Origin of the sequence: Pseudomonas sp. HMWF021, from assembly GCF_003061005.1 — a bacterium.
GTDB lineage: Bacteria > Pseudomonadota > Gammaproteobacteria > Pseudomonadales > Pseudomonadaceae > Aquipseudomonas.
The window spans coordinates 45,753-88,046 of sequence record NZ_QAIK01000107.1 but is presented as its reverse complement, the minus strand read 5'-3'; the positions used below and the strand labels follow the sequence as shown (position 1 = coordinate 88,046).

The following is a 42,294-nucleotide window of genomic DNA, read 5'->3' as shown; positions in this document are numbered from 1 at the left end:
TCTTCGGATTGACCGAGATGACCCCGCAGTATTCCGGCATGTGCCGGGCGAAATCGGCGGTGCCGATCTCGTTGGCCGTGTCGATGATGTCCTGCTTGTGCGCCACGATCAGTGGGCGCAGGACCAGCTTGTCGGTCACGCAGTCGATCACCGACAGGTTCGGCAGCGTCTGGCTCGATACCTGGGAGATCGCTTCGCCGGTGACCAGCGCATCGATGTGCAGGCGGTCGGCGATGGCAGAGGACGCGCGCAACATCATACGCTTCAATACGACGCCCATATGACTGTTATCGACCTTGCCGAGAATTTCGCCCAATACTTCTTCGAACGGAACACTGACAAATAGCACGCGTTGCGAGCTGCCGTACTTCTTCCAGATGAAATGCGCGACTTCCATCACGCCCAATTCGTGGGCACGGCCGCCCAGATTGAAGAAGCAGAAATGCGCCATCAGGCCGCGACGCATGATCTGGTACGCGGCAACCGTCGAGTCAAAGCCGCCGGACATCAATACCAGCGTCTGCTCCAGGGCGCCGAGCGGGTAACCGCCGATGCCGTTGTGCTGGCTGTGGATGACAAACAACCGTTGGTCGCGAACTTCGATGCGAACTTCGATTTCCGGGTCTTTGAGGTCGATTCCGGCTGCACCGCACTCGCGACGCAGCTTGCTGCCGACGTATTTTTCAACGTCCATCGAGCTGAACGGATGCTTGCCTGCACGCTTGCAGCGCACCGAGAAAATCTTCCCGGCCAGCTCATTGCCGTAGTGCTGCTTGCACTTCTCGGTAATGTCGTCGAAATCGCCCAGCGGGTACTCGTCGATCTGCAGAAAGTGCGCGACGCCGGGAGTACAAGTGAGGCGCTCACCCATCTCTTTCAAGGCTTTGGGGTCGGTAACGCGGGTTTCCAGCTCGAGATTGTCCCACACACCGTTCACCACCACGGCCGGGTCCAGATCGCGGAGCACGGCGCGGATGTTCTTGGCCAGCTGGCGGATGAAACGCATCCGGACAGGGCGGCTTTTGATGGTGATCTCGGGGAAGACTTTTACGATTAGTTTCATGAAAACAGCGCGCGCAGGGCCAGCCGAAAAAGGGGGGCGCGGATTATAGCGGAAATTGCTCAAGGTTTAACCAGTTAATATGCAGAAGGTTTTCCTTGCACCAAAACGGGTCATTTTTGTTTTTAGACGCTACATTAAGGGGCGAGATTTTCGCCTTTATGGCGCTTTGCAGTGCTCAAAGCGTGAATTTGGGGCAAAAAACCCATGCTGGGGCACTGGCATGCAATTTGCTCCCTTGTGAGGCAGGTTGCCTTGGCAGAGTATCTGCGCCGGCATCACCCCTATTAAGGGCATCCACTACCAAGCCCTAAGCCACCCGGAGGACACTATGTCGAAGTCGGTTCAACTCATCAAAGATCATGACGTCAAGTGGATTGATCTGCGCTTCACGGACACCAAAGGCACTCAGCACCACGTGACCATGCCGGCTCGCGATGCGCTGGAAGACGACTTCTTCGAAGTCGGCAAGATGTTCGACGGTTCCTCCATCGCTGGCTGGAAAGGCATCGAAGCCTCCGACATGATCCTGCTGCCGGACGACGACACTGCCGTTCTCGACCCGTTCACCGAAGACGCGACCCTGATCCTGGTCTGCGACATCATCGAACCTTCGACCATGCAAGGTTACGATCGCGACCCGCGCGCCATCGCTCACCGTGCCGAGGAATACCTGAAGACCACCGGTATCGGTGACACCGTCTTCGCCGGTCCAGAACCAGAATTCTTCATCTTCGACGAAGTGAAGTTCAAGTCCGACATCTCCGGCTCGATGTTCAAGATCTACTCCGAACAAGGTTCGTGGATGTCCGACCAGGACATCGAAGGCGGCAACAAAGGCCACCGTCCTGGTATCAAAGGCGGCTACTTCCCGGTTCCGCCGTTCGACCACGACCACGAAATCCGTACTGCCATGTGCAACGCACTGGAAGAGATGGGCCAGACCGTTGAAGTTCACCACCACGAAGTGGCGACTGCCGGTCAGAACGAAATCGGTGTCAAGTTCAACACCCTGGTGAAAAAAGCTGACGAAGTTCAGACGCTGAAATACGTTGTCCACAACGTTGCCGACGCTTATGGCCGCACCGCGACCTTCATGCCGAAGCCACTGTACGGCGACAACGGCTCGGGCATGCACGTACACATGTCCATCGCCAAAGACGGCAAGAACACCTTCGCTGGCGAAGGCTATGCCGGCCTGTCCGAAACCGCCCTGTACTTCATCGGCGGTATCATCAAGCACGGCAAGGCCCTGAACGGCTTCACCAACCCGGCCACCAACTCCTACAAGCGTCTGGTGCCAGGTTTCGAAGCGCCGGTGATGCTGGCCTACTCGGCGCGCAACCGTTCCGCCTCGATCCGTATTCCTTACGTCAACAGCCCGCGCGGCCGTCGTATCGAAGCGCGTTTCCCGGATCCGGCTGCCAACCCGTACCTGGCTTTCGCAGCACTGCTGATGGCCGGCCTGGACGGTATCCAGAACAAGATCCACCCAGGCGATGCCGCTGACAAAAACCTGTACGACCTGCCGCCTGAAGAGGCGAAAGAGATCCCACAAGTTTGCGGCAGCCTGAAAGAAGCCCTGGAAGAGCTGGACAAGGGCCGTGCGTTCCTGACCAAGGGCGGCGTGTTCTCCGACGACTTCATCGATGCTTACATCGCGCTGAAATCCGAAGAAGAAATCAAGGTCCGCACCTTCGTACACCCACTGGAATATGAGCTGTACTACAGCTGCTGACCCGGTAGCGCTGCGCTACGCGGCGTGACAGAAAGAGGCCTCCTTCGGGAGGCCTTTTTTATTGAAGATCAAGAGATCGCAGCCTTCGGCAGCTCCTACAGGATCGGTGTAGGAGCTGCCGAAGGCTGCGATCTCTTGACTTGGCTTTTCAATTCCATTTGTTAACGGCTTGGGCCTGTCGCCCACCCTGGCCTATGCTGCATCCCATTGCTTTCTTTCCCGGTCGATTTCATGGGTCGCACCTTTCTCTACATCCTGCTGCTGATCGCCCTGCCCGCCGCCGCGCAGATCTACAAGTACACCGACGCCAATGGCAACACGGTCTACAGCGATCACTCGCCGGACGGTGTTCAGGCGCAGCCGGTCGAGTTGCCGCCACTCAACCGCGTCGAGCCACAGGCACCGAGCGCGCCAGCGCCTTCAAGCATCGACACAAGCCCCGCGGCACGCAGCGCTTATGAAGTACTGGAGCTGAGCGGCCTGCCCAGCGAAGAAGCCCTGCGCGCCAACAACGGCACTTTCACCGTCAGCGTGCTGATCAAGCCGCGTTTGCAGGCGCCGCACCAATTAAGGCTGGTCCTGGACGACGCGCCTTACGGCCAGCCGAGCAACGTGCCGATCCTGCAACTGGTGAACGTCGATCGCGGCGAGCATCGTCTCGCGGTGCAAGTGATCGACGGCGAGGCGATCATCCAGCAGAGTCCGGCCGTGGTGTTCACCGTGCAACGGGTGCACAAGCCATGAGGAGTGTCTGGCTGATCCTGTGCCTGCTCGCCCTGCCCGTTCACGCCGAGGTTTTCACCTACGTCGATGCCCAGGGCAATCGCGTCTACACCGACCAGCCGCGCGGCAATGCCAAGCGCGTACCCATCGCAACCAGCAACCGCATGTCGGCCAATCCCACGGCCGCTGCGCCGATCAGCGTTGCAAAAAAATCCCCGGAACAACCGCTGTTTCACTACGACATGCTGCGCATTCTGATACCCGAGCCGGACGCCACCATTCGCAGCAGCGCGGGCGAGGTGATCGTCAGCGTCACCAGCGAACCGGGTCTGCAGCAGGGCCACCGCTATCGCCTGCTGCTGGACGGCCAGGCCACTGGCGAGCCGGGCCTGAGTCCGGTTTTCCCGCTGAGCAACCTCGATCGCGGCAGCCATAACCTGTCGGTAGAAATTCTCGATGAGCAGGGCCGCACGGTCGAACGCACCGCCAACCAGCCGTTCCACATGCTGCGTATCTCGCTGGCCCAAAAGCGTCAGGTCAAACCCTGCACTGCCGAGGACTTCGGCGTGCGCCCGGAATGTCCGCTGAAAGACAAACCCGTCGAAGAAAAAAATCCCTTCCTGCGTTTCTTCTAACGCCGTTCAGCTTTGCGCACTATATTGGTGCAGCAGACTGCACCGTACCCACATTACAACCCATTTTGGTTCGAAACTTCCCGCTCCCTGCCCAAGGGCGCCACGCAAACGAGCGTCAAACGCCTGTTTCAAGGGTTGAGCGCTTCTTTTCGGAGCCTTGGTTTGGTTTTTGCATTTTCCGTTCAACGACGCCTGCTTCTTGCGCACGCTCCGCCCCCAAAAGAGGCTCCGATGACTATTAGCGACGCAATCCACCGTTTGCTGCTCGACAACCTGACCACCGCCACAATCCTGCTCGACGCCGAGTTGCGTCTTGAGTACATGAACCCGGCGGCTGAAATGCTCCTGGCCATCAGCGGTCAGCGCAGTCACGGACAGTTCATCAGCGAGCTGTTCACCGAATCCACCGAGGCGCTCAACTCGCTGCGCCAGGCGGTCGAACAGGCACACCCGTTCACCAAGCGCGAAGCGATGCTCACCGCCCTCACCGGCCAGACCCTGACCGTGGACTACGCGGTGACGCCGATCCTCAGCAACGGCGCGACCATGCTCCTGCTGGAGGTGCACCCGCGTGACCGCTTGCTGCGGATCACCAAGGAAGAGGCGCAACTGTCCAAGCAGGAAACCAGCAAGATGCTGGTGCGCGGCCTCGCCCACGAGATCAAGAACCCGCTCGGCGGCATCCGTGGCGCCGCGCAGTTGCTGGCCCGCGAACTGCCGGAAGACAGCCTGCGCGACTACACCAACGTGATCATTGAAGAGGCCGACCGCCTGCGCAATCTGGTCGACCGCATGCTCGGCTCGAACAAACTGCCGTCACTAGCCCTGTGCAACGTCCACGAAGTGCTGGAACGCGTCTGCCAACTGGTCGAAGCGGAAAGCCAGGGCTGCATCACCCTGGTGCGCGATTACGACCCAAGCATTCCCGACGTGTTGATCGACCGCGAACAAATGATTCAGGCCGTGCTGAACATCGTGCGCAACGCCATGCAGGCGATCAGCAGCCAGAACGAGCTGCGTCTGGGCCGCATCAGCCTGCGCACGCGCGCCATGCGCCAGTTCACCATCGGCCACGTCCGTCATCGCCTGGTGACCAAGATCGAGATCATCGACAACGGCCCGGGGATCCCCGCGGAACTTCAGGAAACCATCTTTTTTCCCATGGTCAGCGGCCGCCCGGACGGTACCGGGCTGGGCCTGGCCATCACCCAGAACATCATCAGCCAGCACCAGGGCCTGATCGAGTGTGACAGCCACCCCGGCCACACCACGTTCTCGATCTTTCTGCCACTGGAACAAGGAGCCACATCGACATGAGCCGTAGTGAAACCGTGTGGATCGTCGATGACGACCGTTCTATCCGTTGGGTTCTGGAAAAGGCCTTGCAGCAGGAAGGCATGACCACCCAGAGCTTCGACAGCGCCGATGGCGTGATGAGTCGTCTGGCCCGTCAGCAGCCTGATGTGATCATTTCCGACATCCGTATGCCGGGCGCCAGTGGCCTCGACCTGTTGGCACGCATCCGCGAGCAGCACCCACGGTTGCCGGTGATCATCATGACCGCGCACTCCGACCTGGACAGCGCAGTGGCCTCGTATCAGGGCGGTGCTTTCGAATACCTGCCCAAGCCGTTCGACGTCGACGAGGCGGTATCGCTGGTCAAACGCGCCAATCAGCATGCGCAGGAACAGCAAGGCCTGGAAGTGGTGCCGGCGCTGACCCGCACTCCGGAAATCATCGGCGAAGCGCCGGCGATGCAAGAAGTGTTTCGCGCCATCGGCCGCTTGAGCCACTCCAACATTACCGTGTTGATCAACGGCGAATCCGGTACCGGTAAAGAACTGGTGGCCCACGCCCTGCACCGCCACAGCCCGCGCGCGGCCTCGCCGTTCATCGCGCTGAACATGGCGGCGATCCCGAAAGACCTGATGGAATCCGAGCTGTTCGGCCACGAGAAAGGTGCGTTCACCGGCGCGGCCAACCTGCGTCGCGGGCGCTTTGAGCAGGCGGATGGCGGCACGTTGTTCCTCGACGAAATCGGCGACATGCCGGCCGACACCCAGACCCGTTTGCTGCGGGTGCTGGCCGACGGCGAGTTCTATCGCGTTGGCGGCCATGTGCCGGTCAAGGTCGATGTGCGGATCATCGCCGCGACTCACCAGAATCTGGAAACCCTGGTGCACGCCGGGAAATTCCGTGAGGACTTGTTCCACCGCCTCAACGTGATCCGCATCCACATTCCGCGCCTGTCGGACCGTCGTGAAGACATCCCGACCCTGGCCAAGCACTTCCTCAGCCGCGCTGCGCAAGAACTGGCGGTGGAGCCGAAGCTGTTGAAGAGCGAGACCGAGGAATACCTGAAGAACCTGCCATGGCCGGGCAACGTGCGGCAGCTGGAGAACACCTGCCGCTGGATCACGGTGATGGCCTCCGGGCGCGAAGTGCACATCAGTGACTTGCCGCCGGAGCTGCTGAGCCTGCCACAGGATTCGGCGCCGGTGACCAACTGGGAGCAGGCGCTGCGCCAGTGGGCGGATCAGGCCTTGGCCCGCGGCCAGTCGAGCCTGCTCGACAGCGCGGTGCCGGCGTTCGAGCGGATCATGATCGAGACTGCTTTGAAGCACACCGCCGGGCGTCGACGCGATGCGGCGGTACTGCTTGGCTGGGGGCGCAATACCCTGACGCGCAAGATCAAGGAATTGGGGATGAAGGTGGATGGTGGGGATGATGATGAGGGGGATGAGGGCTAAGCCCCCTCCTCTAATCGTCCGCGAAAAGATCGCAGCCTTCGGCAGCTCCTACAGAGAACGCATATCCCTGTAGGAGCTGCCGAAGGCTGCGATCTTTTTTTGTGTGCACCGCCACAAGGCACGGCGAACCGCAATTGGGCATGACTTACTGATCAAAAAAACACCAACAAGATCAAAGCTTCAACCAAGCAGAAGCATCAAATCCCCGATTCACGGGGCTTTCGCGGCTCTTAGGCTTTTTTCTGTTTCGAAATACTAAAACTGGCACGCCCCCTGCAATAACGCTTACAGGTGATTCGATTCACCAACCCTTTCGGGGACCTTGGTACAGGCAGGCCGGGGATTCCCCTCTTTACACCGGGTTCAAACCGCAGCGCGGCGAACCCACCCTTTTGGGATCCTTGGTACAGGCAGGCCGGGGGTTCCCTCTTTACACCGGACCGACGCTCTCAGCGAAGTCCACCCCGTTTTGGGAACCCTGGTACAGGCAGGCCGGGGATTCCCGCTTTTATTGCTCGCGCAGATGGATCTGCAGCCGCCAGCGGTCATCGACCTTGCTGGCGGCCCACTCACCTTGCAGCGGCCGCGCCGCCAGCACCGTCAGTAACAGCCCACCGTCACTCACCCGCGTTCGCCAGTTGACGTCCTTGCCGTTGAGTTTCAACTGACCTTTCTGCGCGCGGCCTTCAGCCTGAAACAACAGCGCCACCGTGCCATCGATGATCTCGCCGTGCAGTTTCGGTTCATTGTTGAACCACACCACCAGGCCGTCATCAGTGACATCGACCTGCTGCAGCACGCTCGGGTCCGACGTGGTCAGGCGACCGATCATCAAACCGACCATCAGACCGAAAATCGCCAGCGAACCGATCACCCGCGGGAATAGTTTCGAACGCGGGTCGGCTGGCGGCGTAGAATGCGCGTCATCTTTACCTTCGGAGCCGTGCATGTTTCACGTCATCCTTTTTCAACCAGAAATTCCGCCGAACACCGGCAACGTTATCAGGCTGTGCGCCAACAGTGGCTGCCACCTGCATTTGATCGAACCGCTGGGTTTCGAGATGGACGACAAGCGCTTGCGCCGGGCCGGTCTCGACTACCACGAATATGCCACGTTGCAGCGCCATGCCGACCTCTCCAGTTGCCTGGAAAGCCTCGGCCACCCACGGTTGTTCGCGTTCACCACCAAGGGTTCGCGGCCGTTTCACGACGCCGCGTTCGTCCCGGGCGATGCGTTCATCTTCGGCCCGGAAAGCCGTGGCCTGCCACCGGAAGTGCTGGACGCCCTGCCCGCCGAACAGCGCCTGCGCCTGCCGATGCGTGAAGGCTGCCGCAGCCTGAACCTGTCCAACACCGTGGCGGTGGCCGTGTACGAAGCGTGGCGGCAGAACGACTTCAAATAACCACCCGCCCGCAAAAACATCACCCCTGTAGGAGCTGCCGCAGGCTGCGATCTTTTGATCTTGTTTTTGAAGATCAAAAGATCGCAGCCTTCGGCAGCTCCTACATGAAGCCATGAATTCTGTATTCCAACCCAAGAAAAAAGCGCCTGTTACGGCGCTTTTTTCGTTGTCGCTCAAACCGCTTATTGTACGGTCGGCGTCTCGCCCGCAGCCTGCATGCGCTGCAGTTCCTGCGCGTACAGAGCGTCGAAGTTCACCGGCGCCAGCATCAGGGCCGGGAACGAACCACGGGTCACCAGGCTGTCCAGGGTTTCGCGAGCGTACGGGAACAGGATGTTCGGGCAGAACGCACCCAGAGTGTGGCTCATCGAAGCCGCGTCCAGGTTCTTGATCAGGAAGATACCGGCCTGTTGCACTTCAGCGATGAAGGCCACTTCGTCGCCGTTTTTCACGGTCACGGACAGGGTCAGCACGACTTCGTAGAAATCGCCTTCCAGTTCTTTCTGACGGGTGTTCAGATCCAGACCGACGGTCGGGTCCCACTGCTGGCGGAAGATCGCCGGGCTTTTCGGGGCTTCGAAGGACAGATCGCGTACGTAGATGCGCTGCAAGGAGAATTGCGGTGCGGTTTCTTCTTCGCTGGCTGCAGTGTTCTGTTGGTCAGTCATCTCAGATCCTTTCTGATCTTGGGTCTTTTAGGGATTGCTGTACGTGGGTGCAGCCGTTCAGGCCTTGAGCAGCGCGTCGAGCTTGCCGGCGCGCTCCAGGGCATACAAATCATCACAACCGCCGATGTGCTTCTCGCCGATCCAGATCTGCGGCACAGACGTGCGTCCGGCCTTCTGGCTCATGGCAGCACGAATCTGCGGCTTGCCATCGACCTTGATCTCTTCGAAGGCCACACCTTTGTTCGCGAGCAATTGCTTGGCTCGCATGCAGTAAGGGCAGTAGTCGCTGGAGTAGACGATGACTTCGCTCATATCACTTCACCAGCGGCAGGTTGTCGCCTTTCCAGCTGGAGATCCCGCCGGACAGCTTGGCGGCGGTGAAGCCGGATTTCATCAGCTCGCGGGCGTGGGTGCCGGCGGTCTGGCCCAGGGCGTCGACCAGAATGATGGTCTTGGCCTTGTGTTTTTCCAGCTCGCCGACGCGCGCAGCCAGTTTGTCTTGAGGAATGTTGATCGCGCCAACGATATGACCGGCGGCGTAATCTTTCGCCGGACGGATGTCCACCACCACGCCTGCGTCCTTGTTGACCAGTGCGGTCAGTTCGCCGGTGCTCAGGCTTTTACCGCCGCCCTGCATCGTGTGCGCCAGCAGCAAAGCCAGCAATACGACGAAGATACCGACAAGAATGTAGTGGTTAGTGGCAAATTCAATCAGGTGAGCAACCATCGAAGGAGGTTCCAGGGCGTTAAAATGTCGGCCAGTATACACAGCCACTATGGTGGGCCAAACCCCGTCCGGCGGTGACGCCGCAGGAACTTCGCTTTAAACTGCCACTCCCTTTTCCATCGCCCTCTTCTTTATTAGCCACGAGTGGATTCCATGACTACCACGCCTAAACCTTTGGTCCTGATGATTCTCGACGGCTTCGGTCACAGTGACAGCCACGAATCCAATGCCGTGTATGCGGCGAAGAAGCCTGTGCTCGATCGTCTGTGGGCTACGGTGCCGAACGGCCTGATCTCGGGCAGCGGCATGGACGTCGGTCTGCCGGACGGCCAGATGGGCAACTCCGAAGTCGGCCACATGAACCTCGGCGCCGGGCGCGTGGTGTATCAGGACTTTACCCGCGTGACCAAAGCGATCCGCGACGGCGAGTTTTTCGAAAACCCGACCATCTGCGCCGCCGTGGATAAAGCCGTGGCCGCCGGCAAAGCCGTGCATTTCATGGGCCTGCTGTCCGATGGCGGCGTGCACAGCCACCAGGATCACTTGATCGCCATGGCCGAACTGGCCTTCAAGCGCGGCGCCGAAAAGATCTACCTGCACGCCTTCCTCGATGGCCGCGACACCCCGCCGAAAAGCGCCGCGTCGTCGATCGAACTGCTTGACGCGACCTTCCAGGCGTTCGGCAAGGGCCGCATCGCCAGCCTCATCGGTCGCTACTTCGCGATGGACCGTGACAACCGTTGGGACCGCGTCTCCCAGGCATACAACCTGATCGTCGACGGCAACGCCGAATTCAACGCTGCCACTGCCCAGGAAGGCCTCGACGCCGCCTACGCCCGTGGCGAGAGCGACGAGTTCGTCAAAGCCACCACCATCGGCGAGCCGGTCAAGGTTGAAGACGGCGATGCCGTGGTGTTCATGAACTTCCGTGCCGACCGTGCCCGCGAGCTGAGCCGCGTGTTCGTCGAAGACGATTTCAAGGAATTCGAGCGCGCGCGCCAGCCAAAAGTGCAGTACGTGGGCTTGACCCAATACGCGGCCAGCATCCCGGCCCCGGCGGCTTTTGCTCCGGGCAGCCTGGAAAACGTGCTTGGCGACTATCTGGCGAAAAACGGCAAGACTCAGCTGCGCATCGCCGAAACCGAAAAATACGCACACGTGACCTTCTTCTTCTCCGGCGGCCGCGAAGAGCCGTTCCCGGGTGAAGAGCGCATCCTGATCCCGTCGCCGAAAGTCGCCACCTACGACCTGCAGCCGGAAATGAGCGCTCCGGAAGTCACCGACCGCATCGTCGATGCCATCGAACACCAGCGCTACGACGTGATCGTGGTCAACTACGCCAACGGCGACATGGTCGGCCACAGCGGCGTGTTCGACGCTGCGGTAAAAGCCGTGGAGTGCCTCGACACCTGCGTTGGCCGCATCGTCGAAGCGCTGGAAAAGGTGGGTGGCGAAGCGCTGATCACCGCCGACCACGGCAACGTCGAAAAAATGGCCGATGAAGAAACCCACCAGGCGCACACCGCGCACACCACCGAGCCGGTGCCGTTCATTTATGTCGGCAAGCGCGACCTCAAGGTCCGTGAAGGCGGCGTACTGGCGGATGTGGCACCGACCATGCTGATGCTGTTGGGCCTGGAGAAACCGGCGGAGATGACTGGCACCTCGATTCTGGTCTGACCCGATCCATAAAACACCGCAAAACCCTGTGGGAGCTGGCTTGCCAGCGATAGCAATCTGACAGCCAACAGCTATGTTGAATGTGCAGACGCCATCGCTGGCAAGCCAGCTCCCACAGTGGTTTATGGGGTTTTCGAAATGGAAATGAGCCTCTCTGCCGCTCCAGTTATCACACAAGCCCAATTGGGCGTTTTTTTTGCCGCCCCGGGCGGGCATACTAGGCCGTCCATTACCCTGGTGCCGCCCGCCTCTATGCTTCGCGTCCTGATCGCCCTCGCTCTGACCTGCCTGCTCCAACCGGCCTTCGCTGACGAGCGCGCGCAAACCCAACAGCAGCTGGATGCCACGCGTCAGGACATTGCCGAGCTGAAAAAGCTGCTGGGCAAGCTGCAGGAAGAAAAGTCCGGTGTGCAGAAAGAGCTCAAGGGCACCGAAACCGAAATGGGCAAGCTCGAGAAGCAGGTCGATGCCCTGCAAAAAGAGCTGAAGAAAAGCGAATCCGAGCTGCAGCGGCTCGATGCGGAGAAAAAAAAACTCCAGAGCGCGCGCACTGAACAACAGCGACTGATCGCCATCCAGGCCCGCGCGGCCTATCAGAACGGCCGTCAGGAATACCTCAAGCTGCTGCTCAACCAGCAGAATCCCGAGAAATTCGCCCGCACCCTCACCTATTACGATTACCTGAGCCAGGCCCGCCTGGAGCAGCTGAAGAACTTCAACGAAACCCTGCGCCAACTGGCCAATGTCGAAAAAGACATCGCCATGCAGCAGGCGCAATTGCTGGTGCAGAAGAGCAGCCTCGACACCCAGCGCGACGAACTCGACAAGGTGCGCAAGGAACGCCAGCAAGTCCTCGCCAAACTCAACGATGACGTGAAAGCCCGCGACCAGAAACTGGCCGCCCGCGAGCAGGATCAGGCAGACCTGTCTAAAGTCCTTAAAACCATTGAAGAAACCCTGGCCCGCCAGGCCCGTGAGGCAGAAGAAGCGCGACAGAAAGTGCTGATCGCCCAGCAGGAAGCGGAAAAAAAGCGTTTGCGTGAGGCGCAGGCTGAAAACAGCGACGCCCCACGAAAACCAGCCAGATCAACCCCCGGCGCGCTGGTGTCCAGCAGCGGCGAGACCTTCGGTGGCCCTTTTGCTGCAACCCGGGGAAAACTTCCTTGGCCGGTTGATGGTCGACTGCTGGCACGCTTCGGTGAAAGCCGCGGCGACGATGCCCGTACCAAGTGGGATGGCGTGATGATCAGCGCCGCCGCCGGCAGCCAGGTGCATGCCGTGCACGGCGGACGCGTGGTGTTCGCCGACTGGTTGCGTGGCGCCGGGCTGCTGGTGATCCTCGATCACGGCAATGGTTTTCTGAGTCTTTACGGTCACAACCAGACGCTGCTCAAGTCGGCCGGTGACGTGGTAAAAGCCGGTGAGTCGATCTCCACTGTGGGTAACAGTGGCGGTCAGGACACGCCAGCGCTGTATTTCGCAATTCGTCAGCAGGGTCACCCGAGTGATCCGGCGCAATGGTGTCACGCGCAAGGATAAGCGCGTCGCCTAATTCAGGAGTTCGTTCGACATGCTGCATTTGTCCCGCCTTACCTCGCTGGCCCTGACGATCGCCCTGGTGATCGGCGCGCCTCTGGCGTTCGCCGCTCAACCGGCCCCGGCCGTCGCTCCGGCAGGCACTGCCGCGACCGCCAAGGCACCGTTGCCGCTGGAAGAGTTGCGCACCTTTGCCGAGGTCATGGACCGGATCAAGGCGGCCTATGTCGAGCCGGTGGACGACAAGACCCTGCTGGAGAACGCGATCAAGGGCATGCTCAGCAACCTCGATCCGCACTCCGCCTATCTCGGCCCTGAAGACTTCACCGAGCTGCAGGAAAGCACCAGCGGCGAATTCGGCGGCCTGGGCATCGAAGTCGGCTCCGAAGACGGCTTCATCAAGGTCGTCTCGCCAATCGACGACACCCCTGCATCGAAGGCCGGCATCCAGGCCGGCGACTTCATCGTCAAGATCAACGGCCAGCCGACCCGTGGCCAGACCATGACCGAAGCCGTGGACAAGATGCGCGGCAAGATCGGCCAGAAAATCACCCTGACCCTGGTGCGCGACGGCGGCACGCCGTTCGACGTGACCCTGGCCCGCGCCGTGATTCAGGTGAAGAGCGTCAAGGCGCAGCTGCTGGAATCGGGCTACGGCTACATCCGCATCACCCAGTTCCAGGTCAAGACCGGCGAAGAAGTCTCCAAGGCCCTGGCCAAGCTGCGTAAAGACAACGGCAAGAAGCTCAACGGCATCATCCTCGACCTGCGCAACAACCCGGGCGGTGTATTGCAGGCGGCAGTGGAAGTGGTCGACCACTTCATCAAGAAAGGCCTGATCGTCTACACCAAAGGCCGGATCGCCAACTCCGAGCTGCGCTTCTCCGCCACCGGCAAGGATGAAAGCGAAGCCGTGCCGATGGTCGTGCTGATCAACGGTGGCAGTGCCTCGGCGTCGGAAATCGTCGCCGGCGCCTTGCAGGATCAGAAACGCGCGGTGGTCATGGGCACCACCAGTTTCGGCAAAGGCTCGGTGCAGACCGTGCTGCCGCTGAACAACGACCGCGCGCTGAAGATCACCACGGCGCTGTACTTCACGCCGAACGGCCGCTCGATCCAAGCCCAGGGCATCGTCCCGGACATCGAAGTGCGCAAGGCCAAGATCACCAACGAAGCGGATGGCGACTACTTCAAGGAAGCCGACCTGCAAGGTCACCTGGGCAACGGCAACGGCGGTGCGGACAAGCCGACCGGTTCCGGCGCCAAGGCCAAAGCCATGCCGCAGGATGACGATTACCAGTTGGCCCAGGCCCTGAGCCTGCTCAAGGGCCTGAGCATCACGTCCGGCCGTTGAGGATGTCGTTGCGTTTGATCTTCGTCCTGCTGTGTTTTCTGGCGGGTGCTGCTCACGCAGAACCCGCCAGATCCACCGCACAAAAAGCCTACCTGACGCTGATCATCGACGACCTGGGGCAGAACCTGCCCCGGGATCGTCGTGTGCTGGCCCTGCCCGGCCCGGTGACCACGGCGATCATGCCCGACACGCCGCACGCTACCGAATTTGCCCGCGAAGCCCATCGCGCCGGCAAGATCGTGATCCTGCACATGCCCATGGACCCGGCGACCGGCCCGTACGCCTGGCACCCCGAGCTGTCACTCGAAGAGCTGGAAAAGCGCCTGAATGCCGCGTTCAAAATGGTCCCCTACACCGCCGGCATCAACAATCACATGGGCAGCCGCATGACTGCGCAACCCGTAGCGATGGCGTGGCTGATGGGCGAACTGCAGCGCCGGCACAAATTCTTCGTCGACAGCCGCACCAGCGCCCAGACGGTCGCTGCGCAGCAGGCACAGAAGATCGATCTGGCGAGTGTTTCGCGGGATGTGTTCCTCGATGACGAGCGCACCGAAGCCGCCATCTACACCCAGTTGCAGACCGCCATCAGTCTGGCCCGCAAGCAGGGTTCAGCGGTGATGATCGGCCATCCGTATCCGCAGACTCTGGCGGTGCTGGAACGCGAGTTATCCAAGCTCAAGGCGCAAGGTATCGAGTGGATCGATATCAAGCAGATGATCAGTGTACGCGGCAACAAAGCCACTGCTGCGCATGGCAAGGATGGCGTGTACCGCTGACCCGGAAACACCCGAACCCTTGTGGGAGCGAGCCTGCTCGCGAAGGCGGTGTGTCAGTCGCCAACACTATCGACTGATCCACTGCTTTCGCGAGCAGGCTCACTCCCACATGTGTATCCGGTGAAGCTCCGGCCTCAGAGATACCGCCCCATGATCTCGTCCACCACGCCATCCTTGCGCATCTGCTCCAGCGCCGCCTGGAGCTTGCTTACGGTGTCGTCCGAGACATCCTTGTTCAGCGCCAGATACAACTCGGCGCTATTGAAGCGCAATACCGTCTTGAGACCTGTCACGCCGTCCTGCTTTGCCAGATAGCGACCGGCAGGATCACCAGTGGCCCACAGGTCGATCTGACCGTTCACCAGTTTCTTCGCGTTGTCCTGATCACGCAGCACCACGATTGGCTTCAGGCCTTGTTTGGCAAGCGTCTCGGCAATCGCGTCGCCCTTGTAGGCACCGATCTTGTATTTGCGCGCATCGTTGAGGGAATCGAGGGTGATCTTGCTGTCGGCTTTGGCCAGCATGATCCAGTCGTCCGGACCAATCGGGCCGACCCATTTGAACAGGTTTTCGCGATCCGGCAGGCGGGCCATCACGAAGGCGCCGTAACCGGGATTCTCCAGCGCCAGCTTGTAGACCCGCTCCCACGGGAAGCGCAGCGTCAGGCTGTAGGTGAGCCCTGCACGCTTGAACATCTCGCGCACGATGTCGGTGGCAATGCCGTTGATGTTTTCGCCTTTGGCGAAATTCTTGCCGTCTTTCGCCATGTTGTAGGGCGGAAAGTTTTCGGTGAGGAGCACCAGATCGGTGTCAGGACCGGTTTCGGCACGCGCCGTGTTGAGCAACAACACACAAGCGCTGGCGAGAACAAGAAGCAGGCGTTTGATCATATCGGGCTACCGGAATCCATGGCGTGCCCAAGAGTGCCTTGGGTACGCCATGCTGTCCACTGGCCTGTACGTATTCGCGCCTGAAGACGATGCGCGCCCCCGCGTCCATTTACCCCGTTACCAGCTCCTGGAATCCCGCCTCATCACTCCACTGTAAAAAATATCAGCACATAAAAACGCATGTCCAACTATTGACTTACAAGTAGCAACACAACCCACAAAACACTTAACAAGCATTTCAATACACTGCTCAAACCACCCCGAAGAACCCTTCGTGATATTGAAATAACCGACCAAGGAATGGTCATGAATTACGACATGAAACGTTTTATTTCTTTAGCGCTTGCAACATCCGCATTGATTACTTGTGCACATTCGATTGCGGAGTCACCAGAACCCGAATTACTGAACAACGCTGACGGCCAATCTAACCAATGGAATGGTGTCGGACAGATCCACAGGAATGGCAGCCGCTATTGCACAGCATTCTTGCTGGATACTCGCGACAGCAACAACGAAGCGAATGGCCCTGCTTATATAGCAACCAACGCTCACTGTGCTTCAATCAAAACAGGAACTACGACAAATAAAAATTATCAGGGCGAAATGCAGTTCAATTACTTCGCCGACACGCTGGATCCCACCAAACGCTACGCTATCAAGAAAGTCAGTTGGGCCAGTCTGGCCAGCGCTGATACTGCCATCATGGAACTGGACACTTCTCTGAATGCCTTGCTGCAGGAAGGCATAACCCCACTCAAACTCGCCTCAAGCGCTCCCGCCAATCCTACCCAGGTAAAAGTCATAGGAGCACCCAGTGTCGCTTCGGGCTTGCGGCTATCGACCTGCACTCAAGAGCCGTCAAACATCGTTCTGATCAAATACATGACCGTACATACCAACTATCAGAAACAGGATTGCAAGGGCATAGCGCCGGGTTCTTCAGGCTCCCCGGTCATTGATGCCGCTACCGGTGAGGTGACCGGGGTACTCTCTGGAACCACCTATGGCCTCTCGGATGACAAATTATGTTTCTGGCATGGATTATGTGGAGAAAATAAAACCGGCTCTTCTTTGCCTGATCGCGCAAGCCACAGCTTCCCCATGGACTACCTGACTGCCTGCTTTACAGAAGGCCGCTTCGATATTGACGCAAGTACTTGCACGCTAAAACCAGAGTTCAGTTTTAACAGCACAATAGACTCAGATGTAACCCTTCACAAAAAACCCATGAACGACAACGAAGAAACACCTTCATGGGGTACTGAATTTACAATGAGCACTGCCTTTTACCGCTACAAAACAGTACGCGATGCACATGCTTGCCATTTGCCAGAAAACTACAGCGACATAATCAGTACGCACTCAGCAAAAGTAGCAGCACCCATCGGCCGAGAAGAAGGTTTGTATTATCTTTGCCTGGTAGGTGTCGATACCGCAGAACAACCCTTTACCACCGGTTTACTTAGAAATGCACAGATCCTGCCTGCCCGGATTGTGGAACCCGTTTCGACCCCATTGCCAGACTTGACACCGCCCGCGATAAGAACCCTTCCGATAGGTCTTCTTCTTTCGTTTTCTGCCGTCGACGGTCGCAATGCCTGGGTACAGGTATACACAGGCCCCCCAGAAACCACGGACTGTGGCGCAATCAATCTCAATGAATATGAAAACTTAAAACACGGATTCTTGATTTTGAACAGATACTTGCCACGAACGGTATGCAGCTACGCCATGGATCGGAATTTCAGCACCTCGCATGTGCGTACCGACCTGGTACAACACTCTGAAAACGGCGAATAAGCCAACACTTCGCGCCTGGATCAGCCTGCACCCCTGACCATGAAGTCAAGGGTGCAGCGGTCAGCCATGCAACCGGCCCGTCATCGGGTTCAACGCATCACAATGCCACGCTTGGCCATGTAGGCCTTGGCCTCCTGCACGGTGTATTCGCCGAAGTGGAAAATACTCGCCGCCAGCACTGCGCTGGCGTGGCCTTCGAGGATACCGTCGGCCAGATGCTGCAGGTTGCCGACGCCGCCGGAAGCGATCACCGGAATGCCCAACGCGTCGCTGATCGCGCGGGTCACGCCAAGGTCGAAGCCGTTTTTCATGCCGTCCTGATCCATGCTGGTCAGCAGGATCTCGCCGGCACCCAGGCCTTCCATCTTCTTCGCCCACTCGACCGCGTCGAGACCGGTCGGCTTGCGCCCGCCGTGGGTGAAGATTTCCCAGCGCGGGGTTTCACCCGGGCCGGAGACCTTCTTCGCGTCGATGGCGACGACGATGCATTGCGAGCCGAAATGCTGCGCCGCTTCACCGACGAATTCCGGATTGAACACCGCTGCGGTGTTGATCGAGACCTTGTCCGCACCGGCATTGAGCAGATTGCGGATGTCCTGCACGGTACGCACGCCACCGCCGACGGTCAGCGGAATGAATACCTGGCTGGCCATGCGCTCGACAGTATGCAGCGTGGTGTCGCGGCCATCGACGCTGGCGGTGATGTCGAGGAAGGTAATCTCGTCGGCACCCTGCTCGTCATAGCGACGGGCGATTTCCACCGGGTCACCGGCATCGCGGATGTTTTCGAACTTCACACCTTTGACGACCCGGCCGTTGTCCACGTCCAGGCAAGGGATGATGCGTTTGGCCAGCGCCATGGTCAGTCCTCAGCCTTGGTACGAATCGCAGAAAGCTTGCGCTTCAGCAACGTCGAGGGTGCCTTCGTAGATCGCCCGGCCGGTGATTGCGCCGATGATGCCCGGCGCCTTGGCGTCGAGCAGCGACTTGATGTCACCCAGATTGTGGATACCGCCGGAAGCGATCACCGGGATCTTTGTTGCAGCGGCCAGCGCGGCAGTGAACGGCACGTTGCAGCCCTGCATCATGCCGTCTTTGGCGATGTCGGTATAAACGATCGACGATACGCCGTCGGCCTCAAACTGTTTGGCCAGGTCGATGACCTGCACGGTGCTGATTTCAGCCCAGCCATCGGTAGCGACGAAACCGTCTTTGGCATCCAGACCGACGATGATCTTGCCCGGGAACGCGCGGCAGGCTTCAGCGACGAACGCCGGATCCTTCACCGCTTTGGTGCCGATGATCACGTAGCTCACGCCCGCCTTGACGTAGTGCTCGATGGTTTCCAGCGAGCGAATACCGCCACCGATCTGGATCGGCAGGGTCGGATAACGCTTGGCGATCGCGGTGACCACTTCGCCGTTGACCGGCTGGCCTTCGAACGCGCCGTTCAGATCGACCAGATGCAGCCGGCGGCAACCGCCCTCCACCCACTTGGCAGCCATGCTCACCGGGTCATCGGAGAACACTGTGGAATCTTCCATGCGGCCCTGGCGCAGACGTACGCAGGCACCGTCCTTGAGATCGATAGCGGGAATAATCAGCATCTGGCAAACCTTCAAATTTGAATGTTCAGCTTGGCTCGGAAATCAGTTTTTCTCGAGCGCCCACAGGTCGCTTTCGATGCTTTCAAACCGCTCTTTGAGGTGGGTCTGCACATCGAAAATCGCCCTGTTGTAATAGTGCGGAGCAATTTCGCGGGTAAACAGCTCAAGAATTTCCGCCGCCTCGAACGAACCCAGGTCCAGTTCGAAACGGTCTTCCATGAACCGCTGAATCTTGCGATTGGCCTCGCTCTCCTGTTCGGGAGTGAGGGTCAGGATCGGCGGTTTGGACTTCCTGGCGGCCATTTACCAGCGACCGTCCCACGCGGCGAAGTTCTGCAGCAATTGCAGGCCATGGGTATGGCTCTTCTCCGGGTGGAACTGCACGGCGAAGCGCGAGCCCTCGGCCAGCGCCGCAGCGAAATCGACCCCGTAGTGACCGCTGCCCACCACCTGCCGTGCATTGGCGGCAGCGATGTAGTAGCTGTGCACGAAGTAGAAACGCGCCATGTCCGGAATGTCGTGCCACAGCGGGTGACTGACCTTCTGCTGCACCTCGTTCCAGCCCATGTGCGGGACTTTCAGATGTTCGCCATCTTCATGCAGGTCTTTGCCGAAGAACTTCACCGCGCCCGGGAACAGGCCGATGCAGTCGACGCCGTCGTTCTCTTCGCTGCTGTCGAGCAGGGCTTGCATGCCGACGCAGATGCCGAGGAACGGGCGATCCTGGCTGACTTCACGTACCAGCGAATCGAAACCGAGGCGGCGGATCTCCGCCATGCAATCGCGGATCGCACCGACGCCTGGGAATACCACGCGGTCGGCTTCGCGAATCACGTCGGCATCGCTGGTGATCAGCACCTTGCCGGCGCCGACGTGCTCGAGGGCCTTGGCCACCGAGTGCAGGTTGCCCATGCCGTAGTCGATAACTGCAACCGTCTGCATTACAGAACGCCTTTGGTCGATGGCATTTGCCCGGCCATGCGCTCGTCCAGCTCGACAGCCATGCGCAGCGCGCGGCCGAAAGCCTTGAACACGGTTTCGATCTGGTGGTGGGTGTTGGTGCCACGCAGGTTGTCGATGTGCAGGCTGACCAGTGCGTGGTTGACGAAGCCCTGGAAGAATTCCTGGAACAGGTCGACGTCGAAACCGCCCACGGTGGCGCGGGTATACGGCACGTGCATCTGCAGGCCTGGACGGCCGGAGAAGTCGATCACCACGCGCGACAGCGCTTCATCGAGCGGCACGTAGGCGTGACCGTAGCGACGGATGCCTTTCTTGTCGCCGATGGCTTTGGCGAAGGCCTGGCCGAGGGTGATACCGACGTCTTCCACGGTATGGTGGTCGTCGATATGCAGATCGCCCTTGCATTCAATATCCAGGTCGATTAACCCGTGACGGGCGATCTGATCCAGCATGTGCTCAAGAAAAGGAACACCGATATCGAATCGGGCCTTTCCGGTGCCATCAAGGTTGATCGAGGCTTTGATCTGGGTTTCCAGAGTGTCGCGCTCGACAGACGCCTTACGTTCGGCCATCACCAGCTCCGCAAAATCATTGGGCGAAAAAGGCAGCCATTATAGGCACGCGGGGCCGAAACAGAAACACGAGACGTGAGATGGCTGACGGACAGAGGCCCCGGCTGTCGCGGGTAGACATGTCCATACAAGCCATGACAGGCACCCTGAAAACAACTGTAGGAGTGAGCCTGCTCGCGATGAGGGCGTGACAGCCAACATTTCCGTGACTGTCAGACCGCTATCGCGAGCAGGGCTCACTCCTACAGGGGTACTACGTTTTTTTAGTGAAACAGTACCGCCGTCTTCTGCAGGGTCACCCACACACCCCACGCCAACGGAATACCCACCACCAGCCACGCGGCGATCGCCAGCGGCTTGCTGCCCGGCGCGGCTTTCCACTCCAGTACGGTGCTGGCATCAGCACCTTTGTCGTGGCCCAGCGCCTGTTCGGCAGCCAGTTCAGCGTCGGTCATGAAGTACTTGTCGGCCACCGGACGCACCAGCAGGTTGCACAGGAAACCCAGCACCAGCAGGCCCGCGAGGATGTACAGGGTGATGTCGTAAGCGGCCGCGCGTTCAACGCCGATGCTCAGCTGATACTCACGCAGGTAGTTCACCAGCACCGGACCGAGTACCCCGGCCGCAGCCCAGGCAGTCAGCAGACGACCGTGGATCGCACCGACCATTTGCGTGCCGAACAGGTCGGCCAGATACGCCGGAACGGTCGCGAAACCACCACCGTACATCGACAGAATGATGCAGAACGCCGCCACGAACAGCGCAACGTTGCCCAGATGGCCCATGTTCGGGATCAGCGCGTACAGGGCAAAACCGAGGGCGAAGAACACGAAGTAGGTGTTTTTGCGACCCAGGTAGTCCGAGAACGAAGCCCAGAAGAAGCGGCCACCGATGTTGAACAGGCTCAGCAGACCGGTGAAGCCGGCAGCAATCGCGGCGATCGAAGCCAGTTGCCCGGCGTCCAGTTGACCGAACGGCACGTCAACGCCCAGCAGCTTGCCGCCGAACACTTCCTGCAGCAGTGGCGAGGCCATGCCGAGAATGCCGATACCGGCGGACACGTTCAGGCACAGCACCAGCCACACCAGACGGAACTGCGGAGTTTTCCACGCCACATTCACGTGCACGTGACGGTGGGTGATCATCGCGTTCGAGGCTTTTTTCGCCGGCGCGGTCCAGCCCTCAGGCTTCCAGCCGGTTGGCGGCACGCGGTAGGCCAGAGCGCCACCGATCATGAACACGAAGTAGATCGCCGCCATCGCCACGAAGCTCTGCCACACGCCGACACCGGCAGGCGAAGCGAAGTGACTCATCAGCGCAGTCGCCAACGGGGCACCGACCATCGCGCCGCCACCGAAGCCCATGATCGCCATGCCGGTTGCCATGCCGCGCTTGTCCGGGAACCACTTGATCAGGGTCGAGACCGGCGAAATGTAGCCCAGGCCCAGACCGATACCGCCGATCACGCCGGAGCCGATCCACATCAGCCAGATCTGGTGGGTATAAATCCCCAGCGCCGAGATCAGCAGACCGCCGCACCAGCACAGTGCCGATACCACACCGGCCTTGCGTGGCCCGGCGTGTTCCAGCCAGCCACCCCAGATCGCTGCCGAGCAGCCGAGGAAGATGAAGAACAGGGTGTAGATCCAGCCGAGCATGGAGATCGGCCAGTCGCATTGCGAAGAAAAGACCTGAGCGATGAAACTCATGTCCGGCGCGCAAGCCACTGGCGCAGTGACGCCCAGCGCCTTGGACAGCGGCAACCAGAACACCGAGAAGCCGTAAGCCATGCCGATGCACAGGTGGATGGCCAGAGCGGCCGGTGGAACCAGCCAGCGGTTGAAACCGGGCCTGGCGATGATGCGCTCCTTGGACAGGAACGCAGGCTGGTCGGCGCGAAGGCCGTCCGCCGTGATGCTCGTGCTCATTGTGTATCCCCCAATTATTAGTATGGTTCGCCAGCCACTGTTCACCCTCGGCCTTATGCACGCAGGCATGACCGTTTTTTAAGGTGAAGCTCCTTGAAGGCGCGACGTTAAGTCGCAGAAGGACGGACGAACCGGCGAAGGTTACCATTTGCACGTGACAGAAAAACCAAACTGATATCACCTTTTTAATGTCATCTGATCTCCTGCCACCGGGAAACTGCCGCCCGTTTGACTGTCCAAGCGCAGCAGAACGAGGCCCGACAGGTTTGACAGGCCCTGTCCGGAAGAGCGCGATGCAGCGCTATACTCCCCGGCTAAATTACGAATTCGACTAACTACAAGGACTCGCCCATGAAAGCGTTCGGCAAAATCCTGGGTCTGGTACTTCTCGGGCTGTTGCTGATCATTGTCGCGGCAGGCTTCGCCCTGACCCACCTCTTTGATCCCAACGACTACAAAGACGAGATTCGCCAGATAGCCCGCGACAAGGCCCACATCGAGCTGACGCTCAATGGCGATATCGGCTGGAGCCTGTTCCCGTGGCTTGGCTTGGAATTGCACGAGGCCAGCGTCGCCACCCTGATCAATCCGACCGAACCCTATGCCGATCTGCAGATGCTCGGTCTGTCCGTGCGCGTGTTGCCGCTGTTGCGCCGCGAAGTGCAGATGAGCGATGTGCGTGTCGAAGGCCTGAACCTGCGTCTGAAACGCGACAAGAACGGCCACGGTAACTGGGAAGACATCGGCAAGCTGCCACCTCCCGCCACGCCTGCAGGCAGCCCGACGCCTGCCAGCGCACCCGCTGCAGAGGCTGCCGCCCAGCCGGAAAAACCACCACAGCCGATCCGGCTCGACATCGACAGCCTGACCGTCAACAACGCCCGGGTTGAGTACAACGACGAGCAGACCGGCAAGCAGTACAGCGCCGAAAGCATCCAATTGAGCACCGGTGCGGTCCACGATTCGACCAACATTCCGTTGAAAGCCACGGCGTTCCTCAGCACCAATCAGCCAGTGCTGCGGGTGCGCACCGAACTCAACGGCGAGCTGCGCATTGAGCGCGCGCTGCAACGCTACAAATTCGAAGACATGAAATTGTCCGGCGAACTGACCGGCGATCCGCTGCAAGGCAAGACCATGACCTTCTCCGCCCAGGGTCAGGTATCGCTGGACAAAGCCGCGAACGTCGCCGAATGGACCGGGATCAAGATCTCCGCCAACCAGTTGCGCGCCTTGGGTGAGCTGAAGGCCAACGACCTCGACAAGACCCCGCAGATCACTGGCGGCCTCTCGATCGCCCAGTTCGATCTGGCGAAGTTCGTCGACAGCATCGGCCAGACATTGCCAGCGATGGCGCCCGGCAGCCTGAGCAAGGTCGAGCTGGTCAGCCGCGTGGCCGCCACGCCAACCAGCGTCGCCTTCGACAACATCAATTTGAAAGTCGACGACAGCAGCTTCAGCGGGCGTATTGCCGTTGAAGATTTCGCCAAGCAGTCGCTGCGCGCGATCCTCAAGGCTGACACGTTCGACGTCGACCGCTACCTGCCGCCGAAATCGGAAAAAGCCAAGAACGCCACGCAAGTGCGTCAGGCGGAAGTCGCCAGCACCGAAGCCGATGCCATGGCCGGCGCCGGCAGCACACCGTTGCCGGACAAGCCGAGCAAAAGCGCCTGGAGCACCGAGCGTCTGTTGCCGGTCGAGCGTCTGGCCAAACTCGATGTCGATGCCGACCTGACCTTCGGCCAACTGACCCTCGACAAACTGCCGATCCAGAACGCCGCGCTCAAAGCCACCGGCCAAGGCGGCCTGCTGACGCTGGAAAACCTGCGCGGTGGCCTGTACAACGGCGACTTCGAAGCCAAGGGCACCCTCGACGTGCGTCCGAGTGCGCCGGTGCTGAACCTGCAGACCAGAATCAACCGCGTGCCGGTGGAGAAAATCCTCGAAAGCCAGGGCAAGAATCCGCCGGTCAAAGGGCTGGTCACACTGACCAGCAGCATTACCGGCAGCGGCAACAGCCAGCAGGCGCTGATCGATACCCTCAACGGCAACGCCAGTTTCGTGATCAACAACGGCGTGTTGCTCAACGCCAACCTTGAACAGCAACTGTGCAAAGGCATCGCCACCCTCAACCGCAAAACCCTCAGCGGCGAGCCGCGGGGCAAGGACACGCCGTTCCAGGAACTCAAGGGCAACCTGACCTTCCGCAACGGCGTGGCCAGCAACCCGGACCTGAAAGTGCGCATCCCCGGCATGACCGTCAACGGTGACGGCGACATCGACCTGCGGGTGCTGGGCATGGATTACCGCGTCGGCATCATCGTCGAAGGCGACACCAGCGCCATGCCGGATCCGGCCTGCCAGGTCGGCGAGAAATTCGTCGGCATCGAGTGGCCGCTGCGTTGCCGTGGCCCGCTGGAGCTGGGCGCCAAGGCCTGCCGTGTGGACAACGAACGTCTCGGCCAGGTCGCGACCAAAATGGCCGGTGACAAACTCAGCGAGAAGATCGATGAAAAACTCGGCGACAAGGTCAGCCCGGAATTGAAAAACGCATTGAAGGGGCTGTTCAAGCGATGAGAGCGGAGCAGTTTTCCACGGCGGTGCTGGAATGGTTCGACCGCCACGGCCGCCACGATTTGCCTTGGCAGCAGGACATCAACCCGTATCGGGTGTGGGTGTCGGAGATCATGTTGCAGCAGACCCAGGTCAGCACCGTGCTCAATTACTTCGACCGTTTCATGACCGCGCTGCCTACGGTGCAAGCGCTGGCCGAGGCGCCGGAGGACGAAGTGCTGCACCTGTGGACCGGGCTGGGTTACTACACCCGCGCGCGCAATCTGCAAAAGACCGCGAAGATCGTCGTCAGCCAGTACGGCGGCGAGTTTCCCCGTGACGTCGAAAAGCTGACGGATCTGCCGGGGATAGGCCTGTCCACCGCCGGCGCTATCGCCAGCATCAGCATGGGCCTGCGCGCACCGATCCTCGATGGCAACGTCAAACGCGTTCTGGCGCGTTTTACCGCGCAAGAGGGCTATCCGGGAGAGCCGAAGGTCGCCAGACAGCTGTGGGCCAACGCGGAGCGTTTTACGCCGCACGATCGGGTCAACGCCTACACTCAGGCGATGATGGATCTCGGCGCCACGCTCTGCACGCGCAGCAAACCAAGCTGCCTGCTGTGTCCGCTGGAAAAGGGCTGCGAGGCGCACATGCTTGGCCTGGAGACACGCTACCCGATCCCCAAACCCCGCAAGGCCATCCCGCAGAAACGCACGCTGATGCCGATGCTGGCCAACGAAGAAGGCGCGATTCTGCTTTATCGTCGGCCCTCCAGCGGCCTGTGGGGCGGTTTGTGGAGCCTGCCGGAACTCGAAGACCTCGACGACCTGCAACATCTGGCCGATCAGCATTCGCTGACCATGGGCGAGCAGCAGGCGCTGCCAAGCCTCGTCCACACGTTCAGCCATTTCCAGTTGTCCATCGAACCCTGGCTGGTTCAGGTACAGGAGGCCAGCCATCACGTGGCCGAGGCCGACTGGCTCTGGTATAACCTCGCCACCCCGCCGCGCCTGGGCCTTGCCGCCCCGGTCAAAACCTTGCTCGAACGCGCGGCCGCCGTATTGAACGCAGGAGAGTCGTCATGACCCGTACCATCATGTGCCGCAAGTACAAAGAAGAACTGCCCGCGCTGGACCGCGCTCCTTTTCCGGGCGCCAAAGGTCAGGATATTTTCGACCACGTCTCGGCCAAGGCCTGGGCCGACTGGCAGAAGCACCAGACCCTGCTGATCAACGAAAAGCGTCTGAACATGATGAACGCCGAAGACCGCAAATATCTGCAGGGCGAAATGGACAAGTACTTCTCCGGCGAGGATTACGCCAAAGCCGAAGGCTACGTTCCGCCTGCGGAGTAAACCCGCAAAATCGGGGGGCGAATCGTAAGCGACGGAATTAATTTAAGAAATTTTAAAAAAGTCGTTGACGTAAATCCGAAAAACCCTTTTAATGCGCCCCGTTGCCCAGATAGCTCAGTCGGTAGAGCAGGGGATTGAAAATCCCCGTGTCGGCGGTTCGATTCCGTCTCTGGGCACCAAATACCGAAAACCCTGAATCGCAAGATTCAGGGTTTTTTTATGCCTGCGATTTGACGACGGCTCAATCCAGCCTTTTTTCTGGGCTGCGCAAATGCGCGACGGGTTTCGGCCAACGTCGATCCGCGCTACTTTGGCCGCACCTTAAGGAAGAGGTTATCCACTGGATGAACCAGAAAAGAACCCGCGAGCCCCTGCCCCATCCGCCACCCTATCGCCAGAGTCGGATTTCCTTCTGGCTGACGGTGCTGGTCGGCGTATTGATCGCCTTCCTCATCGGCGCGTCGATTTATCTGATCATCCACAGCTTGATCAGCGGCTCCATCACGACCTGGAACCGAACCGGCCCGCGCCATACCTACACCCTCGCGCAGCAACCCCGAATGTTCTGGTTCGAGATCGTGTCGCAGTGCGTTGGCACCCTGTTTCTGATAGCCGTGGGCTGGATCGGATTATGGATTTACCGAATGGCGCGCGAGCCCCGCGACGAGCAGAAGGCCAAGCGTACGCGGGGGTAAAGGAAGGCGCGGGATTGTACCCGCGCCTCGATTCTTCAATACACCCGCGTTATCCAGCGTCATTCCAGTGGAACACCAGATTGCGCGCAGTGCCGCTGCCAACGTCTGTCACGTCACGCCGTGTTTCGCCGTTGCGCGTGGCGACCACGGTGTATTTACCGGGTGGCAATTGCACGTACACCAGCGGGCCCGTTTGGGTGAGGGTCAGCACGGTTTGCCCCGGTGCCTTTTGAATCGTCACATCGACATCAGCGGTGTACTGGTCTTGCGCGCCCACCGCAAACGTCATGTGCAGGTTGTAGCCGGGGGTTTGCTGAATGGCTTTTGACTCGTCCAGGCCAATCCCGCCGGACAGGTAGTTGATGCCGTTTTGCTGTTGTTGCTGGACTTGCACGCCGGCACTGTCGACCGGTTCCAGGTTGGCGGCCTGAGACATGCCAGGCAACAGCAGCCAACCGACAGCAGCGAGCGGCAGCATGAATGAACGAATGTTTTTCATGATGGCGACTCCCGGGTTCTGAAGAACCCAATCGTTACCTTTTTTTAGATTTGGCACCGAAAGGCTTGTTTTAGATTGATTGGTACTTGGTGCATGTACGAAATGGACTACAGACCATTGCTATCAATACGCCTTTTGCCGGCAACGTCCTGCACGACCCATCCCGCCTTCCTGCTGACTTCACAGGCTCGCCCGACATCGCCGGCCGGCGAATCCCGGCATGCTTTGGCATCTGTTTTCAATGATGCGGAAGACTCGATGAACCCGTTAAAAACTGATGATGCGCAAGACCCGAAAATCGATTCATTGCCGGGAGAGTTGGGCGAACTGATCCGCCAGGCGCGGCAAAAAGTGCTGCGTGCGGTGGATACGATCCAGGTGCAGACCTGCTGGCAGATCGGCCGGCATATTGTCGAGTTTGAACAGCAAGGGGCGCAGCGGGCGGGGTATGGCAAGCGGTTGCTGGCCTTGTTGGCGAAGGATCTGACGGCGCAGTTCGGGAAGGGGTTTGACGCTTCCAACTTGCGCTACATGCGCCTCTTTTATCAGGCATTTCCAATTCGTGACGCACTGCGTCACGAATTGAGCTGGACCCATTATCGGCGGCTTTTGGGCGTCACCAGTGACAAGGCTCGCCATTGGTACATGGAAGAGTCTGCCAACCTGAACTGGTCCAGCCGCGCCCTTGATCGCCAGATCAATACGCTCTACTACGAGCGACTGCTGATGAGTCGAGACAAGACCGATGTGATCGAAGAAGCCACCACCAACATTGCAGCCATGAAACCCCATCCCCGCGAGTTCATACGCGATCCCGTCATGCTCGAATTCCTTGGGCTACCGTCGGCCGGCAAGGTCAGGGAGAGTCGTCTCGAACAGGCTCTCATCGACCACCTGCAAGGCTTTCTCCTGGAACTGGGCAAAGGCTTTTCCTTTGTCGCTCGACAGCAACGCATCAGCACCGATGGTGACGATCTGTACATCGACCTGGTGTTCTACAACTACGTACTCAAATGCTTCGTGATCATTGACCTCAAGCGCGGCAAGCTCAGCGCTCGCGACGTCGGACAAATGGACATGTACGTGCGCATGTACGACGAACTCAAGCGCAGCGAAGGCGACAAGCCGACAGTCGGGATCATTCTGTGTGCAGAGAGCAATGACTCGGTAGCGCGTTACTCGATACTCAAGGGCAATGAGCAACTGTTCGCCAGTAGTTACAAAACCATACTGCCGAGTGAGGAAGAGCTGCGCGCCGAACTCAATCGGGAACAGGCCCTGATCGAAGAGCGCCTGCTCCTGCAATCCGCTGAATAGAAACGGCGGATTGTTCCCGTGTGGCGCGAAGGCTATTGTTGACAGCTCCGCGAAAGGGTCGAAAGCGATGAGCTGTCAGGATGCGCCAGCAACGCAAGACATGCAGTCACCGTCACCGGTGTTGACAGGTAAACAAGGTGAAGCCTTCAAGGAAGTCGCCGCCGATGGCTTTGTGCTCGGCGGTTTCACCTGGCAGCACACCCTGCCTGACCCGCAACGCCCGGTGGTCATCATCAACGCTGCCACCTCGGTACGCTGCCGACACTACACGCGCTTCGCCGATTACCTGTTCGCCAACGGCTTCGACGTGATCACCTACGACTACCGCGGCATCGGCGAATCACGCCCGGTAACCCTGAAAGGCTGTGAGGCTTCATGGACCGACTGGGGCGCGCTGGATTTCGAAGCGATGCTCAAGCGCGCGCAACGGGAATTCTCCGGTCAGCCCATCGATGTGGTCGGCCACAGTTTCGGCGGTTGCGCGGCGGGACTTGGCAAGTCCGGGCAGGTCATTCGTCGGTTGGTGACGGTCGGCGCGCAGTTCGCTTACTGGCGCGACTACGCGCCGGCACAGCGCTGGCGCATGTTTGCTAAATGGCATTTGCTGATGCCGCTGCTGACGCGCATCTGTGGCTACTTCCCGGGCAAGCGCCTCGGCTGGCTGGAGGACACGCCAGCGGGCGTCGTACGCGACTGGAGCACGCCCGCATCGCGTTATGAGCAACGCCCGAGCGGCCGCAGGCTACTGCAGCAAAGCGGCCGCCTGCCCTTCGCCAACGTTCGTGCACGCACCCTGGCGATCAGCATCAGCGACGACCCGTACGGCACGATCCCGGCCATCGAACGCCTGCTCGACTACTTCAGCCATGCGCACAAAACCCACCTGCGCATCGAGCCGCAGGACATCGGCGAACAACAAGTCGGACATTTCGCCTTTTTTCGTAGCGCATACCAAGCCACACTATGGCCCATCGCTCTGACCTGGCTGCAAACCGGTGAGCTGGCCCCCGACACACCCGGGCGGCCAGTGCCACGCAGCTGAGCCCTTTCCACGCACGACGGAACACACCATGGCCTCCGCCAACAAGCAGCAAAAACGCGCCGCCCGGGCCAAGACCAAGGCCAAGCAGAACCGCACCAAACGTGCCGAGACACCGGTAGAACTGGACCCGAACGATGACCGCATCGACTTCGAGTCGGTGGATCTGACCGAGCTGTTCAAGAAAATGATCGACGCCGAGAAGATCAGCCAGCAGGCCATGTGCACCGCGTTCCTCGAAGACCCGCTGCTGGAGCTGGTCTACGAGCAGGAAGGCGAAGAAGGCGCGATGGACTTCATCCTCGCCGCGCTGATCGAGTATCGCCAGTGGTCGCAGGAAACCGACGAAGCCGGCGCCCTGGCATGGATCGAATCCCCGGCCTTCCAGGCCGACTATGTGGCGGCGTCCGACGCGATTGCCGCACAAACCCAACAGAAGAACTGAGTTCCCATGGCATCCCTGAACAAGCAACAGAAACGCGCCAAACGCGCCAAGGCCAAAGCCAAACACATCCGCATGGTCGGCCGTAAGCCGCTGGACCAGGACGACAACCTCGGGCATCTGGACGAGCCGATCCCGGAATACACCTTGGCGATGTTCAGCAAAATGCGCGACGCCGAAGCCGTCAGCCGCAACGAAATGCTGCTGACCCTGCTGCGCGAACTGGCGTTCATCATCGTTGACCATCCAGAGCTGCTGGACATGGAAAACGCCGAGAACGAAGGCATGGCCGCCACCCACCTGGCCGCCGACATGCTGATCGACTACCGCATGTGGGCCGACGGCATGGACATCGAAACCGCCCAGGCCTGGCTGACCGAGCCACAGTTCATCACCGATTTCGGGATTGCGCTGGATACGTACGGCAAGTCGGTTGAAGCGCAGGAAGACAAGAGCGAATAAAATTACGCTCACAAACAAAAACGGCCGCTCGTCATCACTGACAGCGGCCGTTTTGCATTACGCGTTGCGGATCAGTTCAACACCACCGCACCACGGTTTTCCAGCTTGCGGCGGCGCGCCACCAGCAGGCCGGCGGCGACTACCATGAGGCTCAGCAGGCCGGTTGCGAGGATTTCCACGCGGTGGGCTTCCTGGAACAGCATGATGGTCAGGGCCGCGACGATGAAGATGATCACCGCGTAGGTCAGGCCCGGGAACAGCCACATGCTGAAGACGATTTTCTCGCCGCGGGCCATGCGCTGTTTACGCATGCGCAGTTGCGAGAACGCGATCACCAGGTACACCAGCAGCGCGATGGCACCGGAGCTGGCCAGCAGGAATTCGAACACTGCGGCCGGGGCCACGTAGTTGGCGAAGGTGCAGAGGAACGCCGCGCCGGTCGACAGCATGACTGCCCAGTAAGGCGTACCGCTTTTGTTGACCCGAGTCGACATGGCCGGTGCATCACCGCGTTTGCCGAGGGAGAACAGCATGCGCGACGAGGTGTACAGCGCCGAGTTCAGGCAGCTGGTGACCGCGACCAGCACCACGATGTCGACGATCATTTTCGCGTTCGGAATGCCCATGCGCTCTAGCACGGTCTGGTAGGAACCGAGGTTGGCCAGCGTAGGATCGTTCCACGGCACCAGGGCCACAACGATGAAGATCGACACGAGGTAGAACAGGCCGATCCGCCAGATAACGGAGTTGGTGGCCTTGGAGATCTGCTTGCCCGGATTCTTCGATTCCGCGGCCGCGATGGTCACGATCTCGGTCCCCATGAACGAGAACATGGTGGTCAGGATCGCGCCCAGCACCGCGCCCATGCCGTTGGGCAGGAAACCGCCGCTGTCGAACAGGTGCGAAACGCCGCTGACCTGGCTGTTCGGCAGGAAGCCGAAGATTGCCGCGAGGCCAAGAATGATGAAGCCGATGATCGCCAGGACTTTGATCAGGGCGAACCAGAACTCGAATTCACCGTAGTTTTTCACGCTGAACAGGTTGGTGACCGTCAGCAGCATGGTGATGATCAGTGCGAACGCCCAGATCTCGATCCCCGGGAACCAGGCATGGAGGATGGTCGCGGCGGCGTTGGCTTCCAGTGGAATCACCAATACCCAGAACCACCAGTACAGCCAGCCGATGGTGAAACCGGCCCAATGCCCGATGGCACGGTCGGCATAAGTCGAGAACGAACCGGTGTCAGGCGAAGCGACAGCCATTTCACCGAGCATGCGCATCACCAGCACCACCAGAGTACCGGCGGCGGCATAAGCCAGCAGCACGGCGGGGCCGGCGGCGGCGATGGCATGGCCGGAGCCAACGAACAGACCGGCGCCGATAACACCGGCGATCGACAACATGGTCACATGACGCGGTTTGAGCCCCTGTTCGAGGCCATTGGAGCTTGGGGTACTGCTCATCGAAACTACCTTTGCGAGGAAAGCGATTGCGTCCGTCCTGTCTGGTTTTCCTTCTCGTAAAAAGAAACCAACGGGGCGTTCCAGATTCTGCACGCAATAAATGCGCCAAAATGTTTCAAAGTCTTCTGGCCCGCGGCTTCTAACGCGACCGGACAGTCATCGCAAGTCCTTAAAATTAATGGCAATTCGCCAGAGCGTTACCCTGCGACTCACTTTTCAAACGAATGACCGCACCAGAAACACACTGAAAAAGTGTGGGATGCACAATAAAAGGGCGAATCGTGTACGTTCAGCCGGATAGCGCTTCCAACACCCCGCCAAAGCTGGCAACATCGCGCCTTTTTTTACGCAACACCCGCGGGTCTGCACGATCAAACACCCGTTCGGTTGTTGATGGGGCGACAGTCTGCTGTGCCGATGCGACAACCCGCCACATGCCATCCGCTTACTGCTCGCAGCGCTGTTGGCTGCCATTGAAACGCTATGCTAGCGTGGCCGCCTCACCAGGAAGGCCCGCCAACAGCAGGAGCGCAACATATATGAGGAACGCACATGGCTGAGGCCACGCCCGCGCTTGAAATCCGCAACTTGCACAAACGCTACGGACAGCTCGAGGTGCTCAAAGGCATCTCGCTGACCGCCCGCGACGGCGATGTGATCTCGATCCTCGGTTCCTCCGGTTCCGGCAAGTCCACGTTCCTGCGTTGCATTAATCTGTTGGAAAACCCGCACCAGGGTCAGATTCTGGTGGCCGGTGAAGAACTCAAGCTCAAGCCCGCCAAGAATGGCGAACTGGTTGCCGCTGATGGCAAACAGATCAACCGCCTGCGTTCCGAGATTGGTTTTGTATTTCAAAACTTTAATCTGTGGCCGCACATGAGCGTGCTCGACAACATCATCGAGGCCCCGCGCCGCGTGCTCGGCCAGAGCAAGGCCGAGGCCATTGAAGTCGCCGAAGCGCTGCTGGCCAAGGTCGGCATCGCCGACAAGCGCCACGCCTACCCGGCGCAACTGTCCGGTGGGCAGCAACAACGCGCCGCAATCGCCCGCACGCTGGCGATGCAGCCGAAGGTAATCCTGTTCGACGAGCCCACCTCCGCCCTTGACCCGGAAATGGTTCAGGAAGTACTTAGTGTCATCCGCGCACTGGCCGAAGAAGGCCGCACCATGCTGCTAGTGACCCACGAAATGGGCTTTGCCCGTCAGGTCTCCAGCGAAGTGGTGTTCCTCCACCAGGGGCTGGTGGAAGAGCAAGGATCGCCTCAGCAGGTGTTCGAAAACCCGCTTTCGGCGCGCTGCAAACAATTCATGTCCGGCAACCGCTAACGGAGCAACATGCATGCAGAATTTTAAAAAGGTCTTCCTGGCCGCCGCCGTCACCCTCGCATTCAGCGCCGGTGCCATGGCCGAGACCCTGAAGATGGGCATCGAAGCGGCTTACCCGCCGTTCAACAACAAAGACGCCAGCGGCAACGTGGTCGGCTTCGACAAAGACATCGGCGACGCCCTGTGCGCCAAGATGAAAGTCGAGTGCAGCGTGGTCACCTCCGACTGGGACGGCATCATCCCGGCGCTGAACGCCAAGAAGTTCGACTTCCTGGTCTCCTCGCTGTCGATCACCGAAGAGCGCAAGGGCGCGGTGGACTTCACCGACCCGTACTACTCGAACAAGCTGCAGTTCATCGCACCGAAAAACGTCGACTTCAAAACCGACAAGGATTCGCTCAAGGGCAAAACCATCGGTACGCAGCGTGCGACGCTGGCCGGCACCTGGCTGGAAGACACCTACGGTGACGACATCAAGGTCAGCCTTTACGACACACAGGAAAACGCCTACCTGGACCTGACCTCCGGTCGTGTCGATGCCATCCTCGCTGACAAGTACGCCAACTATGACTGGCTGAAAAGCGACGCCGGCAAGAACTACGAGTTCAAGGGCGACCCTGTCGTGGAAAGCGACAAGATCGGCATCGCTGTACGCAAAGGCGATCCGCTGCGTGAGAAGCTGAACGCTGCCCTGAAGGAAATCGTCGCCGACGGCACCTACAAGAAAATCAACGACAAGTATTTCCCGTTCAGCATCTATTGATCTGACCTGCGGGACTGGCGCCGTGATCCGACGGCGCCGGCTCCCGGCCTTGCCTGCCGCGATTTGAAAAGAAATCCATGATTATCGACCTCTACGGATTCGGCCCGGCCCTCGCCGCCGGTGCGCTGATGACCGTCAAACTGGCGCTGACGGCCCTGTGCCTGGGACTGGTGCTCGGTCTGCTCGGCGCCTTGGCCAAGACTTCCCCGTACAAGCCGCTGCAATGGCTTGGCGGTACTTATTCGACTTTGGTGCGTGGCGTCCCGGAATTGCTCTGGGTGTTGTTGATCTACTTCGGTACGGTCAACCTGATGCGCAGCCTCGGTGAGTTCTTCGGCAACCCTGACCTGCAACTCAGCGCCTTCGCGGCCGGCGTGATTGCGCTTGGCCTGTGCTTCGGCGCCTACGCCACGGAAGTTTTTCGCGGCGCGATTCTCGCCATTCCCAAGGGCCACCGCGAAGCCGGTGTTGCGCTGGGACTGTCGAAATGGCGGATTTTCACCAAGCTGATCATGCCGCAGATGTGGCGCATCGCCCTGCCTGGCCTGGGTAACCTGTTCATGATCCTGATGAAGGACACCGCACTGGTCTCGGTGATCGGTCTGGAAGAAATCATGCGTCACGCGCAGATCGGCGTGACCGTCTCGAAACAGCCGTTCACCTTCTATCTGGTGGCGGCGGTCATGTACCTGGGCCTCACCGTACTGGCGATGACCGGCATGCATTTCCTGGAAAAACGCGCCGCTCGCGGCTTTGCGAGGAGCGCTTCATGAACTGGGAAGTGATCATCAAGTGGCTGCCGAAACTGGCGCAGGGCGCGACTCTGACCCTGGAGCTGGTGGCGATTGCCGTGATTGCCGGCCTGTTGCTGGCAATCCCGCTGGGCATCGCCCGCTCGTCGAAGCTGTGGTACGTGCGCGCCCTGCCCTACGCTTACATCTTCTTTTTCCGTGGCACGCCGTTGCTGGTGCAACTGTTCCTCGTCTATTACGGCCTGGCGCAATTCGATGCGGTTCGTAACAGCGCGTTGTGGCCGTACCTGCGCGATCCGTTCTGGTGTACGACTGCGACCATGACCCTGCACACGGCGGCGTACATCGCCGAGATCCTGCGCGGCGCGATCCAGGCGATTCCGCCCGGGGAAATCGAGGCGGCGCGGGCGCTGGGCATGTCCAAGCCCAAGGCAATGTTCTACATCATGCTGCCGCGTGCAGCGCGCATCGGTCTGCCGGCCTACAGCAACGAAGTGATCCTGATGCTCAAGGCCAGCGCACTGGCGAGCACCGTGACCCTGCTGGAGCTGACCGGCATGGCCCGCACGATCATCGCCCGCACCTACCTGCCGGTGGAAATCTTCTTCGCCGCCGGCGTGTTCTATCTGCTGATGTCCTACGTACTGGTGCGCGGCTTCAAGCTGCTGGAGCGCTGGTTGCGCGTCGATGCCTGCCAAGGACGCTGAAACTTCCCACGTGCTGACGGGCGAGGATCTGCTCGCCCGCTTCACCGCGCTGGATGCTTTTCTTACGGAGCATCAGGCGCTGTGGAAGCCTCGTCCGTTCACTCATCTTTCGCTTCCATGGGAAACCACCTACCCCGAATTGGCTTCCTGGCTACGCGGACGATCGCTGGGAGATGCAGAGCGGGCGCATAACCATCCTGCCGACCTCATCGATGCCCCGGAGCCGTTCGCTTCATTGGCGGCGTTGTCGGCTGAGCTGAGCGCAATCGGAGAGTTGCCGGGACATGCGCTGGAAGCGGCAGGCCATCGATTGAATGTCGATGTGCCGGGGCGCAAGTGGCAGCAAATTGAGGCGTTTGCAAGTTGCCTGTCCTTTGCCGCGCAGCCAAAGCATTGGCTCGACTGGTGTTCGGGCAAGGGACATTTAGGGCGGCGTCTAACAGGCGAAGGGCAACAACTGACGTGCGTTGAGTGCGATCCGTCGTTGGTCGCCAGTGGTCAGGCGTTGAGCCAGCGTCATCATCTGCCTGCCGTGCATGTCGAGCAGGATGTACTGGCCGCAGACGCAGCGACCGTTCTAAGCGCCCAACACACACCCGTCGCTCTGCATGCCTGCGGCGACTTGCATGTGCGCTTGATGCAACTGGCCAGCGCGGTCGGTTGCCGACAAATGGCGATCGCCCCTTGTTGCTTCAACCGCATCGCTCGCAACGCATATCAAGCATTGTCCTGCGCAGGTTCGCGATCCGCCCTACAACTCTCACTCGAAGATCTGGCACTGCCGATGAGTGAAACCGTCACCGCCGGTGCACGCGTACGACGTCAGCGTGATATTTCCATGGCCCGGCGCCTGGCTTTTGATCTGTTGCAGCGACAAGTGCGCGCTGTAGATGAATATCTGCCAACCCCATCCCTGCCAAGCGCCTGGCTGGACAAACCCTTCGCTGTGTACTGCCGCGACCTGGCAGCGCTGAAGGAGTTATCCACAATCGGCACGCCGAACTGGCCAATGCTGGAAGCCGCCGGCTGGGCGCGGTTGGCTGAAGTTCGTAACCTGGAATTGTTGCGCGGACTTTTCCGACGGCCGCTGGAGCTTTGGCTGAATCTTGATCGCGCACTTTTTCTCGTCGAACAGGGTTACGTCGTACGCCTCGGCACTTTTTGCGCAGATACGGTTACACCACGCAATTTGCTGTTGCTGGCCGAACGCGCCTAAGGCTTCACTGCCTGTGGATAACTCTGTTGATGAATTTGCCACGGATCCAATATCCACACCTGTTTCATCGCCTTAACGGCAATGATCATTTTTTGTTCACTTCAATAAAAAACCGGTAAAACAGGGATTTGCATACAAAACGAGAACGTGTCCACATTTCCCCCCGCAAACCAGCGCCCCTGACAACCCTTTGTGCATAAGCTTCTAATCAAAACGACATAAACGCCGAAATTCGTGCACGCACGGCGAACAATTGCGACCTTGCGCCAGCCTTGCTATACAAGGCCCAAGCGTGCGCTCGCGCACCATCAAACAAGAACAATCTACCGACAGGAAGCGCCCGTGACGTTCATTTCATATGCACAGAATTTTGAAGATGTTCGCCTGTGGCGTGCGTTCAGGGAGCTGGAAGACGGTTTCTACATCGACATCGGCGCCAATGATCCAAACCACGACTCGGTCACCAAAGCGTTCTACGACCACGGCTGGCAAGGGGTGAACGTAGAGCCGATACAGAATTATTACGATGCGCTGTGCCAGCAACGTCCGCGCGATACAACGCTGCAGTGCATTGCCAGTGATGCGCCTGGCGAAGTGACTTTCTACAGTATTCCCGACTCCGGTCTCTCCACCGCCGATCCGCGGGTGGCGCAGGAGCGCAAGGATGCCGGCTTTGAGGTACAGCGTCTGACGGTGAACGCCCGCACCCTGACCTCGATCTGCGAAGAACACGCCGCCGACCGGGCGATTCACTTCTTGAAGATCGACGTCGAAGGCCACGAAGAAACCGTGTTGCGCGGCATGGACTTCAGTTGTTTCCGCCCGTGGATCATCGTCATCGAAACCCCATGGCAACGCGATCACACCTGGGAGCACCTGGTGACCGACGCCGGGTATCAGCCGATCCTGTTCGACGGCCTCAACACCTGGTTCCTCGCCGATGAACAAATGAACCTCAAACCCGCCTTCGACATCCCGCCCTGCAACCTCGACAACTTCCAGCTGTGCCGCGGCCACGCATTCGCCCATCCGATCGACGTCGCCGAACCCGACACCGCCCAGCAACTGGCCAATGCTCTGCAGCGCGCCGAACAGGCCGAAAGCCAACTGCGCACCCTGCAAAACAGCCGCACCGTGCGCGCAGTGCAAAAGCTGCACAACATGCTGCGCAGGGCGTGATTCGAGCGACTGCAAAAATAGTCTGAATTCAGGGGTTTACAGAACCATCCCAGTCGCTATAATCGTCGCCCACACGCCGGTATAGCTCAGTTGGTAGAGCAACTGACTTGTAATCAGTAGGTCCCGGGTTCGACTCCTGGTGCCGGCACCATACAAAACAAAGCCCCTGCAGAAATGCAGGGGCTTTGTTGTTTCCGGAGTGTCCACATTTCGTCCACACCTCCGATCGCCGGCAATCGCATAGCCAGTTTCTAATCGGAACACTCCATAGACGATTTCACCTCAGGCTGGCTCCAAATCCCGCAATGCTTCCGGATGCTGGCTCGCAACACGCAATAGAGTCTGTGCCGCACCTGTCGGCTGCCTGCGACCTTGCTCCCAATCTTGCAACGTCCGCAAACTCACACCAATCAACTTGGCGAACGCACTCTGCGAAACGCCCACCTTGGCTCGCGCTTCAGCGGCCGCCGAGAGCGGCACCTCTGTCACACGCGCTGCTTTTCCCGCCCTCATTTGGCGGACAGAGTCCAGCAAGTCCTGCTGGAATTGCTCCAGTTCATTGACCATCGCTGATTTCCTCCTTCAGTTGCTTAAGGAAGGCTGCGGGCAGGTTGTCGAATTTGGCCTTGGTGTAGGCTATCAGCAACCAAATTGAGCCTTCGGAAAGCGTGTTGTAATAAATGACACGTGTACCACCTCGCTTGCCCATGCCGCTACGAGACCAGCGCACCTTGCGCAGGCCTCCGCTACCCGGAACGACATCACCGGCCAACGGATTTGTGGCAAGCCAGGTTATGAATTCATGCCGCTCACCATCGGCCCAGATACCGTCAGCATAGCGCTTGAAAATTTCGGTTTCGATAATGGTATACATGGGCGGAACTATACGGCTTTGCCGTATAGCTTGGCAATGCACACTTGTCTGATGCACAGTCTTGCAACTTTGACAGGGTGAGAATTTAGGCGACCTGTCCGTACCAATGCACGTTGCTCAAACCACGCCAACACACAGGAGCTTCCCAGTATCGAATGAGCAGGCAAAAAATAAATCTGTCACCTTTCTCCAACATTCTCCCGACAAATCTCCCCAGCGCTAAAACTCTACAATACTCACAAACAAAGATTAGACATATAAAAGTTTTAACTTTACATGGACAACGGAAGCGCAAAAAAATACGCTTCCTATATAATTTATTCAAAATGCTATAGTATCTGGGCGATCCTCTACAAGTTCATCTGGAACTATCGGAATTGAAGGCTCATCTGAAACTAGAGCAGCTATAGTAATTTTTTCTCTTTCAAGTACAAAAGCCAACCCCAGCCACTGGGCTTTTTTTGTAGCATCCCCAATCTTGAATGACCATCTTTTTTCCATAAAATCCAAAAGATAGATACCGCGACGCAGTATTTCTTTTGGCCCCCAAGCATCAGAGGTTGATACCTGTATTTCTGACAAGCAGCCATACTTGTAACCCACCTGATTTTTCTCAGAACCTTTCTTCACTTGGAAAGACTTATTACTCAAAGAAGCATTTTTTCCATGCGACACTGGTAAAAGATTGCCTATAGAATTACGTAGCTTATTACGTTCAGGAACACTATAGCCGGAAAACTGCGTTTTCCAATAGCCATCTTTAGCCTGCTGCGGATATATGTGCTCTACAGTTCGATAGTCGTCTAAAAAAACCTCACGAGAATTGTCCCCAGCCCAACTCAACAGCTGCCTGCTAGTTTTAGAAAGTTTTCTGAGATGCTGTTCATACTCAAACATGAAATAGCGTATCAAAAACCAGCCATAGTAACCATTACTATGCTTACCGAGCCCTTTAATAGATTCTTTAAATTCCGAGGTTTTTACCATCCGATCACAAGCGTCTTCCAATATTTTAGCTACTTGCGAAGGAGTTTCAGCTCCAGAAAGTACCCTAAGGGTCAACTCACTAAGATCCAACTCTGAGTGATATGGAACTATTCTTGATATAAATCCGAACTTCTCTCCTGCGATAAGTAATGCCTCTCTGTCGCTTGATGGCTTGAATGTAAAAACGCTAGCTACAACAAGCAAAAAAAGCTCATAGTCAGAAAGTCTATTGATCTGATTTAGAGAAATCTTTTCTTGTTCACACCAATGAGCCAAATCAGGATAAGCAACCTCATAAAAGCTTTTGACCACCGACTTTATACTTGCCGCATAATCGTATACATCTTGAATCTTAAGCGGATCGGCGCCTTCTTCCGACAGAAGGCGCTTAGGAGTAAAAACCTCTTCTAGTAATGCATCTTTGTACCGCTGTTCATTCCTCAAGTACCTTTTAAAACTTTTGGGTTTATCATCCAACCCAGCGTATTTAGCGCCAAAATACATTACATAATGAGTTCGTAAAAATATATCATCGTCATACTTATCATTATCAATCAACCCAAGATAATGATATACAGCCTTCCAACTTTCATTGATAGCTTTCCTGAGATGTTCGCTCTCCCGTCTCTCAACATCAAATTTTGTCGAGAGATAAATGAGACGATTCTTCAAAAGCTCCAAATGAGAAAGCAATTTCCCACGATTGTTCATCGTTTCAAAAGTTACAAATACATCCAAATCCTGCTCTATGTAAAAAATATTAAACTGAAGATGCTGAGTTAGCTTTGTATAAATGTTTTCAAGGCCCTCCTCACTCAATCCTTCTAATTTATTTGAAAAAAAGTTTTGGCCGCTAACAAATTTTTTGTATAAATCGTTTCTTCGTACAATGAGTGATTAACTGACTCATCACCGAATATTTTCTGTTTTAGAAACTCATAGCTTGGATTGTCTTTTTCGTACCCAAAAATATACGACCTAGAAATCCCCCTTCCCTTAACCTCACATATATACTTTCTCCGTATATCGTCTTTTTCAGTATAATTTAGTTGATCACCGTCACTAACCTTATCTAGAACAGCCTGCAATAAAATAACAGCAGTCGTAAGCCGCTGTTGACCATCAACAACATACATAGGACTATAACGTTTGGCTTCGATTATCCAAATATCATCATCCCATCGCTGATAGCTTTCTTGTGTTACTGGCTCGAGCGTTAATACACCTGTGTAATGACTTTTACCTTTTGGCAATTGTTCAATATCATTCCAAAAATCTTTAAGATGTTTTTCTTCCCAAGAATAGCCGCGCTGATAATCAGGAATTCTAAATATTACTTCAGAAAAAATCTTGGAAAGAGACTTCAACTCTGATTGCATTCACCACCTCACCAAATGCTTTAGTTTTTCGAAATCTAGTACAGAAATTACGAAAATACACGCTTCATGCAAATATTTACATAACTTATGAACAGTTAACCGACACAAACCAGCCTCACAAAAATCAAACATATAAATAGCAGTTCGCCATTAGCACCTTAGTTTTATGTTTCTTTCAATTTACTCTAGTTAAACGAGCTGTGCCACTACCATGCCACGATTACGCCCCCCCTCCCACCACGTTACCGTCAAACCCGTCGCTGCCACTTCAGCGACCAGGTTTGAGGATCCGCGTAAGATGCACGCGCACCAGCGCCCCCAAACCACGATTGCCAATGCTTTTTTAGTGTCCGCGTTCACGTGTAATGGCGGCTGCACGTGGGAGACCTTCGGGTCTGTCGGGCTCCTGTATCTCCGATTTTCAGCCTGCGCATAGCTGCCACCTTTTCGCCTGAGAACGAACATGGC

43 protein-coding genes and 2 tRNA genes are annotated in these 42,294 nt (G+C 58.3%); 27 read left to right on the top strand and 18 right to left on the bottom strand.

Annotation, left to right across the window (positions count from 1 at the left end; all coding sequences use genetic code 11):
* Nucleotides 1-1,063: tRNA uracil 4-sulfurtransferase ThiI (gene thiI / locus DBR18_RS14620; RefSeq protein ID WP_256588705.1), on the bottom strand; the 1,063-nt coding region annotated here is incomplete at its 3' end.
* A 328-nt stretch (nucleotides 1,064-1,391) separates the two neighbouring features.
* Here thiI and glnA point away from each other — a divergent pair.
* From glnA to ntrC, 5 genes are all read left to right on the top strand, one after another.
* Nucleotides 1,392-2,798, top strand: coding sequence for a glutamate--ammonia ligase (gene glnA, locus DBR18_RS14610; protein WP_003220788.1), 1,407 nt, complete (start codon nucleotides 1,392-1,394; stop codon nucleotides 2,796-2,798).
* Between the two features lie 231 nt (nucleotides 2,799-3,029).
* Nucleotides 3,030-3,542: a DUF4124 domain-containing protein gene (locus DBR18_RS14605; RefSeq protein ID WP_108590837.1), complete on the top strand. Its 513-nt coding sequence runs from the start codon at nucleotides 3,030-3,032 to the stop codon at nucleotides 3,540-3,542.
* Nucleotides 3,539-4,156, top strand: coding sequence for a DUF4124 domain-containing protein (locus DBR18_RS14600; RefSeq protein WP_108590836.1), 618 nt, complete (start codon nucleotides 3,539-3,541; stop codon nucleotides 4,154-4,156). Before DBR18_RS14605 ends, DBR18_RS14600 begins: the two co-directional genes overlap by 4 nt.
* A gap of 231 nt (nucleotides 4,157-4,387) precedes the next feature.
* The gene (gene glnL / locus DBR18_RS14595; protein WP_108590835.1) at nucleotides 4,388-5,473 is read left to right on the top strand and encodes a nitrogen regulation protein NR(II); all 1,086 of its coding nucleotides are present in this window, start codon (nucleotides 4,388-4,390) and stop codon (nucleotides 5,471-5,473) included.
* Complete coding sequence (ntrC, locus tag DBR18_RS14590) at nucleotides 5,470-6,906, top strand: nitrogen regulation protein NR(I) (protein ID WP_007961729.1); 1,437 nt, start codon at nucleotides 5,470-5,472, stop codon at nucleotides 6,904-6,906. The genes glnL and ntrC overlap by 4 nt, the downstream gene beginning before the upstream one ends.
* A gap of 508 nt (nucleotides 6,907-7,414) precedes the next feature.
* Here ntrC and DBR18_RS14585 read toward each other — a convergent pair.
* Entirely contained in the window at nucleotides 7,415-7,855 is a 441-nt protein-coding gene (locus tag DBR18_RS14585) for a hypothetical protein (protein ID WP_108590834.1), read from the bottom strand.
* On the opposite strand from DBR18_RS14585, the gene DBR18_RS14580 reads away from it, so the two are divergent.
* On the top strand, nucleotides 7,854-8,309 hold the full coding sequence (locus DBR18_RS14580; RefSeq protein ID WP_108590833.1) for a tRNA (cytidine(34)-2'-O)-methyltransferase: 456 nt from the start codon (nucleotides 7,854-7,856) through the stop codon (nucleotides 8,307-8,309). The two genes, DBR18_RS14585 and DBR18_RS14580, sit on opposite strands and share 2 nt — an antisense overlap.
* Nucleotides 8,310-8,491: 182 nt before the next feature.
* Here the strand turns inward: DBR18_RS14580 and secB are convergent, their stop codons facing one another.
* The 3 genes from secB to DBR18_RS14565 are packed head-to-tail and all read right to left on the bottom strand — an operon-like array spanning nucleotide 8,492 to nucleotide 9,704.
* Nucleotides 8,492-8,977, bottom strand: a complete 486-nt coding sequence (secB, locus tag DBR18_RS14575) for a protein-export chaperone SecB (protein WP_025110924.1) — start codon at nucleotides 8,975-8,977, stop codon at nucleotides 8,492-8,494.
* 57 nt (nucleotides 8,978-9,034) lie between these two features.
* Nucleotides 9,035-9,289 carry a glutaredoxin 3 gene (gene grxC / locus DBR18_RS14570; RefSeq protein WP_003220774.1) on the bottom strand — a complete coding sequence of 85 codons (255 nt, stop codon included), beginning with the start codon at nucleotides 9,287-9,289 and terminating at the stop codon, nucleotides 9,035-9,037.
* A gap of 1 nt (nucleotide 9,290) precedes the next feature.
* Nucleotides 9,291-9,704 (bottom strand): rhodanese-like domain-containing protein, encoded by a 414-nt coding sequence (locus DBR18_RS14565; protein WP_108590832.1) that lies wholly within the window; start codon nucleotides 9,702-9,704, stop codon nucleotides 9,291-9,293.
* Nucleotides 9,705-9,857: 153 nt separating this feature from the next.
* Between DBR18_RS14565 and gpmI the strand changes: the two genes are divergently transcribed.
* The 4 genes from gpmI to DBR18_RS14545 all read left to right on the top strand — a co-directional run bounded on the left by gpmI (nucleotide 9,858) and on the right by DBR18_RS14545 (nucleotide 15,053).
* Nucleotides 9,858-11,384 carry a 2,3-bisphosphoglycerate-independent phosphoglycerate mutase gene (gene gpmI / locus DBR18_RS14560; protein WP_108590831.1) on the top strand — a complete coding sequence of 509 codons (1,527 nt, stop codon included), beginning with the start codon at nucleotides 9,858-9,860 and terminating at the stop codon, nucleotides 11,382-11,384.
* 252 nt (nucleotides 11,385-11,636) lie between these two features.
* Nucleotides 11,637-12,923, top strand: coding sequence for a murein hydrolase activator EnvC (locus DBR18_RS14555; protein WP_108590830.1), 1,287 nt, complete (start codon nucleotides 11,637-11,639; stop codon nucleotides 12,921-12,923).
* A gap of 31 nt (nucleotides 12,924-12,954) precedes the next feature.
* The gene (locus tag DBR18_RS14550; RefSeq protein ID WP_041071409.1) at nucleotides 12,955-14,274 is read left to right on the top strand and encodes a S41 family peptidase; all 1,320 of its coding nucleotides are present in this window, start codon (nucleotides 12,955-12,957) and stop codon (nucleotides 14,272-14,274) included.
* A 2-nt stretch (nucleotides 14,275-14,276) separates the two neighbouring features.
* On the top strand, nucleotides 14,277-15,053 hold the full coding sequence (locus DBR18_RS14545; RefSeq protein ID WP_108590829.1) for a divergent polysaccharide deacetylase family protein: 777 nt from the start codon (nucleotides 14,277-14,279) through the stop codon (nucleotides 15,051-15,053).
* Between the two features lie 134 nt (nucleotides 15,054-15,187).
* On the opposite strand, the gene DBR18_RS14540 is transcribed toward DBR18_RS14545, so the two are convergent.
* A complete protein-coding gene (locus DBR18_RS14540) occupies nucleotides 15,188-15,943 on the bottom strand; it encodes an ABC transporter substrate-binding protein (RefSeq protein WP_108590828.1) in 756 nt (251 codons plus the stop codon).
* A gap of 306 nt (nucleotides 15,944-16,249) precedes the next feature.
* Here DBR18_RS14540 and DBR18_RS14535 point away from each other — a divergent pair, with 306 nt between their 5' ends.
* A complete protein-coding gene (locus tag DBR18_RS14535; protein WP_158275052.1) occupies nucleotides 16,250-17,746 on the top strand; it encodes a serine protease in 1,497 nt (498 codons plus the stop codon).
* Between the two features lie 89 nt (nucleotides 17,747-17,835).
* On the opposite strand, the gene hisF is transcribed toward DBR18_RS14535, so the two are convergent.
* The 6 genes from hisF to DBR18_RS14505 all read right to left on the bottom strand — a co-directional run bounded on the left by hisF (nucleotide 17,836) and on the right by DBR18_RS14505 (nucleotide 22,816).
* Nucleotides 17,836-18,606, bottom strand: a complete 771-nt coding sequence (gene hisF / locus DBR18_RS14530) for an imidazole glycerol phosphate synthase subunit HisF (RefSeq protein WP_007909211.1) — start codon at nucleotides 18,604-18,606, stop codon at nucleotides 17,836-17,838.
* Nucleotides 18,607-18,615: 9 nt separating this feature from the next.
* Nucleotides 18,616-19,353, bottom strand: a complete 738-nt coding sequence (hisA, locus tag DBR18_RS14525) for a 1-(5-phosphoribosyl)-5-[(5-phosphoribosylamino)methylideneamino]imidazole-4-carboxamide isomerase (protein ID WP_003220753.1) — start codon at nucleotides 19,351-19,353, stop codon at nucleotides 18,616-18,618.
* A 42-nt stretch (nucleotides 19,354-19,395) separates the two neighbouring features.
* Complete coding sequence (locus DBR18_RS14520) at nucleotides 19,396-19,656, bottom strand: DUF2164 domain-containing protein (protein WP_041071393.1); 261 nt, start codon at nucleotides 19,654-19,656, stop codon at nucleotides 19,396-19,398.
* On the bottom strand, nucleotides 19,657-20,295 hold the full coding sequence (hisH, locus tag DBR18_RS14515; RefSeq protein ID WP_007961712.1) for an imidazole glycerol phosphate synthase subunit HisH: 639 nt from the start codon (nucleotides 20,293-20,295) through the stop codon (nucleotides 19,657-19,659).
* On the bottom strand, nucleotides 20,295-20,888 hold the full coding sequence (hisB, locus tag DBR18_RS14510; RefSeq protein ID WP_007909204.1) for an imidazoleglycerol-phosphate dehydratase HisB: 594 nt from the start codon (nucleotides 20,886-20,888) through the stop codon (nucleotides 20,295-20,297). The genes hisH and hisB overlap by 1 nt, the downstream gene beginning before the upstream one ends.
* Before the next feature lie 263 nt (nucleotides 20,889-21,151).
* Nucleotides 21,152-22,816, bottom strand: coding sequence for an OFA family MFS transporter (locus tag DBR18_RS14505; protein ID WP_108590826.1), 1,665 nt, complete (start codon nucleotides 22,814-22,816; stop codon nucleotides 21,152-21,154).
* A 351-nt stretch (nucleotides 22,817-23,167) separates the two neighbouring features.
* On the opposite strand from DBR18_RS14505, the gene DBR18_RS14500 reads away from it, so the two are divergent.
* From DBR18_RS14500 to DBR18_RS29210, 5 genes are all read left to right on the top strand, one after another.
* Complete coding sequence (locus DBR18_RS14500; protein ID WP_108590825.1) at nucleotides 23,168-25,393, top strand: AsmA family protein; 2,226 nt, start codon at nucleotides 23,168-23,170, stop codon at nucleotides 25,391-25,393.
* Nucleotides 25,390-26,457: an A/G-specific adenine glycosylase gene (gene mutY, locus DBR18_RS14495; RefSeq protein ID WP_108590824.1), complete on the top strand. Its 1,068-nt coding sequence runs from the start codon at nucleotides 25,390-25,392 to the stop codon at nucleotides 26,455-26,457. Before DBR18_RS14500 ends, mutY begins: the two co-directional genes overlap by 4 nt.
* Nucleotides 26,454-26,726, top strand: a complete 273-nt coding sequence (locus DBR18_RS14490; protein WP_007961706.1) for an oxidative damage protection protein — start codon at nucleotides 26,454-26,456, stop codon at nucleotides 26,724-26,726. Before mutY ends, DBR18_RS14490 begins: the two co-directional genes overlap by 4 nt.
* Before the next feature lie 103 nt (nucleotides 26,727-26,829).
* Nucleotides 26,830-26,905 (top strand) — tRNA-Phe (locus DBR18_RS14485).
* Nucleotides 26,873-27,421: a hypothetical protein gene (locus DBR18_RS29210; RefSeq protein ID WP_256588704.1), complete on the top strand. Its 549-nt coding sequence runs from the start codon at nucleotides 26,873-26,875 to the stop codon at nucleotides 27,419-27,421. Before DBR18_RS14485 ends, DBR18_RS29210 begins: the two co-directional genes overlap by 33 nt.
* Nucleotides 27,422-27,470: 49 nt before the next feature.
* On the opposite strand, the gene DBR18_RS14475 is transcribed toward DBR18_RS29210, so the two are convergent.
* The gene (locus DBR18_RS14475; protein WP_108590822.1) at nucleotides 27,471-27,920 is read right to left on the bottom strand and encodes a hypothetical protein; all 450 of its coding nucleotides are present in this window, start codon (nucleotides 27,918-27,920) and stop codon (nucleotides 27,471-27,473) included.
* Between the two features lie 258 nt (nucleotides 27,921-28,178).
* Between DBR18_RS14475 and DBR18_RS14470 the strand changes: the two genes are divergently transcribed.
* The 4 genes from DBR18_RS14470 to DBR18_RS14455 all read left to right on the top strand — a co-directional run bounded on the left by DBR18_RS14470 (nucleotide 28,179) and on the right by DBR18_RS14455 (nucleotide 31,180).
* A complete protein-coding gene (locus DBR18_RS14470; protein ID WP_108590821.1) occupies nucleotides 28,179-29,237 on the top strand; it encodes a YhcG family protein in 1,059 nt (352 codons plus the stop codon).
* A 67-nt stretch (nucleotides 29,238-29,304) separates the two neighbouring features.
* The gene (locus DBR18_RS14465; RefSeq protein ID WP_108590820.1) at nucleotides 29,305-30,279 is read left to right on the top strand and encodes an alpha/beta fold hydrolase; all 975 of its coding nucleotides are present in this window, start codon (nucleotides 29,305-29,307) and stop codon (nucleotides 30,277-30,279) included.
* Nucleotides 30,280-30,307: 28 nt separating this feature from the next.
* On the top strand, nucleotides 30,308-30,721 hold the full coding sequence (locus DBR18_RS14460) for a hypothetical protein (protein WP_108590819.1): 414 nt from the start codon (nucleotides 30,308-30,310) through the stop codon (nucleotides 30,719-30,721).
* Between the two features lie 6 nt (nucleotides 30,722-30,727).
* Nucleotides 30,728-31,180: a hypothetical protein gene (locus DBR18_RS14455; protein WP_108590818.1), complete on the top strand. Its 453-nt coding sequence runs from the start codon at nucleotides 30,728-30,730 to the stop codon at nucleotides 31,178-31,180.
* 71 nt (nucleotides 31,181-31,251) lie between these two features.
* Here the strand turns inward: DBR18_RS14455 and gabP are convergent, their stop codons facing one another.
* Nucleotides 31,252-32,643 (bottom strand): GABA permease, encoded by a 1,392-nt coding sequence (gabP, locus tag DBR18_RS14450; RefSeq protein WP_007961696.1) that lies wholly within the window; start codon nucleotides 32,641-32,643, stop codon nucleotides 31,252-31,254.
* A gap of 552 nt (nucleotides 32,644-33,195) precedes the next feature.
* Between gabP and DBR18_RS14445 the strand changes: the two genes are divergently transcribed.
* The 7 genes from DBR18_RS14445 to DBR18_RS14415 all read left to right on the top strand — a co-directional run bounded on the left by DBR18_RS14445 (nucleotide 33,196) and on the right by DBR18_RS14415 (nucleotide 38,737).
* Nucleotides 33,196-33,969: an ABC transporter ATP-binding protein gene (locus DBR18_RS14445; RefSeq protein ID WP_108590817.1), complete on the top strand. Its 774-nt coding sequence runs from the start codon at nucleotides 33,196-33,198 to the stop codon at nucleotides 33,967-33,969.
* Between the two features lie 13 nt (nucleotides 33,970-33,982).
* A complete protein-coding gene (locus DBR18_RS14440) occupies nucleotides 33,983-34,732 on the top strand; it encodes an ABC transporter substrate-binding protein (protein ID WP_007961694.1) in 750 nt (249 codons plus the stop codon).
* A gap of 77 nt (nucleotides 34,733-34,809) precedes the next feature.
* Nucleotides 34,810-35,505 (top strand): ABC transporter permease, encoded by a 696-nt coding sequence (locus tag DBR18_RS14435; protein ID WP_007961693.1) that lies wholly within the window; start codon nucleotides 34,810-34,812, stop codon nucleotides 35,503-35,505.
* Nucleotides 35,502-36,191: an ABC transporter permease gene (locus DBR18_RS14430; protein WP_007961692.1), complete on the top strand. Its 690-nt coding sequence runs from the start codon at nucleotides 35,502-35,504 to the stop codon at nucleotides 36,189-36,191. Before DBR18_RS14435 ends, DBR18_RS14430 begins: the two co-directional genes overlap by 4 nt.
* A complete protein-coding gene (locus DBR18_RS14425) occupies nucleotides 36,172-37,407 on the top strand; it encodes a methyltransferase (protein WP_108590816.1) in 1,236 nt (411 codons plus the stop codon). Before DBR18_RS14430 ends, DBR18_RS14425 begins: the two co-directional genes overlap by 20 nt.
* Before the next feature lie 342 nt (nucleotides 37,408-37,749).
* Complete coding sequence (locus DBR18_RS14420) at nucleotides 37,750-38,586, top strand: FkbM family methyltransferase (protein ID WP_108590815.1); 837 nt, start codon at nucleotides 37,750-37,752, stop codon at nucleotides 38,584-38,586.
* Between the two features lie 75 nt (nucleotides 38,587-38,661).
* Nucleotides 38,662-38,737: transfer RNA gene (locus tag DBR18_RS14415), tRNA-Thr, on the top strand.
* 131 nt (nucleotides 38,738-38,868) lie between these two features.
* On the opposite strand, the gene DBR18_RS14410 is transcribed toward DBR18_RS14415, so the two are convergent.
* From DBR18_RS14410 to DBR18_RS14395, 4 genes are all read right to left on the bottom strand, one after another.
* Entirely contained in the window at nucleotides 38,869-39,153 is a 285-nt protein-coding gene (locus tag DBR18_RS14410) for a DNA-binding transcriptional regulator (protein ID WP_177482387.1), read from the bottom strand.
* The gene (locus DBR18_RS14405) at nucleotides 39,143-39,460 is read right to left on the bottom strand and encodes a transcriptional regulator (RefSeq protein WP_108590814.1); all 318 of its coding nucleotides are present in this window, start codon (nucleotides 39,458-39,460) and stop codon (nucleotides 39,143-39,145) included. Before DBR18_RS14405 ends, DBR18_RS14410 begins: the two co-directional genes overlap by 11 nt.
* A gap of 321 nt (nucleotides 39,461-39,781) precedes the next feature.
* The gene (locus DBR18_RS14400) at nucleotides 39,782-41,266 is read right to left on the bottom strand and encodes an HNH endonuclease family protein (protein WP_108590813.1); all 1,485 of its coding nucleotides are present in this window, start codon (nucleotides 41,264-41,266) and stop codon (nucleotides 39,782-39,784) included.
* 5 nt (nucleotides 41,267-41,271) lie between these two features.
* Nucleotides 41,272-41,826, bottom strand: a complete 555-nt coding sequence (locus DBR18_RS14395; protein WP_108590812.1) for a DUF262 domain-containing protein — start codon at nucleotides 41,824-41,826, stop codon at nucleotides 41,272-41,274.
* Nucleotides 41,827-42,294: the final 468 nt, after the last annotated feature.

Coding starts and splice junctions, on each gene's coding strand:
- glnA (WP_003220788.1), top strand. CDS start 1,392: ATGTCGAAGTCGGTTCAACTCATCAAAGATCATGACGTCAAGTGGATT.
- DBR18_RS14605 (WP_108590837.1), top strand. CDS start 3,030: ATGGGTCGCACCTTTCTCTACATCCTGCTGCTGATCGCCCTGCCCGCC.
- DBR18_RS14600 (WP_108590836.1), top strand. CDS start 3,539: ATGAGGAGTGTCTGGCTGATCCTGTGCCTGCTCGCCCTGCCCGTTCAC.
- glnL (WP_108590835.1), top strand. CDS start 4,388: ATGACTATTAGCGACGCAATCCACCGTTTGCTGCTCGACAACCTGACC.
- ntrC (WP_007961729.1), top strand. CDS start 5,470: ATGAGCCGTAGTGAAACCGTGTGGATCGTCGATGACGACCGTTCTATC.
- DBR18_RS14580 (WP_108590833.1), top strand. CDS start 7,854: ATGTTTCACGTCATCCTTTTTCAACCAGAAATTCCGCCGAACACCGGC.
- DBR18_RS14585 (WP_108590834.1), bottom strand. CDS start 7,855: ATGCACGGCTCCGAAGGTAAAGATGACGCGCATTCTACGCCGCCAGCC.
- secB (WP_025110924.1), bottom strand. CDS start 8,977: ATGACTGACCAACAGAACACTGCAGCCAGCGAAGAAGAAACCGCACCG.
- grxC (WP_003220774.1), bottom strand. CDS start 9,289: ATGAGCGAAGTCATCGTCTACTCCAGCGACTACTGCCCTTACTGCATG.
- DBR18_RS14565 (WP_108590832.1), bottom strand. CDS start 9,704: ATGGTTGCTCACCTGATTGAATTTGCCACTAACCACTACATTCTTGTC.
- gpmI (WP_108590831.1), top strand. CDS start 9,858: ATGACTACCACGCCTAAACCTTTGGTCCTGATGATTCTCGACGGCTTC.
- DBR18_RS14555 (WP_108590830.1), top strand. CDS start 11,637: ATGCTTCGCGTCCTGATCGCCCTCGCTCTGACCTGCCTGCTCCAACCG.
- DBR18_RS14550 (WP_041071409.1), top strand. CDS start 12,955: ATGCTGCATTTGTCCCGCCTTACCTCGCTGGCCCTGACGATCGCCCTG.
- DBR18_RS14545 (WP_108590829.1), top strand. CDS start 14,277: ATGTCGTTGCGTTTGATCTTCGTCCTGCTGTGTTTTCTGGCGGGTGCT.
- DBR18_RS14540 (WP_108590828.1), bottom strand. CDS start 15,943: ATGATCAAACGCCTGCTTCTTGTTCTCGCCAGCGCTTGTGTGTTGTTG.
- DBR18_RS14535 (WP_158275052.1), top strand. CDS start 16,250: ATGAATTACGACATGAAACGTTTTATTTCTTTAGCGCTTGCAACATCC.
- hisF (WP_007909211.1), bottom strand. CDS start 18,606: ATGGCGCTGGCCAAACGCATCATCCCTTGCCTGGACGTGGACAACGGC.
- hisA (WP_003220753.1), bottom strand. CDS start 19,353: ATGCTGATTATTCCCGCTATCGATCTCAAGGACGGTGCCTGCGTACGT.
- DBR18_RS14520 (WP_041071393.1), bottom strand. CDS start 19,656: ATGGCCGCCAGGAAGTCCAAACCGCCGATCCTGACCCTCACTCCCGAA.
- hisH (WP_007961712.1), bottom strand. CDS start 20,295: ATGCAGACGGTTGCAGTTATCGACTACGGCATGGGCAACCTGCACTCG.
- hisB (WP_007909204.1), bottom strand. CDS start 20,888: ATGGCCGAACGTAAGGCGTCTGTCGAGCGCGACACTCTGGAAACCCAG.
- DBR18_RS14505 (WP_108590826.1), bottom strand. CDS start 22,816: ATGAGCACGAGCATCACGGCGGACGGCCTTCGCGCCGACCAGCCTGCG.
- DBR18_RS14500 (WP_108590825.1), top strand. CDS start 23,168: ATGAAAGCGTTCGGCAAAATCCTGGGTCTGGTACTTCTCGGGCTGTTG.
- mutY (WP_108590824.1), top strand. CDS start 25,390: ATGAGAGCGGAGCAGTTTTCCACGGCGGTGCTGGAATGGTTCGACCGC.
- DBR18_RS14490 (WP_007961706.1), top strand. CDS start 26,454: ATGACCCGTACCATCATGTGCCGCAAGTACAAAGAAGAACTGCCCGCG.
- DBR18_RS14475 (WP_108590822.1), bottom strand. CDS start 27,920: ATGAAAAACATTCGTTCATTCATGCTGCCGCTCGCTGCTGTCGGTTGG.
- DBR18_RS14470 (WP_108590821.1), top strand. CDS start 28,179: ATGAACCCGTTAAAAACTGATGATGCGCAAGACCCGAAAATCGATTCA.
- DBR18_RS14465 (WP_108590820.1), top strand. CDS start 29,305: ATGAGCTGTCAGGATGCGCCAGCAACGCAAGACATGCAGTCACCGTCA.
- DBR18_RS14460 (WP_108590819.1), top strand. CDS start 30,308: ATGGCCTCCGCCAACAAGCAGCAAAAACGCGCCGCCCGGGCCAAGACC.
- DBR18_RS14455 (WP_108590818.1), top strand. CDS start 30,728: ATGGCATCCCTGAACAAGCAACAGAAACGCGCCAAACGCGCCAAGGCC.
- gabP (WP_007961696.1), bottom strand. CDS start 32,643: ATGAGCAGTACCCCAAGCTCCAATGGCCTCGAACAGGGGCTCAAACCG.
- DBR18_RS14445 (WP_108590817.1), top strand. CDS start 33,196: ATGGCTGAGGCCACGCCCGCGCTTGAAATCCGCAACTTGCACAAACGC.
- DBR18_RS14440 (WP_007961694.1), top strand. CDS start 33,983: ATGCAGAATTTTAAAAAGGTCTTCCTGGCCGCCGCCGTCACCCTCGCA.
- DBR18_RS14435 (WP_007961693.1), top strand. CDS start 34,810: ATGATTATCGACCTCTACGGATTCGGCCCGGCCCTCGCCGCCGGTGCG.
- DBR18_RS14430 (WP_007961692.1), top strand. CDS start 35,502: ATGAACTGGGAAGTGATCATCAAGTGGCTGCCGAAACTGGCGCAGGGC.
- DBR18_RS14425 (WP_108590816.1), top strand. CDS start 36,172: ATGCCTGCCAAGGACGCTGAAACTTCCCACGTGCTGACGGGCGAGGAT.
- DBR18_RS14410 (WP_177482387.1), bottom strand. CDS start 39,153: ATGGTCAATGAACTGGAGCAATTCCAGCAGGACTTGCTGGACTCTGTC.
- DBR18_RS14405 (WP_108590814.1), bottom strand. CDS start 39,460: ATGTATACCATTATCGAAACCGAAATTTTCAAGCGCTATGCTGACGGT.
- DBR18_RS14395 (WP_108590812.1), bottom strand. CDS start 41,826: ATGCAATCAGAGTTGAAGTCTCTTTCCAAGATTTTTTCTGAAGTAATA.